This window comes from Microbulbifer pacificus, assembly GCF_033723955.1.
GTDB lineage: Bacteria > Pseudomonadota > Gammaproteobacteria > Pseudomonadales > Cellvibrionaceae > Microbulbifer > Microbulbifer pacificus.
Map to the genome: position 1 here is coordinate 2965073 of NZ_CP137555.1, position 57671 is coordinate 3022743.

General features: G+C 56.6%; 50 protein-coding genes and 1 other RNA gene (2 of these 51 running past the window's edge). 20 read left to right on the forward strand and 31 right to left on the reverse strand.

Features of this window, described 5'->3' with window-relative positions; translation table 11 throughout:
* Nucleotides 1-1610 carry the 5' portion of a M1 family metallopeptidase gene (locus tag R5R33_RS12725; RefSeq protein ID WP_318953078.1) on the reverse strand. 100 nt of this gene lie to the left of the window's left edge, so 1610 of the gene's 1710 nt are visible here — the first part of the coding sequence; its start codon is at nucleotides 1608-1610; its stop codon lies beyond the left edge, outside the window.
* Nucleotides 1611-1872: 262 nt separating this feature from the next.
* On the opposite strand from R5R33_RS12725, the gene R5R33_RS12730 reads away from it, so the two are divergent.
* The 5 genes from R5R33_RS12730 to pelA all read left to right on the forward strand — a co-directional run bounded on the left by R5R33_RS12730 (nucleotide 1873) and on the right by pelA (nucleotide 10479).
* Complete coding sequence (locus R5R33_RS12730) at nucleotides 1873-5031, forward strand: two-component regulator propeller domain-containing protein (RefSeq protein WP_318953079.1); 3159 nt, start codon at nucleotides 1873-1875, stop codon at nucleotides 5029-5031.
* An 8-nt stretch (nucleotides 5032-5039) separates the two neighbouring features.
* Nucleotides 5040-5714, forward strand: a complete 675-nt coding sequence (locus R5R33_RS12735; RefSeq protein WP_318953080.1) for a response regulator transcription factor — start codon at nucleotides 5040-5042, stop codon at nucleotides 5712-5714.
* Between the two features lie 241 nt (nucleotides 5715-5955).
* Nucleotides 5956-6597, forward strand: coding sequence for a hypothetical protein (locus R5R33_RS12740; protein WP_318953081.1), 642 nt, complete (start codon nucleotides 5956-5958; stop codon nucleotides 6595-6597).
* Nucleotides 6597-9038 (forward strand): matrixin family metalloprotease, encoded by a 2442-nt coding sequence (locus tag R5R33_RS12745; protein ID WP_318953082.1) that lies wholly within the window; start codon nucleotides 6597-6599, stop codon nucleotides 9036-9038. The genes R5R33_RS12740 and R5R33_RS12745 overlap by 1 nt, the downstream gene beginning before the upstream one ends.
* Before the next feature lie 214 nt (nucleotides 9039-9252).
* The gene (gene pelA, locus R5R33_RS12750; protein ID WP_318953083.1) at nucleotides 9253-10479 is read left to right on the forward strand and encodes a pectate lyase; all 1227 of its coding nucleotides are present in this window, start codon (nucleotides 9253-9255) and stop codon (nucleotides 10477-10479) included.
* A gap of 104 nt (nucleotides 10480-10583) precedes the next feature.
* Here the strand turns inward: pelA and R5R33_RS12755 are convergent, their stop codons facing one another.
* From R5R33_RS12755 to R5R33_RS12780, 6 genes are all read right to left on the reverse strand, one after another.
* On the reverse strand, nucleotides 10584-11603 hold the full coding sequence (locus tag R5R33_RS12755; protein WP_318953084.1) for a cytochrome d ubiquinol oxidase subunit II: 1020 nt from the start codon (nucleotides 11601-11603) through the stop codon (nucleotides 10584-10586).
* A complete protein-coding gene (locus R5R33_RS12760; RefSeq protein ID WP_318955735.1) occupies nucleotides 11600-12979 on the reverse strand; it encodes a cytochrome ubiquinol oxidase subunit I in 1380 nt (459 codons plus the stop codon). Before R5R33_RS12760 ends, R5R33_RS12755 begins: the two co-directional genes overlap by 4 nt.
* A gap of 79 nt (nucleotides 12980-13058) precedes the next feature.
* Nucleotides 13059-13661: a GbsR/MarR family transcriptional regulator gene (locus tag R5R33_RS12765; protein ID WP_318953085.1), complete on the reverse strand. Its 603-nt coding sequence runs from the start codon at nucleotides 13659-13661 to the stop codon at nucleotides 13059-13061.
* A 94-nt stretch (nucleotides 13662-13755) separates the two neighbouring features.
* Nucleotides 13756-14619: a DUF1853 family protein gene (locus tag R5R33_RS12770; protein WP_318953086.1), complete on the reverse strand. Its 864-nt coding sequence runs from the start codon at nucleotides 14617-14619 to the stop codon at nucleotides 13756-13758.
* 33 nt (nucleotides 14620-14652) lie between these two features.
* Entirely contained in the window at nucleotides 14653-16980 is a 2328-nt protein-coding gene (locus R5R33_RS12775) for an autotransporter family protein (protein ID WP_318953087.1), read from the reverse strand.
* Complete coding sequence (locus R5R33_RS12780; protein ID WP_318953088.1) at nucleotides 16970-17719, reverse strand: OmpW/AlkL family protein; 750 nt, start codon at nucleotides 17717-17719, stop codon at nucleotides 16970-16972. The genes R5R33_RS12775 and R5R33_RS12780 overlap by 11 nt, the downstream gene beginning before the upstream one ends.
* Nucleotides 17720-18218: 499 nt before the next feature.
* On the opposite strand from R5R33_RS12780, the gene R5R33_RS12785 reads away from it, so the two are divergent.
* Nucleotides 18219-19289, forward strand: a complete 1071-nt coding sequence (locus tag R5R33_RS12785) for a methyltransferase (RefSeq protein ID WP_318953089.1) — start codon at nucleotides 18219-18221, stop codon at nucleotides 19287-19289.
* A gap of 18 nt (nucleotides 19290-19307) precedes the next feature.
* Nucleotides 19308-20054: a tRNA-uridine aminocarboxypropyltransferase gene (locus tag R5R33_RS12790; protein WP_318953090.1), complete on the forward strand. Its 747-nt coding sequence runs from the start codon at nucleotides 19308-19310 to the stop codon at nucleotides 20052-20054.
* Between the two features lie 33 nt (nucleotides 20055-20087).
* On the opposite strand, the gene R5R33_RS12795 is transcribed toward R5R33_RS12790, so the two are convergent.
* The gene (locus R5R33_RS12795; protein ID WP_318953091.1) at nucleotides 20088-20912 is read right to left on the reverse strand and encodes an SIR2 family NAD-dependent protein deacylase; all 825 of its coding nucleotides are present in this window, start codon (nucleotides 20910-20912) and stop codon (nucleotides 20088-20090) included.
* Between the two features lie 92 nt (nucleotides 20913-21004).
* Nucleotides 21005-23089 (reverse strand): VIT and vWA domain-containing protein, encoded by a 2085-nt coding sequence (locus R5R33_RS12800; RefSeq protein WP_318953092.1) that lies wholly within the window; start codon nucleotides 23087-23089, stop codon nucleotides 21005-21007.
* A 191-nt stretch (nucleotides 23090-23280) separates the two neighbouring features.
* Here R5R33_RS12800 and R5R33_RS12805 point away from each other — a divergent pair, with 191 nt between their 5' ends.
* The 4 genes from R5R33_RS12805 to R5R33_RS12820 all read left to right on the forward strand — a co-directional run bounded on the left by R5R33_RS12805 (nucleotide 23281) and on the right by R5R33_RS12820 (nucleotide 27098).
* Nucleotides 23281-24039 carry a helix-turn-helix domain-containing protein gene (locus R5R33_RS12805; protein ID WP_318953093.1) on the forward strand — a complete coding sequence of 253 codons (759 nt, stop codon included), beginning with the start codon at nucleotides 23281-23283 and terminating at the stop codon, nucleotides 24037-24039.
* 268 nt (nucleotides 24040-24307) lie between these two features.
* On the forward strand, nucleotides 24308-24748 hold the full coding sequence (locus R5R33_RS12810; protein ID WP_318953094.1) for an OsmC family protein: 441 nt from the start codon (nucleotides 24308-24310) through the stop codon (nucleotides 24746-24748).
* 283 nt (nucleotides 24749-25031) lie between these two features.
* Nucleotides 25032-26498: a M20 family peptidase gene (locus R5R33_RS12815; protein ID WP_318953095.1), complete on the forward strand. Its 1467-nt coding sequence runs from the start codon at nucleotides 25032-25034 to the stop codon at nucleotides 26496-26498.
* Nucleotides 26499-26780: 282 nt separating this feature from the next.
* A complete protein-coding gene (locus tag R5R33_RS12820) occupies nucleotides 26781-27098 on the forward strand; it encodes a DMT family transporter (protein ID WP_318953096.1) in 318 nt (105 codons plus the stop codon).
* Nucleotides 27099-27180: 82 nt separating this feature from the next.
* Here the strand turns inward: R5R33_RS12820 and R5R33_RS12825 are convergent, their stop codons facing one another.
* From R5R33_RS12825 to R5R33_RS12845, 5 genes are all read right to left on the reverse strand, one after another.
* A complete protein-coding gene (locus tag R5R33_RS12825; RefSeq protein WP_318953097.1) occupies nucleotides 27181-28815 on the reverse strand; it encodes a M56 family metallopeptidase in 1635 nt (544 codons plus the stop codon).
* The gene (locus R5R33_RS12830; protein ID WP_318953098.1) at nucleotides 28808-29179 is read right to left on the reverse strand and encodes a BlaI/MecI/CopY family transcriptional regulator; all 372 of its coding nucleotides are present in this window, start codon (nucleotides 29177-29179) and stop codon (nucleotides 28808-28810) included. Before R5R33_RS12830 ends, R5R33_RS12825 begins: the two co-directional genes overlap by 8 nt.
* Nucleotides 29180-29482: 303 nt before the next feature.
* Nucleotides 29483-31756 carry a ribonuclease R gene (gene rnr / locus R5R33_RS12835; protein WP_318953099.1) on the reverse strand — a complete coding sequence of 758 codons (2274 nt, stop codon included), beginning with the start codon at nucleotides 31754-31756 and terminating at the stop codon, nucleotides 29483-29485.
* A gap of 274 nt (nucleotides 31757-32030) precedes the next feature.
* The gene (locus R5R33_RS12840; protein ID WP_318953100.1) at nucleotides 32031-32240 is read right to left on the reverse strand and encodes a cold-shock protein; all 210 of its coding nucleotides are present in this window, start codon (nucleotides 32238-32240) and stop codon (nucleotides 32031-32033) included.
* A gap of 337 nt (nucleotides 32241-32577) precedes the next feature.
* Nucleotides 32578-34335, reverse strand: a complete 1758-nt coding sequence (locus tag R5R33_RS12845) for a DUF3604 domain-containing protein (RefSeq protein ID WP_318953101.1) — start codon at nucleotides 34333-34335, stop codon at nucleotides 32578-32580.
* Nucleotides 34336-34670: 335 nt separating this feature from the next.
* Between R5R33_RS12845 and R5R33_RS12850 the strand changes: the two genes are divergently transcribed.
* Nucleotides 34671-35039: a cupin domain-containing protein gene (locus R5R33_RS12850; protein WP_318953102.1), complete on the forward strand. Its 369-nt coding sequence runs from the start codon at nucleotides 34671-34673 to the stop codon at nucleotides 35037-35039.
* A gap of 33 nt (nucleotides 35040-35072) precedes the next feature.
* On the opposite strand, the gene rrtA is transcribed toward R5R33_RS12850, so the two are convergent.
* Nucleotides 35073-35714, reverse strand: coding sequence for a rhombosortase (rrtA, locus tag R5R33_RS12855; protein ID WP_318953103.1), 642 nt, complete (start codon nucleotides 35712-35714; stop codon nucleotides 35073-35075).
* Nucleotides 35715-35940: 226 nt separating this feature from the next.
* Here rrtA and R5R33_RS12860 point away from each other — a divergent pair, with 226 nt between their 5' ends.
* On the forward strand, nucleotides 35941-36114 hold the full coding sequence (locus tag R5R33_RS12860; protein WP_318953104.1) for a PCP reductase family protein: 174 nt from the start codon (nucleotides 35941-35943) through the stop codon (nucleotides 36112-36114).
* Between the two features lie 120 nt (nucleotides 36115-36234).
* Nucleotides 36235-37107, forward strand: a complete 873-nt coding sequence (locus R5R33_RS12865; RefSeq protein WP_318953105.1) for an alpha/beta fold hydrolase — start codon at nucleotides 36235-36237, stop codon at nucleotides 37105-37107.
* A gap of 61 nt (nucleotides 37108-37168) precedes the next feature.
* Here the strand turns inward: R5R33_RS12865 and R5R33_RS12870 are convergent, their stop codons facing one another.
* From R5R33_RS12870 to R5R33_RS12890, 5 genes are all read right to left on the reverse strand, one after another.
* Nucleotides 37169-38332 carry an NADH-dependent flavin oxidoreductase gene (locus R5R33_RS12870; protein ID WP_318953106.1) on the reverse strand — a complete coding sequence of 388 codons (1164 nt, stop codon included), beginning with the start codon at nucleotides 38330-38332 and terminating at the stop codon, nucleotides 37169-37171.
* Nucleotides 38333-38522: 190 nt separating this feature from the next.
* Nucleotides 38523-39182 (reverse strand): flavodoxin family protein, encoded by a 660-nt coding sequence (locus tag R5R33_RS12875; protein WP_318953107.1) that lies wholly within the window; start codon nucleotides 39180-39182, stop codon nucleotides 38523-38525.
* A 204-nt stretch (nucleotides 39183-39386) separates the two neighbouring features.
* Complete coding sequence (locus R5R33_RS12880; RefSeq protein ID WP_318953108.1) at nucleotides 39387-40025, reverse strand: SDR family oxidoreductase; 639 nt, start codon at nucleotides 40023-40025, stop codon at nucleotides 39387-39389.
* 126 nt (nucleotides 40026-40151) lie between these two features.
* Nucleotides 40152-41087 carry an alpha/beta hydrolase gene (locus R5R33_RS12885; RefSeq protein WP_318953109.1) on the reverse strand — a complete coding sequence of 312 codons (936 nt, stop codon included), beginning with the start codon at nucleotides 41085-41087 and terminating at the stop codon, nucleotides 40152-40154.
* Between the two features lie 70 nt (nucleotides 41088-41157).
* Nucleotides 41158-42090, reverse strand: a complete 933-nt coding sequence (locus tag R5R33_RS12890; RefSeq protein ID WP_318953110.1) for an alpha/beta hydrolase — start codon at nucleotides 42088-42090, stop codon at nucleotides 41158-41160.
* Between the two features lie 139 nt (nucleotides 42091-42229).
* Between R5R33_RS12890 and R5R33_RS12895 the strand changes: the two genes are divergently transcribed.
* Nucleotides 42230-43153, forward strand: coding sequence for a LysR family transcriptional regulator (locus R5R33_RS12895; RefSeq protein WP_318953111.1), 924 nt, complete (start codon nucleotides 42230-42232; stop codon nucleotides 43151-43153).
* 663 nt (nucleotides 43154-43816) lie between these two features.
* On the opposite strand, the gene R5R33_RS12900 is transcribed toward R5R33_RS12895, so the two are convergent.
* The 3 genes from R5R33_RS12900 to R5R33_RS12910 all read right to left on the reverse strand — a co-directional run bounded on the left by R5R33_RS12900 (nucleotide 43817) and on the right by R5R33_RS12910 (nucleotide 45770).
* Nucleotides 43817-44422: a hypothetical protein gene (locus R5R33_RS12900; RefSeq protein WP_318953112.1), complete on the reverse strand. Its 606-nt coding sequence runs from the start codon at nucleotides 44420-44422 to the stop codon at nucleotides 43817-43819.
* 56 nt (nucleotides 44423-44478) lie between these two features.
* Nucleotides 44479-45285, reverse strand: coding sequence for a hypothetical protein (locus R5R33_RS12905; RefSeq protein ID WP_318953113.1), 807 nt, complete (start codon nucleotides 45283-45285; stop codon nucleotides 44479-44481).
* Nucleotides 45286-45452: 167 nt separating this feature from the next.
* The gene (locus R5R33_RS12910; RefSeq protein WP_318953114.1) at nucleotides 45453-45770 is read right to left on the reverse strand and encodes a hypothetical protein; all 318 of its coding nucleotides are present in this window, start codon (nucleotides 45768-45770) and stop codon (nucleotides 45453-45455) included.
* Between the two features lie 329 nt (nucleotides 45771-46099).
* On the opposite strand from R5R33_RS12910, the gene R5R33_RS12915 reads away from it, so the two are divergent.
* Nucleotides 46100-46855 (forward strand): hypothetical protein, encoded by a 756-nt coding sequence (locus R5R33_RS12915; protein WP_318953115.1) that lies wholly within the window; start codon nucleotides 46100-46102, stop codon nucleotides 46853-46855.
* Between the two features lie 254 nt (nucleotides 46856-47109).
* Here R5R33_RS12915 and ssrA read toward each other — a convergent pair.
* The 5 genes from ssrA to R5R33_RS12940 all read right to left on the reverse strand — a co-directional run bounded on the left by ssrA (nucleotide 47110) and on the right by R5R33_RS12940 (nucleotide 52490).
* Nucleotides 47110-47498, reverse strand: a transfer-messenger RNA (tmRNA) gene (gene ssrA, locus R5R33_RS12920).
* Nucleotides 47499-47610: 112 nt separating this feature from the next.
* Nucleotides 47611-49014: a 23S rRNA (uracil(1939)-C(5))-methyltransferase RlmD gene (gene rlmD / locus R5R33_RS12925; protein WP_404810366.1), complete on the reverse strand. Its 1404-nt coding sequence runs from the start codon at nucleotides 49012-49014 to the stop codon at nucleotides 47611-47613.
* Nucleotides 49015-49064: 50 nt separating this feature from the next.
* Nucleotides 49065-50441, reverse strand: coding sequence for a sodium-dependent transporter (locus R5R33_RS12930; protein WP_318953116.1), 1377 nt, complete (start codon nucleotides 50439-50441; stop codon nucleotides 49065-49067).
* Between the two features lie 103 nt (nucleotides 50442-50544).
* On the reverse strand, nucleotides 50545-51024 hold the full coding sequence (gene smpB / locus R5R33_RS12935; protein ID WP_318953117.1) for an SsrA-binding protein SmpB: 480 nt from the start codon (nucleotides 51022-51024) through the stop codon (nucleotides 50545-50547).
* A 47-nt stretch (nucleotides 51025-51071) separates the two neighbouring features.
* The gene (locus R5R33_RS12940) at nucleotides 51072-52490 is read right to left on the reverse strand and encodes a sodium-dependent transporter (RefSeq protein ID WP_318953118.1); all 1419 of its coding nucleotides are present in this window, start codon (nucleotides 52488-52490) and stop codon (nucleotides 51072-51074) included.
* Nucleotides 52491-52729: 239 nt separating this feature from the next.
* Here R5R33_RS12940 and R5R33_RS12945 point away from each other — a divergent pair, with 239 nt between their 5' ends.
* Together R5R33_RS12945 and R5R33_RS12950 are read left to right on the forward strand one after the other, a co-directional pair.
* Complete coding sequence (locus R5R33_RS12945) at nucleotides 52730-53185, forward strand: type II toxin-antitoxin system RatA family toxin (RefSeq protein WP_318953119.1); 456 nt, start codon at nucleotides 52730-52732, stop codon at nucleotides 53183-53185.
* Complete coding sequence (locus R5R33_RS12950) at nucleotides 53182-53511, forward strand: RnfH family protein (RefSeq protein ID WP_318953120.1); 330 nt, start codon at nucleotides 53182-53184, stop codon at nucleotides 53509-53511. The genes R5R33_RS12945 and R5R33_RS12950 overlap by 4 nt, the downstream gene beginning before the upstream one ends.
* A 15-nt stretch (nucleotides 53512-53526) precedes the next feature.
* Here R5R33_RS12950 and R5R33_RS12955 read toward each other — a convergent pair whose 3' ends face one another.
* Nucleotides 53527-53874 (reverse strand): outer membrane protein assembly factor BamE, encoded by a 348-nt coding sequence (locus tag R5R33_RS12955; protein WP_318953121.1) that lies wholly within the window; start codon nucleotides 53872-53874, stop codon nucleotides 53527-53529.
* Between the two features lie 360 nt (nucleotides 53875-54234).
* On the opposite strand from R5R33_RS12955, the gene fur reads away from it, so the two are divergent.
* The gene (fur, locus tag R5R33_RS12960; protein ID WP_318953122.1) at nucleotides 54235-54645 is read left to right on the forward strand and encodes a ferric iron uptake transcriptional regulator; all 411 of its coding nucleotides are present in this window, start codon (nucleotides 54235-54237) and stop codon (nucleotides 54643-54645) included.
* A gap of 82 nt (nucleotides 54646-54727) precedes the next feature.
* On the opposite strand, the gene R5R33_RS12965 is transcribed toward fur, so the two are convergent.
* Both R5R33_RS12965 and recN read right to left on the reverse strand, forming a co-directional pair.
* Complete coding sequence (locus R5R33_RS12965; protein WP_318953123.1) at nucleotides 54728-55321, reverse strand: lysophospholipid acyltransferase family protein; 594 nt, start codon at nucleotides 55319-55321, stop codon at nucleotides 54728-54730.
* 171 nt (nucleotides 55322-55492) lie between these two features.
* Nucleotides 55493-57145, reverse strand: coding sequence for a DNA repair protein RecN (gene recN / locus R5R33_RS12970; RefSeq protein WP_318953124.1), 1653 nt, complete (start codon nucleotides 57143-57145; stop codon nucleotides 55493-55495).
* Nucleotides 57146-57451: 306 nt separating this feature from the next.
* Here recN and grpE point away from each other — a divergent pair, with 306 nt between their 5' ends.
* On the forward strand, nucleotides 57452-57671 hold the beginning of the coding sequence (gene grpE / locus R5R33_RS12975; RefSeq protein ID WP_318953125.1) for a nucleotide exchange factor GrpE. It continues 374 nt past the right edge of the window; only the first 220 of its 594 coding nucleotides appear in the window; its start codon is at nucleotides 57452-57454; its stop codon lies off the right edge, out of view.

Sequence of the window (57671 nt, forward strand, 5' to 3'; positions counted from 1 at the left end):
GCCGAGGCAGCAATGGTGATTTTTCCGTTTACCGGTTGGTATACCTGAAGTTGCCCGTTAACAGATACCGGCACTGGCATCGGGAAGGGAAGGTTATCCGGGGTTTTCCAGGTCAGAACAATGGACTGTTCTTGCGCTTGCTGTACCAACTCCGGTAGTTCAGCCTGTTTCAGATACACATCAAACAGCCAGTTGTAATCCTTGCCCGTCCGTCGGTTGACGATATCGATAAAATCCTGCGTATTGCGGTAGCGAGGGGTAATCGGATAACTCAGAGAGGCCGTATCATCTGTGCCATACAGCAATTCCCTGGTTGCCTGCCAGAACAGTTTGTCGCCGATCAGCCAGCGCAGGGTGTGCAGGGTCCATCCACCTTTGCCATAAATATCGGAATTGAATGCCTGTTCAGAGGTAATGTCACCTTCCAGTACGATCGGCTTGCAATTCATCAATCCTAAATAGGATTTATACATGCTGTAGTTGTACGCTGTGGTACCGAAATGATCGAGACTGTAAGCAGGTTGCATGTATAAGCCGAAGCCTTCATGTAGCCAGGCATCATTGAGTTTTTCGTGGGTAATCAGGTTGCCAAACCACTCATGGGCCAGCTCATGTTGCAGCAACCAGTCAAAACCATATTCGTCACGTTTATATTTTTTACCATAGGCGTTGATCGTCTGATGCTCCATTCCAAGGTGTGGAGTTTCAACAAAGCCCAGCTTTTGGTTGCCCCAGGGGTAAGGCCCCAGTTGACGCTCATAGAATTCAATTTGCTGGCGTAAATCATTATCGATAAGCAGTTGTGCCTTTTCTGCATTTTCGCCCAGCGCCCAGAATTCAATCGGCACCTGCGCGCCATTGATCCCGGTATAGGATTGCTGGATCCTGGTGTAAGGGCCGATATTCAGGGCAATGTTGTAATCGCTCGCTGGAACAGACAGCAGCCAATCGAACTGCGTTTTGTCGTCACCTACCGGGTTAATCCCCTGCAAGACACCATTGGTGACGGCACTCAAACCTTTGGGAACAGTAAGCCGGATGCGCATACTGTCAGCCTTGTCCGAAAAATGGTCTTTACACGGCCAGAATAAATCGCAGCCTTCACCCTGCACCGCAGTGGCGATCCACGGTTGTCCATCCTCCGTCTGTTGCCAGACGGTACCACCGGCCCAGGGGGCATTCAGGGCAATGTGTGGCTGACCGGAATAGTAAACATCGACAGTAACCTGTTCGCCCGGGAGGAATGTTTTTCCCAGATCAATGGTGAGAATGCCGCCGGCTCTCTGGTAGTGGGAGACTTGTCCATTTACCAAAACCCGTTCTATGGCAAACCGGCTATCCAGTTTTAATTCGACCTGTGCGCTGTCCTTGATCAGTGAGAATTCGGTACGCCCTATGCCTTTTATGGCTTTCTTATCGGGAAATATTTCCAAAGTCAGATCGTAGGCTTTGACATCTGCCCGTTGTGCTATGTCTGACAGGGGTTGTCCGGTGTCGCCAATCAGTGGATCCAGTGGCGGGGGGAGTTGTTGGCAGGCGGCCAGACCCAACACGGGTAACAAAGGCAATAAAGGGGTTTTGATTGCCTTGGCGAACTTAGCAAAGCGCATGGTAAATCTCGGAATATAAATTATGAATTATCAGAAGATGACGGCACCGTTTAATGCCGTCAACGATGCCCATTTTCCCTGTTGTCACGCTCCTTGATGCGACCGGGTGTGGCCTGAACTAACCAGTACATAATACGTAAAACTGTGACGGTCGTCCTGCTTGGAACCCATTGCGTCTGCTTAGAATAGAACGAAATCCGATGTCTTTATCTGCACCGGATTGACCCGACCTCAGCACTTAAAATAAAAAAACGGAGCGACGATGCTTGCTAGAAGCCTCGTTTTCCTGCTGTTCTTTTTACCTCTCGCCTTGTCCGCGCGGCCTCTGGAGTTCGTGCCACTGGGGTTGGCACAGGGGCTCGACGTCAAGGTCGCCACCTCGGTGTTGGTGGACCACAACGGTTTTTTGTGGGTGGCGTCACGTGAGGGGCTGTACCGCTACGACGGCTACGAGGCCACACCGATGCCGACTGGCAGGCAGGGTTTGCCGGATCACGATATCCGCGCCTTGTATGAAGACCGCGCCGGGTTTCTGTGGGTGGCCACCAATACCAGCGGCCTCAGCCGCTACGATCCCCGCACCAATACCTTTTCCCACTACCGCCACCAGTCCGCGGATCTGCACACACTCACCCACGACAGCATCTACGGCATGGCAGAAGATGCGGAGGGCAGGTTGTGGGCGGGCAGCCAGATCGGCCTGAACCGGATCGACCCGGTTTCCGGCCGCGTTACCCGCTTTCGGCACGACCCTGCGCAACCCCGCGCCCTCGCACACGATTATGTGTACGACGTGCTGGCAGAGCCCGGCGGCGACGGGATGTGGGTGGCCACCATCGGTGGGGGCATCAATCGCTGGCAGGCAGACTCCGACGGCTTCGATCACTTTGACCTGGCCCGCCTGTCGGGCATGCCGGAAGAGGCTAACAGTGTGTTCGGGCTGGCGCGGCGCGGCGACACAACGCTGTTTGCCGGCACCCGCGCCGGTCTCATCGAGCTGGATTTCGCGCGCGGCACCGCGCGAGCAGTTGACCTGGGCGGCGATGAACCGCCGGTTATCCCGGCGTTGCAGTGGGGACCGGAAGGGCGGCTGTGGATCGCGACCATGGGGCGCGGTGTACTGAGTTATGACCCGGTTTCGGGAGACGTCGAAAGTGCAAATCCGGATCCCCTGGGCAGCGATGGCCAGCTGCCGGCGCTGCCACAACTGTCGCTGCATTTCAGCGGCGGCAAGTTGCTCGTCGCCACCTGGGGAAATGGCGTTTACATGGCGCGACTGCAGCGCCGCGAATATGGGTGGCTGCGTGCTGGCGAAGAGGCGGGACAACTGCGTCACCACAACGTCACCGCGGTGATGTCATCTTCCGAGCGTCCGCTGTGGGTGGGGTCATTTGGCGGCGGTGTCCAGCGCTTGATGTCCGACGGAACTTTTTCCTCGGAGCCTGCGCAAGCCGACGACGCGCTCTACACCGACGGTGTGATATCGCTGGTCGAGCGCCGCAGCGGCCAGCTGTTGGCGGGAAGTAACCACGGGCTTTGGATACTGGATGCGGACGGCCGCCACCGGCTGATCGGCGGCAATACCGGAGAGGGACTGGGTGAGGGATACGTGACCAGTTTGCTGGAAAGTGATTCCGCTGAACTGTGGGTTGGCGTCGGTGGCAGTGGCCTTTTCCGTTTGCCCGCAGGGCATTCGCAATTCACCGGATTTACACATCACCCGGATCAGGCGGATTCACTGAGTGGCAACTACATTACCGCACTGCTGCAAGCGGGCGAAAACCTTCTGCTGGTGGGGACCCGTTCCAGTGGGCTCAATCTCTGCCGGATGACCCCCTGGCAGTGTCGGCGCTTTGGTGGCGACCAGGGGCTTGCCCACCACAATGTTACCGTGCTCTACCGGGACCGCCGCGGTGCCATCTGGGCCGGAACCGATGGTGGCGGTCTGCATCAGTTCGAACTCGGGCAAGACGGCACATTGCGATTGCTGCGGCGCTGGAGTGAGGTCGACGGCCTGCTGGGCCCGGGGATCATGGGTATTGTCGAGGACGACGATGGCTCCCTGTGGCTGAGTTCTCGCCAGGGCCTGACTCGCCTGCAGCCACGCACCGGTGCGCTCGAGCACCATGTGGCCGAGAGCGGGCTGCCGGTGACCCATTTCAACGCCCGCGCGGCATCGCGAGACCGCCACCATCTCTATTTCGGCGGTATCGGCGGTCTGATCACCATTCCCGCGGGTACAGCGATGACACAGCCGGACGCGAGTCCGGTACGACTGGTGGATATTTCCCGCGCTGCGGAAGGAAATGCGATCCACACCCAACCGGCGATGGCGCTGGACAGCCTGGAACTGGATTGGGGCGAGATGCTCTCGGTTTCTTTTGCCGCACTGGATTTCGCCAAGGCGCCCCACCAATACCAGTATCGCCTGCAGCCGACCGAGGCCTGGCAGTCGTTGGGGCCACGGCGGGAGCTGACACTGCTGGAGCTGTCACCGGGCAGCTACCGGTTGAGCGTGCGGGGGCGGGATGTATTCGGGCGCTGGGGGGAATCTCCGGCGTTGTTCCTGAATGTTGTACCGCCGCTATGGATGACAACCTGGTTCCGCGGGCTGGGGGTGTCCCTGTTGCTGGCAGCGGGCTTTGCACTTCACCACTACCGGATGCGGGGCCTGCAGCGGCGAAACCGGATGCTTGAGCATCTGCGTGCGCAGCGGGAGCGCGCTCTGGAAAAAGCGGAAGTCAGCGGACGCCGGCTGTCACAGGCCCACGCCGGGCTGCGCAACCTCACCGCGCGCCTGCAGTCTGCGAAAGAAGAGCAGCGGCAGCAGATCTCAAGGGAGCTGCACGATGAGCTGGGGCAGAACCTGACTGCCGCCAAGATCAGCCTGCAGCGGGTGGCGCGGGCGACCAGTGCCGAAGACCAGCAGCAGCGGGTCGATGAATCTGTATCCATGCTCGACCACATGATTGCCCAGGTACGCAACATATCTCTGTCACTGCGACCGCCATTGCTGGATGACGTCGGCCTTATTGAGGCGCTGAAGGTGCATCTCGGCTCTGTGCAGGACCGCACCGGGGTGGATATCGGCTTACACGTGGACGGTGGCATCGTCGAAGTATCGCGGGATGTGCGCACCACCATATTCCGGCTGGTACAGGAGGCGGTCAGCAATGCATTGCGACATGCGCGGTGTCGCCGGATTACGGTAGCGCTCGAAGGTCGCTCCACCGGGGTTTGCCTGAGTGTGCAGGACGACGGCTGTGGGTTCGATGTAAACCAGGTATGGGAGCGGGTGTTGCGCGGTGAGCACCTGGGATTATTAGGGTTGCTTGAGCGCGCACGCAGCGCTGGCGGTGAGCTGAAGTTCGATGCGGCACCGGGGCGTGGCTGCCGTATCAGTGCGACGATTCCCCTGTGAGAACAACAATGATAAATCCGATTGAAGCGCAAAATAAAAAACGAATTTTACTGGTGGACGATCACGCCCTGATGCGTGCGGGGATTCGCGCGCTGCTGGATGAGATCGGCGATTTTGACGTGATTGGTGAAAGCGGCAATGGTATCGAGGCACTGGAGCTGGTGCGCAAGTTCGTGCCGGATCTATTGCTACTGGATATTTCCCTGCCAGGGTTGAATGGGCTGGAAGTTCTCAGGCAGATCGGCCAGCAGTACCCGGATGTCCGCGTATTGATGTTGTCGATGCACGCCGGCTCCGAATATGTCGCCCGTGCGCTGAGTTTCGGTGCGTCCGGATATCTACTCAAGGACTCGGCGTTTGATGAACTTGCCGCGGCACTTCACGCCATTGCCTGCGGCCGTGATTACCTGTGTGCGGCAATCGATACGGAAACCGTGCAGCGTTTTATCCACAGCGCGCAGCAGGGCCAGTCAGAGCAGGAAATACTGACACCCAGGCAGCGACAGATTCTGCAACAGATCGCGGAAGGGTTCGGTCCGCGAGACATTGCGGAAAGTCTCAATGTGAGTGTGAAAACCGTCGAAGCGCATCGCGCGCAATTGATGGAGCGGCTGGGTATCCATCACGTGCCGGGGCTTGTGCGTTTTGCCATCCGGATCGGACTCGTTTCACCTGACCTCTGAACCATTTTGGTGCCGGAAAAATTACCGCGCCAACTTCCGCACCAGTTTTTTACGTTGCATTTTTTTGTGGATCGACTGGTTCACGCAATTTTCAATATCGGGGTTTCCCCTATATCTCAGGCTTGTCTCCTCTTTTTAAGGTTGAACGGTCAACGCAGAAGAACGCTAGCACCTGATTTTCCGGGGGCTTGCCAATCCAGTTGCTCAACGATGCCGATAAACATTGAGAGAGGAATGCAACGTGTTTAGAAAAATCATGCAGTGTCGCAAGACCGCTGCCACGCTGGCGGCGGCGCTACTGGTCATGCTTTCCGTACCCATGGCCAACGCAACCAAGCTGAAATCACAGAACCTTACCCAGCTGATTCAGGAGGCTGAATCCATCGTGGCCGGAACGGTCACGAAGGTGAGCGACGGTATCGACGCTGCGGGCGTTCCCTTTACCGAGGTCACCATCGCAATCGGCTCTGTGGCCAAAGGCAAGGTCAAGCAGGGTGAAGATTACACCTTTCGCCAGTTCGGCCTGCTGAGCCCACGTAAATCCGCCAACGGACACCAGATGCTCGCCATCGCTCCGGATGGCTTCCCGCGCTGGAATCAGGATGAGTACGTGGTGGCGTTTATGTACAAAAAAGCCAGTCGCACCGGTCTGCAAACCACCGCCGGCATGGCGCAGGGCAAGCTGAATATGATCAATGGCATGCTGGTCAATCAGTTCAATAACGCCGGTCTTTTCGATGGTGTGGAAATCAATCAGCAACTACTGAGCACCGAACAACAAAACATGATCACTTCCCCCGGTGCCGTTGATGCAACGGCATTTATGGAGCTTGTTGGCCGCGCGGTTGCGGAAGACTGGATCGGAAAAGGGGAGATGAAATAATGAAAATATCCAAGTTAACCGTGGCCATTGGTTTGGCCGTTACCGCTGGTACCGCGAATGCCGCCGGTCCTCTCTACACCACCTATACCGACAATCCACAACCCCTGAAGTGGGATACCAGCAAGGGTCCCATTCCGGTTTATACCGATGGCGGTGCGGCGTTTACACTGGGCTATGACGGTGAAACTCCGTTTATCACCATCGACCGTGCCAATGAAATCACCGCGCACGCCTTCAAAAACTGGAGCGATGTCCCCACGTCTACCTTCGCGGCCACCATCGAGGGCACCATCGAAGAAATGACCGGCATCGCCGACGTCACCGGTGAAAATGCCACCGAGTTTTACGACAAGGAAAATGGCTACGGCTTCTGGGTACTGTACGACACCGACGGTTCCATTCTGGAAGAGTATTTCGGCGTGCCGAAGTCGTCTGTTCTCGGTATCGCGTTCCCGGAATGGGCTGATGAAAACAACAACATCATTGAAGCCACTGCGGTAATGAATGGCTGGAATGTCTGGGATCACGACACCGAGGGCAACCAGGTCGCCGGTGTGTTTACCCATGAATTCGGCCACGCGATCAACCTTTCCCACAGTCAGGTGAATGGCTCCATGGCCTACATGAGCTACACCTATTCGCCCAACTATCCGGGGATTGAAGGCTGTGGCGTCGAGGCAGTACACCGTTACGACTACCCGGCTGCGTACGGGGCCAACAATGCCGACCCGGCGATCATCGAAACCATGTTCCCGTTTATCGATCACAGCGGCCAGGCTGGTATCGAGCAGAGCACGGTGGACCACCCGGATGATATGGCGGCGATCTCCAATATCTATCCGACGGAAGACTACGCTTCGACCACCGGTACTATCACCGGCGTGCTGCGCCTGAAAGATGGCGTGACCGAATACAGCGGCATCAATGTGATCGCGCGCAACGTGAATAACCCCATGTTCGATGCGATCTCGGATATGACCGGCTCCGCCACCCAGGGCAAAATCGGCCCCGACGGCCGTTTCACCATCCGCAACCTCACTCCGGGCGAGTCCTATGTGCTTTACCTGGAAGAGATCACCGCTGGTGGCTATCCCACCACGCCGCAGCGCCTGGCTTCCGTGGGTGAATACTGGAACCTGGCCGAGAGTAGCGACCCGCTGACGGACAATGCCTGTGACGCGACCCCGATTGTTGCGGAAGCCGGTGTCACCAAACAAGCGGATTTCTATTTCAACGGCTTTGAAAAAGGCGTGCAGGTGACCCCGGTGGTGGCCGCGTTTATCCGCGACCTCTCCAAAAGTGGCAATGTGGCGGCCGGTGAAGTCGGCAGTACCGCATTTCTGTGGTATCCCGACCTTGGCTTCAGGGTGTTGCCGCCGGAATACGCCCCGGCAAATGGCGCCCTGAGCCGCAACGGCCAGAAAATGCTGGTGCAGAAAGACATGAACGGCAATGGCATCCAGGAGCCGGTGATCTGGAGCGCGAAGGGCGATATTGCCCTCGGTGACCTGAATGGCAATTCCTGTGGCGGTAGCAGCGATACCGGTAAAGCGGCCGCGAGCGGCTGGGCGATGGACGATGCGGGCAAAACCGCCGTTGGCCTCGCGTACAAGGACACCGACGGGGATGGCAATTGCCAGCGTTCTTACAGAGGTGAAATCGTCCCCTGGATCTGGACGGCGAAGGACGGTATGCAGGAGCTGGATACTTCTGCGCTGGATCAGAGCCGCACCCAGTTCGTACGCGCACATGGTATCTCCGGTAATGGCAAAGTCGTTCTGGGCAGTAACTCGCACTCCAAGGCCGTTGCCTGGGTGGACGGTGGCTCCCTGCTCGACCTGTCAGAAGCCTACGGTGCCTACGAAACCTACACCTCCAGCTACGACGGGAAAAAGGTTGCCCTATCGACCCGTGACGGTGTTCAGTTGTGGAACCCCTACATGGGCCTGGGTGAGGATGCCGTGACCAATGTGGGATCCCTGCGCTGGTGTCAGGATATGCCTTACTACTTCTTTGGCCGCGACTACTGCGCGATCCTCGGCGAAGAAGCCATTAATCAGGCGGTGGGTCCGGTACCCCTGACCGTGTTTGACATGAGTGACGACGGCCGTGTCATGGTTGGTCGTGCCGGCAGCTTCCGCATTGGCCTGGCTGGTGGTATCTGGATTGAAGGCGTGGGCTGGATGCAGTTCGCCGACTTCCTGAAGAAGCAGGGCGTGGTGGAAATGGACAAGCTGCCGCTGGACAACCCGATCTCCATCAGCGCCTCCGGTAAGGAGATCGTCGGTGGCCTCGCGGGCGCCTCCTTCTCCTGGCATATCGACCTCAGTCAGGTGCATGTGTGTAACGGCGGCGTGACGCAGCTGACCGGATTCCCTGGTGGCCTGCAGGAAGCCGTTGCCGCAGGGGCCGAAGTTGGGCGCTGCGAATTCCTGGACTGACCGTTTTGGATCAATAAGTAGTGTCCCTTGATCGTTGTTTTCCCCGGCCTTGCGCCGGGGTTTTTTGTTTTGGGAGACATGAAATCTTTACCGGCAGATATCCCGGGGGTATCCCGCTCGATGGGTTTTACCGATGGCGCGACTCTGTTAGCATCGCTTTTGGTATGACCAAATAATAAATTTCTGCCTGACAGAATCCATAGCGAGCCCTTTTATGACATTCCCCCGCGTGAACGCCGCCCGCTGTCTTGCGCTCGGCGTTATGCTGCTGGCCACCGCCGGTTGCGGAGCTAAAAACGCCCCGGCTGAATCTTCCAGCACCCAGCCCGACCCGCTGGCCAGCCTGCAGCCTGCCCGCGATATGGCGGCATACCGGGCCATCTCGGATAAGCTCTACCGTTTGGATCAGGACGCGATCAAGCGTGAACTGGCCAGTGCCGGGCTGGCGAAAAGCACCAAGCCCGCCAAGGACAAGCTGTTCGGTTTTGATATCAAAAAGGCGGTAAGCGACCGCGGCTTTATTGCAAGCAGCGAAGGGCGGGCGCTGGCGGATAGTCTGCTCACCTTCCAGACCCCCTCTGGCGGCTGGTCCAAGCGCACCGATATGAGCATGCCGCGGCAACCGGGCCAGCAGTTTGGCACCGAAAAGGATTACGTTCCCACCTTTGACAACTATGCAACCAGTACCCAGTTCTGGGTCATGGTGAATGCCTGTAACGCGCTCGACGACCGCCGCTACTGCGACTCCGCCAGCCGTGCGCTCAACTACATCCTGCTGGCACAGTATCCCAACGGTGGCTGGCCGCAGAACTTCCCGTTGCGCGGCAAGTATCACGACGACATCACCTTCAACGACGACGCCATCGCCAATTTGCTGCGAGTGGTGGGGGCGGCGGCTGAGGGTGACGAGCGCCTGGCATTTATCAGCGACGAACTGAAGGCGCACGCTAGCGACAGCCTGCAGCGCGCACTGGATATGCTGGTCGCGACCCAGGTCAAGGTAGATGGCGAGCCCACCATCTGGGGCGCGCAACACGATCCGAAAACCCTGGAGCCCACCGCCGCGCGCGCGTTTGAGCCGGTGGCGCTGGCCACCAGCGAAAGTGCAGACCTGGTGCTGTTCCTGATGAGCCTGCAGAACCCGCCGGAAAATATCCGCAGTGCCATCGACAGCGCGCACCGCTGGTTTGAGCAACACCAGATTACCGGCCTGCGCTACCGCCGCGGTGACGAATTGCCGGCACTGGTACCCGAGCAAGACGCGGACCCGCTGTGGGCACGTTTTTACGATATCGACAGCGACCGCCCGGTATTCGGTGACCGCGACGGCGAAGTGTATTTCGAGCTTGAGAAGGTGTCCGCCGAGCGCCGCGCCGGATACGGCTGGTATTCCGAGCAGCCGTATAAAGTGCTGAAGGAATACCGCAAGTGGAAGCAGTGATTCGCCTGCGTTAGCAGTGAACGGATCGCCAAAATGAAAACGGCCCGCACAATTGCTGTGCGGGCCGTTTTCATTTTCGGGATTGGCAATTTATTTTGCGTGCGTCAGTGGTAGTGCAGCTCCGTGGCCTTGCCGCGAAACACCCGGTAGGAAAAGGCGGTGTACATCAGGATTACGGGAATTACGATCACCGCGCCTACCAGGATAAATTGCAGTGATTCCCGCGCGCTGGCGGCCTCCCAGATGTCGAGCTTGCCCGGCACGATTTCCGGAAAGAAGCTGAACCCCAGGCCGCTGAAACACAGTACGAAAATCGCCACAACGATGGCGAAGGGAATGGCGCTGTGGCGGTCACCGGCTTTTGGCAGCCTGCGCAACAGGATGTCATTGCCAATAAAACCGAGAAAGCAGAGTACCGGTATCAGCAGCACGAACATCACCAGCGGAAAGGTAAACCAGCGGTCGAACACCCCGGGGTTTACCAGCGGGTTGATCGCGCACACCGCGATGACACCCACCAGCGTTGCGCGGCCGGCGACAAGGGTCCAGCGCACCGCGCGACTTTGTAGCTGGTGCTCGGTTTTCAACACCAGCCAGGCGGCGCCGATATAACTGTAAGCGGCAGTGACTCCCAGTGCGGACACCGTGCAAAACAGCTGCGACGGCAGGCTCTGGTCAAAGCCCATCACATACTGCCCGAGCATATAACCCTGGGTGAGGGTGGTCAGCAGCGAGCCGATCTTGAAGGTGCGATCCCAGGCGAGCTTGTGGTCCACCGCCGCCTTGGCGCGGAAGTCGAACGCCACCCCGCGCATGATCAGGCCGATCAGCATGATGGCCACCGGAAGATACAGGTGCATCAGAATCAGGCTGTGGGCGGTGGGAAAGGCGATCAGCAGCAGGCCGATCGCCAGTACCAGCCAGGTCTCATTCGCGTCCCAGAAGGGGCCGATGGAGGCAATCATGGTATCCCGCTGCAACTCGTCGTCTGCGCCCATCGGCAGCAGGATACCCACACCCAGGTCGTAGCCATCGAGAATCGCATAGGCCAGCACCGCGATGCCCATCAGGGCAATGAAAATCACCGGCAGCCAGTCGCCGCTATGGCTGATTACTTCGTTCATGCTTTTTCTCCCACGGTGTGCGGCTCGATATGGGATTGCGGCAGATTGGTGAGGCTGCCGTCCGCAGCGGGTTCTGCGGTTTCAAATTCTTCGACGTAGACGGACTTGATCGCCATGCGTTTCAGGGTGTGGATATAGGCCCACATCAGCACCACGTAGACAATCAGGTAGAGCGTGAGCGACAGGCCCACATTGGCCGGCGCCACCGGGGTGACGGCTTCCGCCGTGGTCAGGATGCCGGTGACCAGCCACGGCTGTCTTCCCACCTCGGTGACGTACCAGCCCGCCAGTGTTGCCACCCACCCGGAGAAGGTCATGGCAACCAGAATTTTCAGGAAAATTCCCGGCAGGGATTTGCGGCGGCGCAGCAGGTAGCAACCCACCCAGGCGGTAGCGAGCATCAGAACGCCCACACCCACCATGATGCGGAAGCCGAAGAACATCGGCTTGACCGGAGGATGGTTGTCCTTGAAGTCATTGAGTCCGCGGATCTCCCCATCTGCCTTGTGAGTGAGAATCAGGCTCGCCATATTCGGAATGGCAATCGGGAAGTGGTTGCTGCGGGTCTCCTCATCGGGGATGGCAAACAGCAGCAGCGGCGCACCCTGTTCGGTTTCCCAGACGCCTTCCATCGCGGCGATTTTCTGCGGCTGGTGCTCGAAGGTGTTGAGTCCGTGCAGGTCACCGACAAATACCTGCAGTGGTGCCAGTATCGCCGCCAGTATCAGTCCGGTTTTCAATGCCAGTCGCGGTGCCTGCTTTTCATCGCCCTTGAGAATGCGATACGCGGAAAGGCCGGCGACAAAAAAGGCTGCGGTCAGGCCCGAAGCCAGCAGCATATGTATCAGGCGGTAGGGGAAGGAGGGATTGAAGATGACTTCCATCCAGCTGGTGGCGTGCACCACACCATCGCGGATTTCATAACCCGCGGGTGTCTGCATCCACGAATTGAGGGCCAGGATCCAGAAGGCGGAGAGCGTGGTACCCACCGCGACCATCAGCGCGGAAAAGGTGTGGACCTTGCTCGGTACCCGCTTGATGCCAAACAGCATGATGCCGAGAAACGTCGCTTCGAGAAAAAATGCGGTGAGCACCTCATAGCCGAGCAGCGGCCCGGCGATATTGCCCACTTTTTCCATATAGCCCGGCCAGTTAGTACCGAACTGGAACGACATGGTAATACCGCTCACCACGCCCAGTGCAAACGTCAGGGCGAAAACTTTCACCCAGAACCGGTAAGCGCGCATCCACACCGGGTTGCCGGTGAAATCAAAGCGCAGTTTGAAGAAGAACAGGATCCAGCAGAGGGCAATGGTGATGGAGGGGAACAGGATATGAAAACTGATATTGGTGGCGAACTGGATTCGCGACAGCATCAGGGTGTCCAGCGCAATGTCCACAAAGGGTACCTCGTTTCAGGGCTGCGGCCCGACACGGCCGCAGGGGTTACGGCAGTTACTTCGTTTTGTTTTTGGTCGGCTTTTTGGCAGTGGGGGTGGTGGCGGATTTACCGGTTGTTTTGGCTTTCACGCTGGCTTTCATATCCAGCAGTTTGTTGAGCCCGGAACCCAGCTTCATCAGCTTGTGCAGGTCCCTGTGGTCCAGCTTGCTCAGGGTATTGGCGAATTGGTCGAGCATTTCCAGCAGGCTGTACACCTCCTGGATTTTTTCCTGTGCCTGGGCTTCCTGTTCATCGCGGGGATCACTCAGCAGCAACTGGCGCAACAGGGTAAGGGTCGGGTCGAGCTCGCGCTTGCGGCGCTCCTCGAACACGGTGCGCGCCAGATCCCAGATGGAGCCGGCGGCAGTGAAGTAGTCCTTGCGGTCGCCGGGCTGGTGGTGCAGCTCGATCAGCCGCCAGGCCTGCAGCTCCTTCAACCCCATGCTCACATTGCCGCGGCTGATCTTCAGCGCCTCCGCCAGTTGGTCCGCATTCAGTGGCTCGGAATGAATGGTGAGCAGGGCAAACATCTGCCCCACGGTGCGGTTGAACCCCCAGCGGCTGCCCATCTCGCCGAAGTGCAGTACAAAGGCCTGGGCCTGGTTGGATAGTTTCATGTTTTTAGAGATTTCTTAACTTTCAGAAATTTCTGAAAATTGTAAATGCAACTTGAGACAAGTCAAGGCCGCAAATGCACTTTGATGGCGGGGACTAGCCGAGGAGGATGTGTTGGCGGGCCTGTGCAAGCCAGTCGATGGGAACCATAAAGCCGCGGCTCACCTCGGTGGCGCCCTGCAAGCCGGCTACGCAACGTGGGTAGTATGCAGTGGCCTGGGTGAGGTGTTCCTCTGGCTGTGGTGCTAGCGGGTTGGTTCCAGAGCAGGGGGCCAGCCAGGTCTGTTTGGGCAGTTGCAGCCACTGCCACTGCCGATCCGCAAATTGCCGTTGAAAGCTGCGGGCGGTCGTCCACCAGTACCGGGGGGAGGGGTTGGTTTCATCCAGCGACGCAAACAGCCGCCCCGGCATCACCGCCCACTGCCGTTCGGGTATCAGTCCTGCCCGGTGCAGCTGCGATCTGGACTCCGGCTGCTGAATCATGGGCAACTGGTGGTCTTGCATATGCGCGAGCTTGATATCCAGCCGGTCCCGCAAGCCGGGGCCCACCCAGTAGTCTGCCACCTGCAGGTAAAACTTTACCGCCACTTCCCAGTGCTCGACCGTATCGTCGGGCAAATGTCGCACCACAAAATCCAGTTCCCCCAGGGTTTTTTCCCCGCGGCGGATCGGCAGGTTGCGTGCGAGCAGTGTGTAATCCGGGTGATGGGAAAAGGCGAACGCCCACAACTGTTCAAAGTAGATACCCAGTCGCCGGCTTTTAAGGTTCTGCAGTTCGAGTTCCAGTTCCGGCCGCAGGCGGGAGCATATGTCGGGTGCGGAAAAGAACTGATGCAGCCGCTCACGCCGCTGCGGCGGCAGCCAAGGCAGCGGGAATTCCGGTGCGATATCCGGGGCGGAAAGTGCCCACAACAGGTTGCTCCAGTGATCGGGTGTCGCGAATGGAATTGAGGGTGTCATGGGGCGAGTATAGGGAATCCCCGCGATCACCGGCTACCATTTGTAGCGAAAGCCGATGGTGAGGCTCGCCTCATAACTGTCTGCGAAATTATCCAGGCTGGTGGCGTAGTCCACTTCGCCATACACCGAACAGCGGTCGCCGCACTGGTCGTAGGTAAAGCCGAGGCCAAGTTGCCCCCACCATTCGTCCCGGGACTGGTAGAGGGAGGTACCGGATACCTGGACTTCGGTTTTGTCTTCGAAATAGTAATAGGCATTGGCGATGGCGTAGAGGCCGATACGCTCCTGCAACAGGCTGTCGTCCCTGTTGCGGTTTGCGCGCTGGCTGACCCGCTGCTCGAAGGCGAGCCCGAAACGCGCAGAGCCCCCGTCATTGTCTGTGTCTTTCAGCAGCACATTGTAGGGATCGCGGTTATCGTCGATCTCCTCGGCGTTAAAGATCAGCTGCACCTGCGGGGTGAGGGAATAGAAGTCGCACAGTTTGAAACTGTGGCCGGTCTCGACGGAAAAATTGAAGCCGACCGCATCATTGCCTTTGCCGAGATACCAGAGTTCATGGCTGTACAGATCCGAGTCAAACCAGTTGAACTGCATCTGCAGGTCGGCGTAGGTACCCTGTCTGCCATACCAGGTGAGGGATGAACCGACCCCGTAGCTGTCCGTGGTAATTTCCCCGTGGCCGAAAAAACTGTCGAGATCCATGTTGCCGTAACCATACTGCGCAAACAGCCCGAGCATCAGTCGCCCGTCATACACCGAGGGATCAAAGGAAATATCCGTGCCGACCTGAACCTGGCTATAGTCCTGCTGCCACTCGGCGCGACTCGTGGACTGATCGGGGGTGTTCTCGTAATAGCTGGATGCTACCCGCAGCCACGGGCCGCCACCGTCGATGGTTTTTTCCACCGCGTCGCGATAACAGCAGAGTCCGCGATCACGATAACTGGTGCCCGCCCAAAAGCGGTTGCCCACCCGCTGGCGCAGCGAGCCGGGCTGATTCATCCGGCGGATGACCTGGGCGTAGGTTTCATACAGCACCGCACCCGGTTGCCAGCGCGGGATCAGTTGCCCGCTACCGTCGAAGGGGTCCAGCAGCGTCGAGCGCAAATACCAGTCGCCATCATCGGGGCTCTGCAGTCCGCCCTGATACAGGGCGTAGCCGTAAGCACCACCGACGGTGGCGATTTCGCCATCGAGTCCCAGGTAGTCACCGTCGAGCACGAAGGCATCGCTGGCAGAATTTCCGGCAACGTCGATGATCTTGATACCGTTGCCGGTGGTGGCAGCGCCGGTACCGTTCTGATTGAAAATACGCACCAGGGTGCGACCACTGGCACCCCCGGCAATATTGAACAAGTCCGTGGGTGAATTGTCTGCGCCCAACTGAGTGTCTATCCACAGACGACCGTCGCGGCCATGGTAATTGCCGAAGCGCCCATCGCCGTGGCTGGCAAGGTTCAAATTATTAAAGCGCTCGTCCCACAGCCACAGGGTGCCGGCATTAATGATATCGCCGGAAATAGTGTAATTCCGCGGTGCGAATTCAACGATCCCGCCGTAGCGAATATCCAGCCCCAGTGGCGTGTCGCCATCGCTACCGCCACCGACAGCTAATGTGCCACTGAAACGTATCTTGGAGCTGCCATTGATAATGATCCGCTCCCAGTTCTGCAGCAGGTTGCCGTCGAGTTGGTGATCCAGTTTGAAGCGCAGGGTATCCACAAAACCGTCGTCGGCGGTGAGGTCGTCGCCGCCATCGAGTGTGGCGTCGCCCTCGTAAGCAAAGGCATCTATGGTGAGTTCATCGGAACCATTGCCGCCGCGCACCAGCGACACCAGGCCTTCGTCCCAATAAATGATGTCGTCGCCGTCGCCGGTATCGAGATGCCGGTAAATAAAACCGCCGTCGAGAATGACCTCGTCATTTCCGCTGCCGGTATTCAGCTCAAACACCAGGCCGTCAAATATCTCCACATGATCGTTGCCGGCGCCGGTATCGAGGCCGCCATCAAAAAAATTGCCGACCTCGGAATCCCGGTTATCCATGATGACTGTGTCATCGCCGTCGCCGGTGAACAGGTTGTTCTCCACTGTCGCGCCGTTCAGGTTTATGCGGTCGTTGCCGCTTCCCGTATCGACGCTGCCCATGGTGCCGCCGTTCAGATACAGGATGTCGTCGCCACCGAGGCTGCTCACATCGGCGCCGCCGGCATCGTTCTCCTCATCGCAGAGAATCTCGTCCGACCCTTCGGTGCCGGTATTACCGGGTGTGCATTCCGCCAGCGCACCAAACGGCAGAAGTAACAAGCCGCATGCCAGCCAGATCCGCATGGGCATCAAATCCGCGGCGTCAGAATTCATAGGTAATGCCCAGGTTCAGAGTCCAGGGATTGGTGTCCAGATCCGAATAGAGCCGCTCGTAGCCGGGACTGACAGGATACGTGACAACGGCATCGGTACTGGTGTCGGTATAGATCACCGCCGCATTGATCAGCCAGGAACTGGCAAAGCCGCGTCCCAGGCGCCAATCGATACCGAGCTGTGCGCTGGCACCCCAGGAGTGTCCCATGCCCAGTTTGCCGAGCCCTGCGGCCATGCCGCTGTCCATCAGGTAGCGCTGAAATTCCGGGTTCAGTTCATCGTCGTAAAAGTCGGAATAGTTGAGCCCTATTCCCAGGTAGGGCTGCCCGAGGCAGTCGAGGTCCGTCATGTACCAGTTGACGAACAGATTGGCGGATGAAGTGGAAAAGCGGCCGAAATAGATATTGTCGCGCCCGGGATAGGCGCGGAAATTTTCCAGGTGTAGAGAGTGGTCGGCATCTCCGACGTACAGCAGTTCCAGGCCCAGATAAGGCAGAGGGCGCCACACGCCGGAGACATTCCAGGTCGTGTCTTCCTCTATATCCCAATTGGTGCGGTACAGCTGCCAGTCCTGCAGTTCGTAATATTTGAGCGGCGTGCCGTCGTCATCGGGATAAACGAAGCTGCCTCCCATGCGCAGATAAAAGCGGGTCAGGTCCAAATCTGAAACAGGGATCTGCGCAGAGGCCAGAAGGGGGGGAATAAATATCAGTGAAGCGGCCAGTCTGAGTATTTTCATTATTGACTCCGTTGTGCACCGGTTGACCCCAGTGACCGTGCTTATGGTTTTTCGGTCATCGTCTGGATCAAGCGATTGGTCTTGGCGCGGCAATTATTGAATTGGACACCGCTGGGGAAACCCTGAATGCCACAGTAAAAGTAGCACGTGGCGGAGACTTTGCCGGGCGGATTAAATCTGCGTTGACCATTCGTTCACGCAGCTTGCGGGCCTCCATAGTCGCAACGACATTGCTTGGCTAGACGTGTAAAATATCGTCACCCGACACCCGGAAATGTGCAGAAGCCGCCGCTTGTTGCCCTCCCTTACTTATCCGGTTTTTACGTTTCTTCACCCCGGTTTCCATCCCCAGATCTGTCACAACGCCATGCAGCACCGCTCGCAATTTTCGTCTCTCACAGATGCCCTGCGATCTCTGGCAACCTGCTGGCGGGACTCGGCATTTTGCGGCCCGGAACTGGCCTGGCGTGACCAGTTTCCAGCGCTCAGCGCTGCGTGTTTGCAACTGAGCGACGCGCAGGTGGATTCGCTGGACTCGCAGCCCGAAGCACTGCACGGTTTTCTGGCGGATTTCTTGCCCGGTTACCGCGACCTGCTGGCGCTGCTGCCGCTGCCTGAGTACAGCCGCTCCGCCCCGCTTGCGGAGCGGATGGGTACCGGTGTGCCCGGGCGCAAATGGATGCAGACGGCCGCCTTTGTCGGTGTGCTGCCGACGGCGATACCGGCGCCGGCACAAACGGTGGTGGACTGGTGTGCCGGAAAATCCCACCTGGGTCGCGCGCTGGCGCACCACTGGCAGTGTCCGCTGCATGCGGTGGAACGCCAGGCGTCACTCTGCGATGAGGGGGCGACCCTGGCGGCGCCCTGGGTAAAGGATGTGACGTTTTCCTGCAAGGACGTGCTCAAGGATTCCCACGCATTTGCTGCGCCGGATTTTGTTATCGCGTTGCACGCCTGCGGGGATCTGCACCGCACACTGCTGCGGCAGTGGCGCGACAGCGATTCGACATACTTGTGCCTGGTTCCCTGCTGCTATCAACTGTGGCTGGACGATCTGTATATGCCGCTGTCACAGGCGGCCCAGGCCGACGATCTGGCCCTGAACAGAAACCAGGTTCGCCTCGCGGTACAGGAAATGGTGACCTCGTCAGAGCGCGAGCGCCGGCAGTCCCACACCATGGGGCAGTGGCGCATGGCGTTTGACCTGATCCAGCGGGAGCTGCGCGGCGTCGATGAATATCTGCCGACTCCCTCGCTCGGCTATCACATGCTGGCGCAGGGACCGGAGCGGGTGATTCAGGCCCTGGCCGATAAAAAATCCCTGGTTATTCCGGAGGGGTTTGATATCCAGCCCTATCTCGCGCGCGCCGAGCAGCGCTACGCCGAATACTTGCGGATGCAGCTGGTTTCCCACGGTTTTCGCCGCGCGCTGGAATTGTGGCTGGTACTGGATCTGACGCTGTATCTGGAAGAGGGCGGTTGTCAGGTTGAGCTTTCCAGTTTTTGCTCCCGTGACATTACCCCGCGCAACATCCGAATTTTTGCCAAACGCAATGGCGTCAGCCGTTAGCATCGCTACAGGTTTTATATGTATTCCACCAACTTCACCCGCCTGCGCGATCAGGAACTGGCAAAGTCCACCAAGCCGTTTCATGCCAAGGGCAAAAGCGTTATTCGCTGCGCCGACTGCCAGATGGCCGAGTACGCGTGTATCTGCCAGTGGCGGCCAACGGTAGAGAGTCAGATTGACTTTGCTTTGCTGGTGCACCGCAAGGAGCTGTTCAAACCCACCAATACCGGCCGCTTGATTACCGATGTTTTCCCACAGACGCCAATATTTCTGTGGAACCGGCTGGAGGCACCGGCGGGTCTGGAGGTATTACTGAATGACCCGGCGCGGGAATGCTATATCGTTTTCCCGGCCAGCGAGGATGAGGGAAAAGCACGGATAATTGTGCAGGCATTGCCCGCGCCTGGTGCCAGTAGCAAAAAAATCACGCTGCTGGTCTTGGATGGTTCCTGGAAACAGTGCAGCCGGATGATCGCGCTCAGTCGCTGGCTGGACCGCGTGCCCTGCCTGAAACTGCCGGATGCTTTTGTGAAATCGTATCTGGTGCGGGATTCGGGAAGAGACGATCGCTTTTCCACCGCCGAGGCGGCCATCAGTTGCCTGTTGCTGGCGGGGGAAAATCACCCGGCACAGATACTGCAACATTATTTCTCGCTGTTTAACCAGCACTATGTGGCGACGCGCGGCTGCTATCTGCCGGAGCGGGGAGAGAGCCACGAAGTGTTGGAACAGCACTTACTCTCATGCACGGCGAATGATAACTAAGCGCGAAGGCGTATCGCGGAAAATCCCACCGGATCACTCGATCCCCAGCTTAGCTGCAATCCGGCTGATTGCCTCTCGTGCACCCGCGGCCATGCAAATGGCGTTGGGGTGAGTGGATTGCGATTCCCGCGGGTTTATCCGGATCAGGGTGCCATCGAGATATTCACCCTGGTTCCGCACCGTGGGGATGGCGGTGCCGGCACCGCATTCGATGGTGACCAGGTTGCCAATTCCTCGCAGCCAATTCTCGTACCTGGCCTGTTGCATCTCTGCGCGGCGGGCGTTCCAGTGCCAGTCACCGAACATCAGAATGTTCGGGCGGGCTACCCCTCCGCAGTCTGAACATCTGGGCATTGCGCCGATCGCGAGGCAGCGCTGTTCATCCACCTCAACGGTATGGTTGTCGGCTTGCCAGATATTGCTCGCACAGTCTTCTGCGCATTGAAAGTGGTGGATCGAACCGTGGCACTCGAAGATCCGCTCCGGATCGAATCCCGCCTTGGCATAGTGTCCATCCACGTTACTGGTGAAAACGAAATAGTCTTTCTGCAGCTTTTCGGTTATCGCCAGCAACAATTGGAAACCGGCGTGCGGCTGTACCCGCCGGTAGAGATTCAGGCGGTGGCCGTAAAATCCCCAGGCGCGCTCGGGGTAGCTGTGGAAATGCTCCGGATCGGCAATCTCGACAAAGGACAGGCCGGCCTCGGCCAGTGCCGGATAGGCGCGCCAGAAACCTTCGTTGCCGCGAAAATCCGGCAGCCCGGAGTCGACACCCATACCGGCACCGCCGGTAATCAGCAGGCCATCGGCCCGACGAATGGCAGATGCGGCCTGGGTGGCCAGTTCAGTCAATTCCAAGGTCTTTCCTCAGGTCGGATTATGTGTCGTATTAAAGGCGAGTTTCGCAAAAACCGGGTCTCCAATGGGGCTCCGGTTTTTACGCTAGCGCATTAATTATCGACGGTTTTCCAGCGTGTCTGCCGGCGTAACAGGATCAGGGTAAACAGCAGCAGAATCATAACAGGCCCCGTCGAGCCGCCACTGCTGCGGGGATAGGCGCGGTTGCCATTGAAGGCCGGTTGCGCGCTGTCCTGCCGGTTGTCCTGTACCGGCGCTACCGCGCGGTTTTCACGGGCGGTTCTTTCCCGCTCGACGCGAGCCTTGTTATTGCGGGCAATGCCCTGTTGCTCGAATACCTGTTCCTCCACCACCACCATGGAGGTGTAGGGGGTTACCAGCCCATGCTCCACCGCGAGATCGACGATGGCGTCTTCGCTGTCGCTGTCATGGCCGAGGTAGTCCATGCGATTCTGCAGATCTTCAATAGTGGCGTAGGCCCACAGCCGCTCCAGTTCCGGGTTGCGGGTGTCGATTGCCGGGAACTTCAGGTCCGAGCGGTAGTGCACCTCGCGACCTGAAACCTTGCCGTTGATGTCGAGCTTCGCCGGGCCATCGCCCCAGTAGTGCCCGAACACAATCAGCTGCTGGCCGCGGTACAGGGAGCCGATCTGCGCGGGGCTCATATCGCGCACCTTGATCCCGGATTTGTTGCCAGAAATGCTCAGGGAAATATCCCGGTAGGCTTCATGGCGCAACTGGTCCGCCGCCTGCACCAGGCGCCCGGAGATGTCATCGCTGTTGGATATGTTCATGGCGAAGCCGTTGGATACCTTGGCCATGCCCTCGAGCAGTGGGCGGTTGGCGCTGTTGCCCATCACGAAGGTGAACAAACGGATATCGTGTTGTTCGAGCAGTTCCAGGAAGGCTTTCTTGGCAACCACGCCCACATTGGCAACACCGTCCGTCACCAGGATCACTGCGCTGGGGCGGTCGGAGTCGAGCCCGGTGTACGCGGCTTTCAGGCCGGCGAACAGGTTGGTGCCACCGTCAGGCTGGGTCGATTCCAGCAACCGCAGATAGTGGGTTACGTTGGCGTCGTTGACGGCGACATAGCCGTTGGTCAGCTCGTGGGCCTGGTCGTTGAACAGGACCATGCGGAAGCGATCCCCCGGCTGCAACTTGCCGAGTCCCTTGCGTACACCTTCTGCAAGGCTTTGGTATTTCCCCGCCATGGAGCCGGAGAGATCCAGCACGAAGGTCCAGTCGCGCCCCTGGGATATTTCACCCAGGTCGTCCCCCGGCGTCAGCGTCAGCATAAAGGTGCCGCGATCGCTGCCCTCGGGGCGGTAGGTGATCATATCCACAGCACCGGGCAGACCGGGCTGGTGGCGCCAGTAGGCGACGATGTCCTTGTCCAGGGTAAAGGCACTGGCGGTCGCGGTCGTCATCGATGCGGGTGGTTGGCCTTCCTCGCCGGCAAGCGCGGCACCGCCGGCGGAATTGGCGAATGACACCTGCCATTCCTGGTCGGAAGAGCGCTGCACCTGTGCCTGCGGGTGCGCGGGCATCAGGAACTGGTCGATGGGGTAGGAGGAGCGCATGGTCAGCTTGAAGCTGAACGCTTCCTGCACGTGTTCCTGATAGGTGAAAAACGCCATGCGCTCTTCATCCACGCCGCCTTCCTCCAGTGGGTACACATAGCGCCCGATACCCAGTTCGGCATGTACCGGCTGGATATACACCATTCGAATACGCGCGGTGTCATTCGGCAGCACCGGGTACACACGGCTGTCGAAACTGCGGTATTCATCCTGTTCCGTCAGCGCGGTTCGCCGGCCCTGGGATTTTTCCTGTTCGTACAGTTCGCGCGCCCGCTGCTTCCGCATTACCTCGCCAGTTACCGGCTTGCCATCAATCCAGTAGGTGAATTCACCCACCGAGGCCTTTTCCGGAACCGGGAAGGTGTAAATGGCTTCCAGTTCCTGGTCGTGGGGGTTGGCAAATGTCTGCTCCACTTCCGTGATGGCATAGCCGTCCTCGATCACCACATTGACGTGGTGCTCCTTGATCTCCAGCTGGGGCAGATTGCTGTTGGCCGGGGTCAGCAGGCCAGCCGCCATGGCGAGACCCGGCAACAACGTGCCCAGTATCAAACACACACACCAGCCGATAGGGTTGCTCCACAAACGTTGCATTGTCGGTTCCTCCGTATGCCACCTGGGGCTGAATGGAATTGCGTGCCTTCAAGGGCACGCGCCGGAGGGGAATGTATCGGCAAAGGCTCGCAGGGTTCACCCGGATCCGATAAAGTCGCGTGAGCGGGACCGGAAAGTATCAATTGGTGATACTTACGTGGTTCTGTGAGACAGAATTTGAGGGGCGGGGAATGAGCCAGGTAGCGGCACTGATGAAGACGCTGAAGCGCGAGCTGAAGGCGAGGGGAGTGACTTACGCGGAAATTGCCCGCCAGTTGGATCTATCGGAGAGCAGCATCAAGCGGATGTTCACCGGCGGTACCCTGTCTATTACACGCCTCGAATCCCTGTGCGGTATCGCCGGGCTGGATTTTTCCGAACTGGTGCGCAAGGCCGCAGAGGCACGGCGCGGCATCGCGACCCTGAGCGAGGAGCAGGAGCGGGAAATCGCTGTGGACCCGCGCCTGCTGCTTATGGCGGTGTGCGTGCTCAACCACTGGACCGTCGAGCAGATTCTCGAAACCTATGAACTGAGTCAGACCGAAAGCATTCAATTGCTCGCGCGTCTCGACCGGTTGAAGCTCATCGAGCTGTTGCCGCTCAACCGCTACCGGGTGATCGTGGCGAAGGAATTTCGCTGGCTCCCCAACGGACCTATCCAGCAGCTGTTCCAGAAGGAAATTCAGCCGGAGTTCCTGGCATCCAGTTTCTCCGGCCCGGGGGAAAAACTCGTATTCCGCACCGGCATGCTGTCGCGGGCGGCAAATGCCGAGCTGATGAAAAAAATGGACCGGCTGCTGCAACAGTTCGACGAGCTGCACGATGCGGATGCAGTATTGGCGCTGGACGAGCGCTACGGTTCCAGCCTGCTGATCGCGTTACGCCCGTGGGAACTGCAATATTTCAGCCGCCTGCGGCGCGGCAACCGGGAAAAGGTTTTTCCCAAGTGAAGCCCGCGAAGTAACCGGTTCACTACTTCACGAGTTCGACTTCACTTGGGCGCTACTGCTTGGTGAAGAAGGGCTCCAGCGCGCTGTACAGGCGCAAGATGGGGAAGAAGCTTTTCCCGGGATGGTCTGGATCTTGTTGCCGCGCGGATAGCGCTGGTGCGTATCGAGCACCACTATTTCGCTGAATCTTGTATTAGATATGTATTGCACAGCTTTTCAAGCTCCGTCGACGGAAACACCTGATCAACCAAAAAAAAGGAAGACGAAAATGGAAGATGCCAAGTCAACCACTGTCACGGTAGAAGAAAATGGTGACGGAAAATTCGTGCAGACGATGACGTCAGGTATACATCAATTACTGGCAGATGAGCCGGAAGATGTTGGGGGAAGTGATCTCGGGCCGGGGCCTTACGAGTATGTTCTGATGGGGCTTGGGGCCTGTACCAGTATGACCATCCGCATGTACGCGGATCATAAAAATATACCCCTGGCTCGTGTGCGGGTGATTCTTTCTCATCAAAAAATCCATGCGCAAGACTGTGCGGATTGCGAATCCAGCAATGGAAAAATTGATGAGATAGTGCGAGAAGTAATCCTTGAGGGGGATCTAACCGAAGAGCAGCGTCAGCGGTTGCTGGAAATCGCCAATCGCTGCCCCGTGCATCGTACGTTGACATCAGAGATCAAGGTTCGCACTCGGCTGGCCTGAAACGAGGTTCCAATTAACGACTTTCCTTTATTCCTTCAATAACTCTGGGACTGCATAAGTGTGTGCGACCTGCCCAGTTTTTATTTGAAATCATCGATAAGAATTGACGGTTACTTATCGCCCTAAAAAAAAGCGCACCTGATTTTTGGCGTCGCAATACGCGTCCTTTGATTAGCTTTCACTAGATTCAATAGATCATCTGAATAGGGGAAGTCAGGAAATGAAGGCGCTGAAATGGCACAGGTTGAAATGTCTCACCCCTGCGCTGTTGAGTATTGGCCTCGTGACAGCAAGTTTTGCAGACGAGGAATTTACCTCCATGCAGATGAAAGGTGTGGAACCCGTGGAGATCAAGGTTGATGTAGAGGCAGCGGCCAAGCGATTGTCCAGGGCGGTGCAGTTCCCGACGATCTCGAACCAGGACCGCAGCGACTTTGACGTAAAAGCCTTCGAGGGGTACCACCAATTCCTGGTGGAAGCCTATCCCAACGTTCACAAGACCCTGAAAAGAGAGAAACTCGGCAAGCCCCGCCCTTATAGCCTGCTGTACACGTGGGAAGGCAAGGACCCGTCATTGCCGCCGGTGGTATTCATGGCGCATCAGGACGTGGTGCCCATTGCCGAGGAATCCCGTGACCAGTGGAAGCAGGAGCCATTTTCCGGCGCAATCGCGGATGGCTATATCTGGGGGCGCGGCGTACTGGATGACAAGAACCAGATCCACGCGATCCTGGAAGCCGCGGAAATGAAGATCAAGGAGGGGTTCCAGCCGAATCGCACCATCTACTTCGTGTTCGGTCACGACGAGGAAGTCGGTGGCCCGGAAGGCGTCAAGCATATCGTCGATGTGCTGGAAGGCCGCGGTATCAACGAAATCGCCTTTGTTATCGATGAATCGGCACCATTAATACCCGGCGTTTTTCCTGGCATTAAGGAAAATTCCGCTCTTATCGGTATCGCGCAAAAGGGCTACATGAGCCTGCAGCTTTCAGTTAACGGTGAGGGCGGACATTCTTCCCAGCCTCCTGAGCATTCCAATATTGGCATATTGGCGGCGGCGATCACTAAGCTCGAAAACACCCAGTTCCCCTACAAGATTAACCGGGCGGTGCGCTACCAGTACCGCTTTATGGGCCCGGAGCTGCCGAAAGAAAAGCAGCCCATGTATGAAGCGGTGGCGTTCGGCAATGACAGTAAAACCACCGAGTTGGAAAAGAAGTTTATCGACGAGATGGCCGCTCAGCAGGTAACGCGTGCCATGCTGCATACCACCATTGCGGTCACCATGTTTAACGCCGGGATCAAGGACAATGTGCTGCCGCCATCGGCAACTGCGGTAGTCAATTTCAGAATCGCCCCGGGAGATAGCAAAGAAGGCGTTATCGCCCATGTCAAACAGGCGATTGATGATGATCGCGTCCAAATCAAGGATATCTCCGCCTCGACGCCACCCACCAATATTGCGGACCCGTATGGCAGCGGCTACAAGATGCTGGAAAAAACAATCCGGCAAACCTGGGGTAATGACCTGATTGTTTCACCTTTTTTCGTGATTGGTGGCTCCGATTCAAAGCATTTCCAGGCGCGGCCATTTGCTCCGAATGTGTACACGATCACAGGGATTCAGCTGGAGTCGATGGAAGAGTTCGGCGGTTTTCACGGGGTGAATGAACGCATACTGGTGGATGAGTACGGTCGCTCCATCGCTTTCTTTTATCAGTTGATGAATAACCTTGAGGAGCTCAAATAGATACAAGCACGCGAATATGGTTCCTGGTCACGTCTTTCCCGGCTGCCCGCTGCGCTGACTTTTCGGTCGCGATTTGCTCCGTCGCGTTCATACATGTGGTGCCTCTTCGCTAGTGGGTCCTATTCCAGCGTTACCACAACCGCCATCTCTGTAGGGTACAAAAAACCGTTTGCTCATAAATTGCCCATGGGCTATTGTTCCGCCAGCTGTAGGAGGACGACCTCCCCCAATTCGGGTAAAAATGCCTAGGACGACCTGGCCCTGTTTGAAACGGTGCAGTCAATGTCCTGGTTTTACCTTCTCGTCGCCGGTGCCCTTGAAGTTGTTTGGGCTTTCTCCATGAAGCAGTCCCACGGCTTCACCCGGCTCACCCCTTCCATTATCACCCTCGTCACAATGATCGGCAGTTTCTGGCTGTTGGCCGTTGCCATGCGAACTATCCCACTCGGTACTGCGTACACCATCTGGACCGGTATTGGCGCTATCGGGGCGTTTCTTGTGGGGATTATGGTTTTTGCGGAACCGGTGAATGCAATGCGAATCACCGCCGCGATCCTGATTGTTTCGGGCTTGGTATTGATGAAACTTTCCAGTGCCTGAGATCAGCGGTCTATAGGGATAACCTGCTTCGCTGGAAACAGTAAACATCTATAAATGTTTCCAGCGAAGACGGAAGTCGAGATTAGTTTCGTTTTAACTTGGACGCGTCAACTCCTTTTGAGTAATCAGCGGGGCTCCAGCGGAGTTCTACTTTGACGTTTTCGAGCGGTTGTCCGGAATTATTTTTAAATACATTCAGATTGTCCGCTTCATGCAGTGCAGTTTGACGGAAAGCGTCCTGATACTCGGCTGGTGCGTCCACGCTGATTACGCGGGGATTGACCGCAATGCCGCTCTCCCGTACATCCAACTCTACTATCGCCGATGCAGAAACCCCCAAGGCTTCCAACCCTTCTGGATAGCTCGGGTAGTGGTTTTTGATGTATTGCAATTTTGGGGTCCCGCTGAACGAAATTTCATTCGCAGCGGTTGGGATTGAATAGGGCAATAAATGAATTTTACGGTGGGGCATCCTTTTAAGAGCCTTATCGCGAGCAACCTGTGATGCGCCGACTCCTGCCATATGGAATCGCGCAACATACTCGGCGGCAGTCAGGTTGGCGTTTTCGCCACTAAACGGTAGGGTTTTGATGAAATTGGTCGCAGATTCAACAAACTCCTCCTCATGCCCACCTGATGTCACAACCTCTAGTACCTTAACCGACGAAACCACACCCTCTTCAACGTCAAACTGGAGATAAACTTCGCCTTGAATTCCTTCAAAAAATGCCGCTCTTGGCAAGGAAAGGTTGAATAAGTTTAATTCGTTAAGATTGATGGTGTTTTTGGTGTTTGCCGATGCTTGCCCCCAAAGGAACGCTAAACTCAAAATCGCTGCACTAATCCAGCCTGCGAAAAGGCGGGCCAGTTTTGATGGTTTTAAAGCGGTTTTCAAGCGATTGATCCGTGTAATCATTGTCATCTTATCTCCGTAATGTGATTGAAGCATCCAGAATCCGTTCCAGTGCTCGTAGGACTGCAGCATCGCCCTGGAATATAGGATTTTTTTGTGTTTGTCAGCCTGAGACAGTACCTCTTCATCACAAGCGCATTCTTGCGTAAGTCGGAAGCGTAGGTAGACCACCCACACGACTGGGTTAAACCAAAAGAAAATTGCGAAAATTAGAGAAAGCAGATTCCACAGGTTATCGAATCTATTGGCATGTACGAGTTCATGCTCAAAGACATAGTCCAGCTGTTGTGGCTCATAACATTTTTGATAGTCAGTGGGGAGGATGATTTCTGGCTTGAATATCCCCTTTAAAATGGGGCCTTTCACCTTGTTGGACGTATAAAATATGCCGCTGGGAAGTCGATGATACTGCCGCTCATCAAGCACTGGTGATTTTGGTATCGTGGCAAGCCTGACTAACCCAACAAGTAAGCCCGTCAGTAAAGTGCCTACCCCAAATAGCCAAATCCATTGAACGTTATTCGCTGAGTTTGATGTCAGGTTTTGTGTAACCTGGTATTCGTTAACGGTATTGAACGTAGTTGCTAGGGTTTCAGAAACCAAATAGGCCGATTCGCTAGTGGCGGCTGAGCTGTCAAATTCTATGGGTGGAAGGTTGACAAAGATAAGTGCCAGGGGAACGAGTGCATACAGGCGGTAGGTGAATTTTGCTCCAATACGTTTTGCCAAGGCCAAATCGCTAAGCCAAACTACGAGGAGAGCTAATGTCAGTACCTCTTGCTGCTCTAGAACCCAGTTAATCATTATCTTTCTCCCATTGTTTGATAATGTCTTTGAGTTCCTCAATATCTGACTTCTTTAATTCCCCACCTTTTACAAATCCTGAGATAAGCATCGAGAGCTGGCCGTCAAAAAGTCGGTCCACGAACTTTTTACTCTGTTTGATCTGGTAAGCCTCGCGATCAAAGCAGGGAGAATATAAATAGGACCGCTCCTGTTGCACATAATCGATGGCCCCCTTTTTAACCAGGCGGCTCAGCAACGTTTTTACAGTTCGCTCTTGCCAATCTTTCTTATTTTCAAGCCGCTGAAAAACCTCCCGAGCACTCGCAGGTGCACCGTCCCATAAGGCTTCCATTACTTCGTGCTCTGCCTCTGAAATCTCCATGCGGCCTCCGATTACATGTGTAGTCTTAATTGATTACAAATGTAGTCAATGCGAGGTCTAAATGAAATGAGGATTTAGAAATAGATATAATTTTTTATAGATTAAAATGGAATATGTGGATGATTGGATTTAGCTTGCGTATGGAATCCTGGAAGTGGTTTGGGCTTTTTCCATAAAACAGCCCCACGGCTTTACCCGGCCGCTACGGCTTCATGGCCATACGAATAAGGCCCGTTACCTCGCGGTAGCGGGCCTTATTCATTTTAGGCAGTGGTGGTTGCCGGCGATGTTTATAGCCGAGCTTTAATGGGCCAGCGTAAATTCAATCTTGCGCCGCTCCATGTCTACGCCCGCAACGCGCACCTTGATGGCATCGCCGATGGCGAAGCTGGTATTACCACGCTCACCGGTAAGCCGTTGTGTGGCGGCGTCGAAGTTGTAGTAGTCATTTTTTAGTGCGGATATATGTATCAGGCCTTCAACCTGGATATCCTCAATCTCTATAAAAAGACCGAAGTGTGTGACGCTGCCCACTAGCCCTTGAAAAGTCTTGCCGACAAAGTCCTGCATATATTCGCACTTGAGCCAGGCTTCCACGTCCCAGCTGGCTTTATCCGCGCGGCGCGATGCGTTTGAGCAATGTACCGCGAGGGTCTGCATGGCCGGCTTATCGTAGGGGTAACTTTTCCCCGGTGCGAGGGTTTCTGCATTTTCGAAGCGCTGTACCGGTGCACTTCCCGCGCCGAACACATATTTAAGCGCGCGACGGAATGGGTTGCGTTGTTTTTCCTGGCGGATGACCGAGCGAATGGCCCTGTGTACCAGCAAATCCGGGTAGCGGCGAATAGGTGAAGTAAAGTGGGCATAGGCGGAATAGGCGAGGCCAAAATGGCCACGATTTTCCGGACTGTACTCCGCCTGGCTCAGCGATCGCAGCATCATTGTGCGAATGGTCTGGGCATCGGCGCGCTGCCCGATACTGCTCAGTAGCCGGTCGTAATGCGCGGGCGAGGGCTTGTTGCCGCCAGCCAGCTTGAGTCCCCGTTCATTGAGGAATACGCGCAGGTTCGTGAGCTTTTTATCCCGCGGGCCGTCATGCACCCGGTAGAGTGCCGGCATCTTCTGTTTCTTGAGGAAGTCTGCCGTCGCCACGTTGGCGCTCAACATAAATTCCTCAATCATCTTGTGCGCGTCGTTGCGTATGACCGGGACAATCCGTTCAATCTTGCGGTCTTCGGTGAAGTGGAATTTTACTTCCGGTTTTTCAAAGTCCATGGCGCCGCGCTTGGTGCGGGCCTGTTTCAATACCGAATACAGCTGGTGCAGCGCTTGAATGTGCGGGCCTGTTCCATTGAGGTGGCGGGCAGCCTGCCGCCCGGATCGCGAATCCGGCGATGTGATGAACGCGTTTACCTGGTTATAGGTGAGCCTGGCGTGGGAGTGGATTACCCCTTCGGAAAAGGTATAACCGGTCATTTCACCGGATTTACTGATGGTCATTTCACAGACCATTACCAACCGGTCTACCTTGGGATTGAGTGAGCACAGACCATTGGATAGCGATTCCGGCAACATAGGCACAACGCGGCCGGGAAAATACACGGAAGTCGCGCGCGTTTGCGCTTCCTGGTCGAGCGCACTGCCAGGCGCCACGTAGTGGGACACATCGGCAATCGCCACGAACAGGCGCCAGCCGCCAGATGGGTCTTTTTTGCAGTACACGGCATCATCGAAATCCTGGGCATCTTCGCCATCGATGGTCACAAACGGCAGTGCGCGCAAATCCGCGCGGTGCAGTTTGTCTGCCTCGGGCACTTTGCTGCCCAGCCGCTTTGCCTGGCGCAGTGCGTCCTGGGGCCAGCTATGCGGGATGCCGTGGCTGCGGATCGCCACATCGATTTCCATGCCGGGTCCCATGGAATCGCCCAGCACCTCGGTCACCCGACCGAAGGCATTGTAACGACGGCAAGGGAAGTCGATGATCTCGACGAAAACGTACTGCCCTGGCTGGGCGCCCATCAATTGGTCGCGATCCAGGTCAATCTCGTGGGCAATACGGCTGTTTTCCGGCTTCAGGAAATAGTGGTCGTCCTCGAACTGCAAGCGCCCCACCAGATGCGTGGTATTGCGTTCAAGTACCTTTACAACAACGCCGACTTTGCGGCCACGGCGGTCCAAACCGCTGATACGGGCCTGCACGCGGTCACCGTCAAACACGGTGAGCATTTCGTTATCCGATAAAAAAAGGTCTTCACTGGAATCATCGGCGGTCAGGAAGCCAAACCCATCCGGGTGACCGATAATACGGCCGCTGACCAGGTCATTTGCCTTTACCAGACTGTAACCCTCGTGGCGATCAAACACGATTTGTCCATCGCGCTCCATGGCACGCAATCGGCGGCGCAACGCTTCTTTTTGTTCATCACCGTTGAGGTGCAGGACCTTTGCGAGCTGCTCGCGATCAAGCACTTTCTTGTTTTTCTCGAGCAAGCTCATAATGAACTCGCGCGCGGGAATTGGGGTGCTGTATTTTTCAGAATCCAGCGGATTAAACACAGCTATTGGGGATTTACTCATGATTTCCTCTCGGGAAAACCGCCAATAAGATTGCGCTTGGTAAAAACTTGAGTGGTGTGTCAGAACAGATCAGGTGTTACTCGGCAAGATATGCAGGCGGAGGTTGCTCAACGAAGTTGAGGCGGTATTGCAGTTGGGCATTCAAACTGTAAGCAGCCTGAATACCCATCTTTCAGGTTGAGGTACCGGGACGGTTCATCTCAACCGGAGTGGCATCTAAGGCCACTCCTCAGCGGACCGCAGTATGGTCGGCTATATGTGCGAGCCTATTGGCTCAAAGGCAAACGATGTTTTCAGCTTGCGGGCCTTTAGGGCCTTGAGTTACGGAGAACTCAACGGACTGACCTTCAGTCAGGGTCTTGAAGCCTGAACTGACAATCGCGCTGAAGTGCGCGAACACATCCGGGCCAGACTGCTGCTCGATAAAGCCAAAACCTTTGGTTTCGTTAAACCACTTAACAGTGCCGGTCGTTGTTTTAGACATGGTAATTTCCTGTAAACAAATAAAGGTATGCCTTTGTGGGGCATGGATAGCAAAAAAAGACTGGAATTTAGATGCGACAGGACGAAGTAAAACGGATGCGACGGAACTGAGGATTTAAACAAGAGGCTTACTTTTGACTGAAGCCACTGTATGCCCCTGCTGGGGCTAAGTCAAAGTATTTTTCGTAGGTGCGGAACTGGTGAGTCACGAAATTGTATTTGGGGTAATGGGGGCCTTGGGCGTGTCGGCATGTGCTGCAAGGTATTGGGCGAGGGCGAGTGGCGATACCGCTTTCAAATAAGAGTAAGCGGTAGCGCTTCCTATCAAGGTACTCAGGTTAATTCGGCGTGTACCAGATCGGCGAAGTCCACGCGCGCTCCTGAATACTTACTGGTAGGTCTTGTGGTCGTTTGAGGCCGTATCGTGCCGCATCATAGGTGGACCAGCGCGGTGTCGGGATTTGCAGAACACGTGCATAGTACATTGCGTGTTGTGACGGATCGAACTCGGGATCGGTCCAGGTGGCAACCAGCTGGTTGTCGCCGATGGTATTTTGGTAAGTCGCGTCCTTTTCGTTGACCGTATCGCCGACCGGAGGGATTTTGCCGTCCGCGCCGGGTTTCCTGTCGTCGGAAAGGGCGACGTCATAAATTTTGGATTGCTGCTCGCCGGACTTGTCGACCCAACCTTTGATGATCTGGATACGGTCGAGGTTGGCACCGTCGGGTTCCTTAAGGGCCTGCACGATAAAAGTGGGGGCGGTTCCAGCTTCTGGTGCTGCAGGCAAGTTACCGCCCATAGGCACGCCTTTTTCATAGGCCTGCTTCACGCCATCGTCGCTGCCGAGGGAGATTTCGGATATACCGAATCCGCCGAAGAACCGCACCATGGGGCGCGGCCCTGAGGTCGCGTAAGTCTCCTTGCGTTTGATCGCATCAAAAATGCCATCGCGCGTATTGGACTCTGCCCACACCGCCGCGACGCCGCCAGAGCTGAAATGCCGTACCTGTTTAGCCGCCTTGGCATCCACACCGGGAGGGCCTTCCAGCCGGTGTTTTGGATCGATCTCGAAGCCGAATTTGCCGGTGTAGTTATCCTCCTCGATCGCGGAGGCACCGTTGTGGGTGTCGGAATCGCCGATAAAGCCAAATTTGAACGGGTTGCCCTTACCTTCACTTTCGAGCTTGAGCCCGCGGATCAGGGCTTCCCGTGCGTAGCCTCCTTTCTTGTGCTCGGGCGGGGTAGCGGTCGGCGCAAGCGTGTAATCCCAGAGCTCGAAATTACCGAACTCATCGTTGGGAAACAGCGCGGGATGCGTTTCCGAGGTTCCCTTGATTTGCGTAAGTTCATACACGGGTTCATTGCGCATACGTGTAGATGCGTACTGCTGGTCCAGTGAGCTACCCCCATACGATTTGTCCACTGGGAACATTAGCCCGTCACTGGCATTGCCATTGTGGGCAACGGCGAGGAGATCGTTTCCGGCGTCGCGCTGCGCATCCATCCAGCGCCACAGGTCTTCTGGTGTGCTGGAGTCCAGTGCGGAAAAAGGTGCATCCGGGACTTTGGCGCTGTCGCGGAAAATGACCACCCGGTGGAGGTTTCTCCAGTCTGGGTTTGAGGTCCACTCATAGCCAGGCATGGTGGTGAATTTGCCCGGCTCGTAATACTTGTCGGCAATTTTTACGACTTCCGACCAGAGTGTTCTTGATAGTTTTGGGTCTCCCAGTATTGGGTCCTTTTTCATGTGGGAAATGCCGTCCAGAAGCTTTCCGTAGGCATCGAAGGACTTTTTGGGGTCGTCGCCAGCGATATCCGCAGCCAGGGGATGTTTACTGATCGGACTATTGGGATCTCCCATCAGTGGTAGTACGCCGAGGTACTCCGCGTGATCCGACAAGATATACCAGTCCAGTGGTCGTTCTATTTTTAGCGGCTTCCCCATTTCACCACCGCCGGGAATCTCTTCGCCCATGGCCCAGCGGTAGGCGTCTTCGGGGTTTACCCAAGCCGCATTGATGTAGGCGTCGAACGACCTGCGCGTATGCACGTGTAAATTGCCGAAATACACGTTGCGGTTTGGGTTGGATGTCACGCCGTCGCCGGTGGGCGTGGTGCTTGGCGGCGGAGCCGTGGTCTCCGTGGCAGTTGGTGCCTCTGTAGCTGCGGGGGCTGCTGCCGCGGTAGAGTCCTGCCTTTCACCCGTATCCCGGACTACCTTGTTTTCTTTGTCGGCACCACACGCTGTAAGCAATGTGGCAAGCAATAGGGACTGGCAGAGGTATCGCATGGGGGACTCGCGTCATGACTCAGAAAGGCGGTGCTAACACAGAGTCTAGTAATAGCAGACTATCGCTGTGCCTGATGTGCGTTCCGCGAAAGTTAAATGGCGCCTCTTAAAGGGTGTGTGCATGAGGAGTACTGCTAAAAATGATGGTAATGAAGCCAAAAATTCTTCCCTTCGATCCCGCTAGTGAATACCTGACACCGGAGGGCTGCTGGATTATTGAGATGTCGAACGATGCCGATGATCCTGACTGTTCGGTGGCCCGTGCGCGGGTCTCCCCGGGAGCAACCACCGAGTGGCACCATCTGGAGGGCGTGGCGGAGCGATACGTGATTCTGGAGGGCGCGGGGCTGGTGGAAGTAGACGGCCTGACCCCGACAATGGTGCAACACGGGGATGTGGTCCAGATTCCGGCTGGAGTAGCGCAGCGGATTACAAATACCGGCGATGGGGACTTGGTCTTTCTGTGCGTATGCACGCCGCGCTTTCGCGCGGAGTTATATGTGCGGTGAGAGGATCTGGATGAGGGTGTATAGCCGGTGGCACTAGTCCGGACGGCCTGCACGGGACCAGAACAGTGGCCGTGCAATCGCCTGCCCGAACCCGATACCGAGGAGAAGCAATATAGCGACGGCGGCACCCGCAACGGCCCCCCAGAAATGTGACTCGGTCACCACCGGGACCCCGATCAGAGCGGTCACCATGCTGCCGCTGGTACCGTAGGATTCTGAATAGAGCTTGAGCGCGACTACAGCCAGCACGATCAGGCCCTGCGAACGCTCGCCAATCGTGGCGATATTGAATATCGCTCCCAGCACCAGCAGGGCGTGGATAACTCCCGACAGCCCCCGGTACGACGCGATCTGCGGTTCAAACAGCAGCAGCGCCAGGCCGCACAGGGCTGCGACGATGACGAGCCCCGCCAGGGCCATGTGCGGCCGCGGGCGCAGCGGCATCAGTACCCAAGCCAGCGCCAGCCCGAAGCCGTTCAACAACAGGTGGTTCAGGTTGGTGTGGACCAGGTGGCCGCTAACAATGCGCCAGTATTCACCGGCGAGAATCCGGCTGTGGTCGTAGGACAGCAGCGCGCCGAGCGTATCCTGTTTCAGGTATATGGCCGCTGCTGCAGCTACCACCATTAGCGGCGGCAACCAGTAGAGGGCCTGTTGTAAACGCTGCTTGTCCATAGCTGTAGTCTCGAGTCGGGTGCTGGCGGCAGTCGCATAGCTGGTTGTAGGTGCTGTAATAACTGATTTTCAGTCTTAGGGGAATCACGCACGTTTTTGACAAACCACAAGGTGAAGTTGGCCACTCAATGGCTTGATAGGTGAAATCGTGCCCGTCATCCACCTGGAGCAAAGGGGCTCGGTGATCAATCTAACCTGACTATTTACCTATTGAGTGAGCTGAGCTATGAGTGAGTCTGAGATAAAGTGGGATTTGACCGCGGAACTGTCGATGGATTTTGTGCCCATATTCGTACGCGGTACCGTGAAGAAGAAGGTAGAAGCTGCGGCACGCGAGCGAGGGATCAAAGAAATTACCGTAGACTTTATCGAGGAAGTCCGTAAGGAAAAAGATCGCTAAATCGGTTATCAACTCTCTCATGGCCCCCTGTGCCGCAACGCATCGGGGTTCATCGGAGCACGACGCTGGTGCCTACATGAATCAACGCCGCAATAAATAAATTATCTTAGGAGCAGGACGATGCAGTTGTCCGTGTGGCATGACTCTGGACGGTATCTCGATTACCGTGGGCATGAAATTTTTTACCGGGTAGAAGGGCAGGGGCCAGCGCTACTGCTGATTCATGGCTTTCCGACCTCCAGCTGGGACTGGAAAAAGATTTGGCCAGAACTAACCCAGCACTACCGGTGTATCACTCTGGACATGCTGGGCTTTGGCTACAGCAGTAAGCCGCGGCAAAAATACCTGATTTCTGACCAGGCCGATATTTTTGAGAGCTTGCTGGACACTCTGGGCGTGGAGGCGGCGCACCTAATCGCCCACGATTATGGCGATACCGTTGCACAAGAACTGCTGTCACGGCAGCTGGAGGGAAAGCTCACGTTTAATATCCGGTCGCTGCACCTTCTGAATGGTGGTTTGTTCCCGGAAACCCATCGGGCATTGTTGATACAAAAACTCATGCTCAGCCCTTGCGGCGGATTACTCGCCCGGTTGTTCAACCGGAAAAAGCTGGAGAAAAATTTCAGGAAAATTTTCGGTCCCACTACAGCACCTTCGCAGCAAGAGATCGATGATTTTTGGCAACTCATTACCCACAATCGTGGGCAGCTGGTCATGCATCGGCTGATGGATTACATGAATCAGCGGCGCCAATACCGCGAGCGCTGGGTAGGCGCACTGCAGCAAGCCTCTATTCCCATCCGTCTGACCGTAGGGTTGTCCGATCCGATTTCGGGCGCGCATATGGTAGAGCGATACCGGGAACTCATTCCCAATCCTGATATCGTGGAACTCGAAAATATTGGCCATTATCCGAACGTGGAAGCGCCGGCCAGAATAATTTCTTCGATAGCGGAGTTTTTGCATACTCCAGCCAGCACGGCGTCATGATATCCATAATGAAATCAATTCCTGAGGATTTTCGCCAACACCCGATACTTCAAGAGGCTGGTTAAACCTCAACGAGATCATCTTCACGGAATGTGAACCAGCCGTTTCCCCTGGATGCCTCGATCACGCCCCACAACTTGTCCGGGATCATGATTTCGGGGACCTTTTCCGGCGCCAACTCCGTATCAATCTCACTGTCCCGCTGACGTTGAGCCAGCTCTACCCAGTCAGGGTTCATCACCAGTCCTTTGCCGACGGCGACCAGTGACAGGCCAAGGTTCAGTGCTTCTTCAGCTTGTGAGGGCGTGCGAACATTACCTGCTGCGATAACCGGTACGCGGTCGGCCACATGTTGAGTGATCAACTCGGCAGTCAGTTGATTTGCTGTGGCGTCGATCGGTGTGGCGTTCAGAATGTCCGCTAACGAAACATGCATGTAATCCACTCCGCTCTCGATCAGACGATCAATGAGTGCGTAAGAGTCATCAATCCTCAGCGCACCTTCCCCGGACTCTTCAGGCGAAATACGATACCCGAGCAGGAATGGCTGCTTGGCGTGCGTGTCGATGACCTTTCGTACTTCCTTCACCAAGGCTGATGGGAAACGCATGCGATTTTCCAGCGAGCCACCCCACTCATCGGTACGCTGATTGAACATGGGCGAGAAAAAGTTTTGGATCAAGAACCCATGCGCGCCATGCAGCTCAACACCATCAAATCCGGCATCAATGGCGCGTCGGGTTGCGTCACCAAATGCCCGGATGACTTCGAGGATTTCTTCATGCGTCAGTGCGCTGCTGGCGATTTCCCCACTGTTGAACGGCCCTGCTGGTGCCTTCAGGTCACTGGCACTCACGATTTCACCGCCGGGTACCAGCTCGGGTACTGCCTTATTGCCCGCATGAAATATTTGCAGTATCGCTGGAGCTCCGCCGCTCTTTGCAGCCTGGGCGAGACTCCGCAAACTCGGGATGAATCGATCATCATATGCGGCAAACTCGTCTGTAAAGCCGATACCGTTTTCCATTACATGGGTGCATCCCGTTATCACCATTCCGACGCCATTGGCGCGGTGGCGATAGTACTCAAGTTCCTGATCGGAAACGCTTCCATCCGGGTTGGCGGACCAAGTCGTCATTGGCGCCATCACAATCCGGTTGCGCAGGGTAGTGCCGTTTTTAAAGGTAAACGGCTGAAATACAGAGTTGGCATTTTTGGCTGTCATCTGGGGTACTTCCTATGGTGTAGGCTTGCCAAAATGAGCGGACTCACCGGCTACCTAAGTGATCCAGGTTGCTATTGTGTTGACCTAGAGTACTAACAATTGCGGGGCTGAAGATTGCTAAGTGTAAAAAGGGGCTTGTCTGCGTCGGAGTCCAGCTTATTTACCCCGACGTCTTCCTTACTTTGCAGCTCTAGGGGCGCTCAATAATCGGCATCCATTGCGTATCAATGGCCTTCAACATTTCATCTGGAGTCTTCTGCTGTGTCATCCGTCCACGCCGAATTTGAAGATGCACAAAGGATTTTGCTCCCCGACTTATCACTTTGCTTCGGAAGGACTCAATCCGTTCCTGACTGAAGTTACTGTTGAACGTATTGAATAAAACCACATGGTTCCCATCAAAGCGGTTACTTTTCATGAACGCCCAAATCGGCGGCGCGGGTGAATAGAGCCAAATCGGTGACCCTAGATATACAGTGTCATAAGACGATAAATCGATAGTACGGGGAACGATATCGGGTAGTGCCTGAGGGCGGCTTTTCAGAGCGTTAGCATCTTTGAGCGCGTTGGTAAGACCAGCAATTCCCAGCTCGTATTCAGATGCCTGCAGCTCCACCAGTCGCGCATCGAGCTGTGTCGCTAAATGACGTGCAGCTAACGCGGTATTGCCGGAACGGGAAAAATATATGACCGCATTGCGCTTGGAGTCCGATGCGACCGGAATATCTACACCACCGGCCTTCAGGTGCCGGGCCTGATAGTTTTCTATCCAGGTAACGCCAAACAACACACCAAGCACAGCAACGACAACCAGTGCCAGAGCTAAAGCAAACCAGTGCAGAAATGACATCGTCTTCACCACTATTTGGAATAGGCGAAAGGTCTCGCGGGATTGTTAAAAATCGGTCGACTTGGTCAAAGCCTCGAGGCCGCGTGTTTCTTCAATACGGGCCAGCAATGAGGGCATGACAAAAACCACCGCATCATTGCCTATCAGCAGCTGTCTGGGTGGGTTACAGGCTAGCGCGGATTTCTATATCGGTGAGCAGCACACTTACATGAAGTACGGCTTGTCACCGTCACTGCCGGGTTTGTTTACTCCCAGGTTCCCGCCCAAGTGCAGCTCCGGTGACACGATGATCTTGGCAACCAGGTCCGCCACGCTCTCGCGTGAGACCACTGTTCCTTTGAAGGCATCCCCTTTGGCGGTGATTTCGTAGTCCACCTCGTGTTCGTCCGTGAGCCACGCTGGTCTCAAAATGGTGTAGTCGAGGCCCGAACTCTCGATGGCATCTGCGGCCCTGCGGTAAGGTTCGAGGTCTGTGCCAATAATCTCGTTGTTCCACTGACCGAATCGACCCGGCACTTCATCGTAAATACCGAGCGAAAGTATGAACACCAAGCGCTTTACGCCTGTGTTCTGCATCGCTTCGATCACGCGTTTTGCTTGTATGTCCAGGTCCTCTCCAATGAGGTTGGCATACACGATATCTTGGCCTGCCATTGCTGCCCGCAGCAGCTTACGATCCAGTACGTTGCCAATTACGATCTGTCCATTGGCAGGTTCCCACCCGGTAAGCTTGTTGGGGTTGCGCTGAAGCAGCGTCAAAAATACATCTTTTCGGTCTGTCAGCTTGGCGATAACCCATCGGGCGATCTGTCCGTTTGCGCCCAATACGAGAACATTTTTCATAGATTGATTTGCTACATTCCGGAGAGCGCGCAGCGTGCAGCTGCGCATATCTCCGTTGAATCTGAAGAGGGTTCCAGCCAGGGTGGCTGGAACCTCTGGTTTTTCTCTCAACCAGTTCCGCGACAGCTAGAGGTGTCGTTCGAAGAATGGCAGGACCTCAGCCATGGCCAGCGCGACAGGCTCGGACTTGTCGTAGAGGTCGTAATGGGAGTAGCCCTCAGCCACGAAGATCTGCTTGTCTTTCGACGCGGCGCGCCCATAAATCTCCCAGCTATCCCGATAGGCACCGAAAGCGCCGGGCTTATCACCGGTGACTACAAGCAGCGGCTGCGTTAACAGGCTCTCTGCATTAAGAAACGCATCCCATCCCATAGCGGCGCTGTTAAATGAAAACAGGCCACTGGTCGCACCGTTCGGCTGTTGGCCGCGCGTGGACTTGTAGTAGTCCGTCGCTTCCAGCACATCCCTGTCGGTGATGCCATTGGCCCGACCCTCCTCCACGGAAGCTGGCAGGTAGTCGATGACGTGGCGCTCTGCACCCTGCACTTCGGCTGTGCGCTGCTTGCCCATGGCCTGCAGGGCAGACACGGGATCGAATTCACTAAACCCTTCCCGAATCAGGCGCCCGAAGTTCACGCCGGTAATGGAGACTAGTGCCTTGATGCGGTGATCGGTAATCGCCGCGTGAATGGTGTATCCGCCACCACCACACACACCGATGGCCCCGATACGGTCCTGGTCCACATAGGGCAGTGTTACCAGGTAATCGATCGCAAAGCGGATGTCGGATGTGCGAATCGACGGGTCCTCGATAAATCTCGGGGAACCGCCACTTTCGCCCTGAAAGCTGGCATCAAACGCGAGGGCGACAAATCCGGCTTCCGCCAGTGCCTTCGCATAGATATTGCCGGAGGTTTGTTCCTTGCAGCTTCCGATCGGATGCGTGCTGACGATGGCCGGATATTTTTGGGTGTCATCAAAACCCGGCGGCAGGTAGAGGTCAGCGGCAGACTGCCATCCCAGGTTCTGATAGGTCACGTGCTGGATGCTTACGTTACTCATTTACATCACCTCGAATTTTTTATCGGGGCACACACAGAATGTGCCCCAACATTACGCGTATAGAATTCAGTTACTTCAGCGTGCGCGCGAAGAACGGGGTCAGTACGGATACTGCTTCGTCCACATACTCGGGCACGTCGTACAGCGACATGTGGTTCGCCCCTTTCACGACATGCATGGTCTTGTCGCTGCTGGCGGCGCGGGCGATCAGGTCATCACTCATCCATTTGCTCCCCGCCTGGTCGCCGGCAACGGTGAGTACCGGTTGCGTCAGGAAGGCTTCGGCCAGGTTGTAGGCGTCATAGGTGATGATCTGGTTCAGGCTGCGAGCGGTCATGAAACCGGGCGCATTCGGGTGCTGACAGCGATCGGTGTGGTAGTACTCCCAGGCCTGGCGCAGCTCTTCATTGGGCGCATCCTCCTCCTTCATCGGGGCGAGGGGCAGGGTGCCCAGTTCACCGCTGTTGGCATCGCTGGTGCGCGCGTCGGAGCCCGCCACGACATACGGCAGTGCGTCGGCATCCTTGACGTTGTTTTCCCAGCCGTTGCGGAACATCTGGCCGATGTTTACCGCACTCACGGTGGCCAGGGATTTGATGCGACGGTCGGTGATCGCGGCATTGGCGGAATAGCCGCCGCCAGCACAGACGCCCATGGCGCCGATGCGGTTGTTGTCGACGTATGGCAGCGTGGTCAGGTAGTCGATCACCGCACTGACATCCTCGGTGCGGATGTAGGGGTTCTCCAGCTGACGCGGCATGCCGGTGCTCGCTCCCTGGTAAGAAGCGTCGTACGCAACCGTGACCAGGCCACTGTCTGCCAGTCGCTCGGCATAGAGGCCGGCTGTCTGCTCCTTAACACCGCCGCCGGGGTGGGATACCACGACTGCGGCGTACTGCTGGCTTTCATCAAAGTCGGCAGGGAAGTACACGTTGGCGGCGATAGTGACGCCCTGGCCGTTGAGGTTCTTGGTGCTGATGCTTTTCATGCTGGTGCTTTTCATGACGGTGCCCTTCATGTTGGTAGCTTCGGTTTCAGTGTTTTTCTGAGCCGTTGTGCTCTGACAGGGGAAATACTAATGGCGGGCCTTATTTGGAAAAACGTGCTAAAACTTAAATCAGTGTTAAGTACAGGTTAACAATATGGCCATCGATCCCTCGCTATATCCGTCACTAGTGTGGTTTGTGCGTATAGCGCGTCACAGCAGCATTACTAAGGCGGCGGAGGAGGGGGAGGTATCACGCGCAGCCCTGTCGCAGCACCTGAAATCGCTGGAACAGCAGCTGAATGTGCGGCTGCTGAATCGCAGTACGCGGAGCATGTCGTTAACCGAAGATGGGCAGCGGCTGTTTGATGTTCTTGCCCCGGCCATTGAATTGGTTGACCGGGCAGTCTCTGGGGTTGGGGAATCGCAGGCAGAGCCGTCGGGTGTAATACGGATCAATACGTCGAGAGTGGCAGCCAGGTTATTGCTGGAGCCAAAGATGGAAATATTTTTGGCGCGCTACCCGAAACTAAAGTTGGAACTGGTTATGGATGATGGCCTTTCCAATATCATTTCCAGTGGCATGGACGTCGGTATTCGCCTGGGGGAAAGTCTGGCGGAACATATGGTGGCAGTACCGGTAACACCGCCGATGTCGATGGCGATCGTCGGCTCCCCGGAGTATTTCGCGAAGCACGGCACCCCGGAAACACCGGATGACCTGCTGCAGCACAACTGCCTCGCCTTTCGTTTCACCTCCAGTGGCAACATCGACCGCTGGTCCTTCACATCGCAGGATGATGATAAACGCACGCTGGTGTTCGAGCCGAAGGGCAACGGGGTGTTCAATGATGACGAATGTATGCTGCGCGCCGCCATTCATGGCGTGGGGCTGGTGCAGCATTTGGATCTATGCGTACAGCAGTATCTTGCCGATGGATCGCTGGTTAGGGTTTTGCAAAGCTGGTGCAGGCCGTTTCCGGGGTTCTTTTTGTATGTGCCTTCGAGAGCGCAGATGCCGGCTAAAATCCGGGCGTTGATTGATTTTTTGGTGGAGCAGCGGGATGAATTTGGGAGTTAGTGGCAGCTGAATTAAATGGGATAGGCAAGGGCTAGATGTGCCCGCGCTTTGTGTTCTCTTGCGTCACTTCGCAAAAATAAAAAGGCCCGTTACCTTGCGGTAACGGGCTTTTTTAATTGATTGCGGGGGTTGAAAGATAGTTATAACTCATTGATTTTTCTACTTTTCGGAATTGGTGTTTTACGTGACTCCACAAATAACTCCACCATTAGCGTGAGGTATCAGGAGTGATCGCGGGGTTGCTACTTCTCACAGCGCTGCCTCTTTGGATAATCATTCTTACCAGTTTTGAAACCCAATAACGATTCCGGCCACGGAGCTGGAAGAACAGCAGATCACTACTCGCGACAAGTTTCGGTTGGCGTTTTCTGCCTTTCAGAGAATACCACCGGAGACACCACAGGGCGGACAATCATGAAAACCTCTGTAGTTTAAGTCGTCCCGAAAGGGGCTCTCCCGATTTACTGTGATGAGTTTTCAACCCAGGGCTTACTAACCTTTCCCTTGGTGTAACCGGGGGTGTTGAGCCAGCCGACGGCGATAGGTGGTTTGGTAAAACTGTCCTCCCTTTAGCTGTATGGCTTTAGGTCCTCAAAGTACATCGGAAACGCCTCGTTCTAACCAATCATTGGGGGCGTGCGTTTATTGCTCGCAGGCTGCGAGTTAACGTTCGAGCTCTCGTTTGAACTGCTTGTTCGTACGATAGAGCGGTGTAATCCGATCTATCAATGATGCTTTTACTGGTTTCCGGAAAACAATTTCAATTGAGTCATCAAATCGCGCCCACGTTCTGAAGCCCGCTTGCTGAAGATGCCAGAGTACAATTCCTATTGCGGATTGACGTAAGACGGAAATAGCCAGTTCAGCCCAGTAGCCTTGCTCGTGCGCCTTCTTGACTGACTCCAGATTTTTCTCTTCAATTACGATGTCTGCAGAAGTGAGCTTCTTGATCCATTCAATCCCAATTGATGGGCCGATGTTAATATACAGGTCTCCTGGCCAATGTTCATGGTTTGTTTCAAACGTGACTGCAGCGAGATTAGGGTAGTCTGAACGAACGTTAGCGAGCCATTTCCATAAAGTAACTGATGACCTAGGATCGCCAAGAATAATTCTGGAGCAATCGTTGGTTTGTATATGTGAAACGCGCTGTATCATCATCAAAGGAACAGCGTACACCCCCCGTCCTCGGCGACCATCTCCGCGCCGAATTCCGTTGCGCTTTACATTTCCGATCGCTGAGTGTGGCGTTAGGTGAATGAATTTCATTGTTTGCGCCGTTGTTGGTGGATGCCAACCCGTGGGGAGAGACTGCTGCAGTTGTATTAGTATTCTGTTGGAGGAACTACTGGAAATCGTCCAGCTGATTGCAAGACAATGGGCCATCCCTTTGTGCAAGCGTTTTCGAGTTTGGATACTAGATCAAGGTTCACAGTGCTTGAACTGGTTATTGCCCCCATCAGCTCCCGAACATCGGGCACTATACGGTACGGACGATACTCGCTAGCAAGGAAGTCACTGATGAGGCTCCTCAGTTTCTTATCCCCTTTCGTGGAGTTAGCTATTTGTGAAAGTGTAGCTGTGGAGATGCGTACTTTCGTTGTGGTGTATCCTCCGGGCTCATCGCTCGCCGGTGTATAGAAAATCAAGACAGAGTCAGATAGGGGAAGACCAGTTTCGGTCCAGCCAGGCTCTGCTTGTGGCCAGCGATTGGTTGTGCCCGTCTCATCATCGACGATAAGTGTATCGCCCCCCAGGCAGCGTCTGGATAGGAAGCGGACAAGGTCGCGGCGGGCGCCGACTAGCTTTCTTCCATCATCAAGCTCTTTGAGAGTGGTATCCGGTACGGAGTTCAGATCACGAATAACTTGTTGGAAGTCTGGGGCAACCCACGGACTTTCGCCGAAATAGCCTATTTCACCACCCAGTTCTAAGTATGCTGCTATCAGCCCGTCCCCCTGCGGCTTGAACTTCTCCGTTGTTACATTAAGAATCTGGCGGAAGAAATAATCGTATAGCCAAAACCAACGTTCTGTGCCATCAGGCTGGCGACACTTAAAAACTGTATCGTCTCCAGGATGGTAACCTTCGTGGTTTACACAAGACCAATCTTTGATTTCTTCAATTGGCATTTTCTATGCTCCATCAGGGCAAGCTGCTGTCTTATTCTTGATGTTATCGACGAAGGAAGCCTTGCTTTATGTTTGTATATAGAGCGACATTTTGGTGAGTGAACCTTAGCATCCACCGTTAGCGATACAGGTACTCGTACGGACCTACTGGCTGTTAGGTTTTACGTCTACGGCCAGCTTCTACAACCTGATTCCTTAGTACCCGGGCGCTTGCCTCCGCCCGGACTAACCGCAGCCACCAATGCATCAATCTCCCACCTTTGTTTGTTGACCTTGCTCTCAAGCTCAGGGACTTGACTGTTGGCCACTTCCAACTCCTCCAACTCCTCCAGCAGCATTGCCGTCTGATCATCATTCTTTTCATCGACAGCAGTGTCATCCAGGCTGAGGAGACGCTTTAGTGCGGCCCTGCTACCGATACCGTAGCCATAAAAAACATTGCAGATGACGCGAGAAGGGGGAAATGTGAGGGTTTGTGCGTCCATGCGGCCTTACTTGGTCGGTTGCCCCTGCAGAATAGCAGAGCAGCACGGCACGGCACCGTTCAGATATCATCCTGTCCAAGCCCAAAGGCGTCTATGGTGAGGATTTCACACACACCTTCTCGGTGAAGCGGTTAATGAGGGATATGAGTACCGGGCAATACTACTGCCAGCACCCAGATGGCAGACTTGTGCTTTGTTGAGTATCTCGAGTGGTAGTAATACGACGGAATCGCTGCCAATCTAGCCAGTAAAGGCGCTGATGGCTGGCAAGTCGCTCTTCTCGCTGACTATTATTGTCGCCTTGACGATAACAATAATAAGGAGCTTTCATGTCTATGGATGAACAGTCGCCCCATTTGACTATTGCAGGGGAGCCCTCAGAAAGTGACGTCAGTGTTGAAAAGCTAGATCACGATATAACCACAGGTTCTCCCCTGGCTCCCGGGAATCTGTTTGCACTGTATTTGCGCCCCTCACGCTTCTTCTCAAATCACTCTTGGCTCTATCGCCGGTATGAAATCATATTGGTTGCTTGGCTCGCGGGCGTTATCTCAATTCAAGAGCGGATAGATGTAAGCCTCTCTCGATTTGGCATGACTGAAAACCCTTCGATGATGGTCACAGGAGCCGATGTAAGTGGCGCTTGGGCTGCTTATTTCGGCTTCTCATTGACCGCGGGAATGGTTAAAGGTGTCCTCTTATGGTTTTTGGCAGGTTGGTGGTATCACGCAAGGCTTGAGCTAAGTGGGGCAAAAGACGTTCCGATTGAGCATGCTCGAGCGGCCTACCAATACCAGAACCTTGTGCAGACGCTCCCGTCATTGGTGTTTGTAATTGCGATCTCTTTTCAGTACTCGAGTTATGTGGCGTATTGGCAGGAAGGCTCAGAAGTGTGGGCGACGTTCTTGCTGCTTTTTTCTTATTGGTCGTGTTGGGTAAGTTATTACGCTTCTCGGACTTTCTCGGTGTCGAAGTGGAAGGCTGGGTTCTGGTTTCTGCTATTGCCGATTATCTTTTACAGCTATCTCTTTGGCTTCATTTCAATACCGCAGTTCTCGATTGGCCCTTTTCGATTCGCGGGATAATTCGGCAATAATTGGGGTCAGAACAACATTTTGTCAGGAATATCCATCAATCCAGATGTTTGATGTAGCTTAAGTGGTCGCTGATCGTCCGATGGCGGGAGTGATTCGGTGCTTTGCACCTCACCCCTGCGGGGCAGCCTGCGGCTGTCTTAGCGCGCCGGGCGCGCTGATCGAACCCTCGCTAAGCGTTCCACTCGCGTCAGCTCGCCAAATTAAAAAGGCCCGTTACCTTGCGGTAACGGGCCTTTTTAATTTGGTGGAGATGGCGGGAGTCGAACCCGCGTCCGTCAGCACTCTGCCAGAGGCTCTACATGCTTAGTTCCGCCTATTGATTTAGCTCTTTACAGCCCAGCGGGCAGGACGTGAAGAGCGAGCCTGAAAAAGTTTTAGGCCATCCACGTCAGGTACGCTTCAGGACGATCCAGTTCTGTATGACAGCCTGCAGCGCGGTACTGGAACCTTACTGAAGGCCGCTAAGGGCGAACCCTTAGTTAGTGCTTCACGGGCCGCTTACGCAGCCAGTTGGGCACCGTAGTTGTCGTCGTTGGCAACTAATAAAATGCAGCTTTGGATTTACGTGATTCGCTACCCTCACGGCATGCACCCATGGTTTCGCCACCAACGTCGAATCCAAGTCATCCCCGGAGTCTACGGCTGCAGAAGCAGCTCAGTACGAAACGCATTTGCGTGGCGGCGAGTATACCTGAAGGTCACTGGCCACCATAGGGCGGTGACGAAATTTAGTGACTATTCGGTTACTGCCGTTCAAACAGGGCAATGGATTCCACATGAGTAGTGTGGGGGAACATATCCATTACACCTGCCTTACTAAGACGGTAGCCGCGCTGAATAAGTTCCGCAGTGTCCCGCGCCAGGGTGGCGGGGTTGCAGGAGACGTAGACGATACGGCTGGCATTGAAGTGACCGATATTGCGCACCACTTCCAGCGCGCCGGTGCGCGGTGGGTCCAGCAGGATCTTGTCAAAGCCGCCGCGCGCCCAGGGGCTGCGGGAGAAGTCGGAGGTGAGGTCGGCAGCCTGGAACTGGATGTTGCCGAGGCCGTTGGCGACGGCGTTTTCCTGCCCGCGGCGTGTGAGTTCCAGAATACCTTCCACGCCCACCACTTCGCGCGCGCGGGTGGCGATGGGCAGGGTGAAGTTGCCGAGACCGCAGAACAGGTCCAGCACGCGGTCTTGTGGCTGCAGATCCAGCAGCTCGACCGCTGTATGCACCATTTTGCGGTTGATGTCGAAATTGACCTGGATGAAGTCCTGTGGGTGGAACCGCAGGGTCACACCGAATTCCGGCAGGGCGTAGGCGAGCCGCTCTGAACCCTCTTCGGGCCAGGCTTTGTGGGCCTCTTCACCGGGCTGCAAATACAGCTGCAGGCCGTGATCGCGGGCAAAGCCCAGCCACAGGCTGCGGTCTTCGTCGGTCAGCGGTTGCAGGTGGCGCACCACCAGCGCGGTCGCATCTTCGCCGATGGCCACTTCGATATGGGAGATGTCGCGGCGGGTGTTGCAGCGTTCCACCAGCTGTTTCAGTTGTGGGATCAGCGCGGAAAACGCCTCCGGCAGCACCAGGCACTGGCTGATGTCCGTCAGGTTGTTGGAGCCTTTTTCGCGGAAGCCGAATACCAGCTCCGGCTTGCCGCCGGACTTGGGTTTCACATAGCGCACACCGAGGCGCGCCTTGCTGCGGTAGCCGAGGTCGGGGCCGGTGAGTGGCGGCAGCACGTCCTCTGGGGCCGCTTTGGCAAAGCGCTGCAGCTGGTCCAGCAGGATATGTTGCTTGGCTTCGATCTGGGCCGCCGGCGCCATGTGCTGCAGGGAACAGCCGCCGCATTCCGCCGCGTGCGGGCAGGGCGGAGTCTGGCGTATTGGCGCGGGTTCGAGGATTTCAATCGCCACCGCTTCGTCGAACTTGGCGCGGCTGGCGGTTACCCGCACTTTGACCTTTTCCCCGGGCAGCGCGTTGTCCACAAACAGGGTTTTGCCGCGATAGCGGGCGATGCCGCGCACTTCGTGGCTCAGCTGTTCGATTTCGACTTCATGAATCCCCTGGAGAGCGCCTTGGATAGGGCCGCGGGGGGTATCTGTGCCGCGGTTGGCCGCGGGGCGATTTCTTTTCGGGGGAGGTGATGATTTTTTAAAACGCATGGAGAGGAATATAAAAGCGCGGGGCCGCGTTCTGCGGCCCCGACCGGTGATTAAAGTATGGACTTAACGAAGGCCCAAAGTACGGGTATGGACTGGACAAACGTGAGCAGAATCAGCACCGGGCAGAAGATGCGCACATACCAGGGCCAGACTTTCCAGAACAGGGTTTGCTCGATGTCCTCGTGACCTTCTTTCAACTCTTTCAGCAGCTGGTCCCTGCGCAGGATCCAGCCGGCAAAGATACACAGGACGACACCCAGCAGGGGCTGTCCGTATTCGGTGCTGATGGAAACCACCAGTCCGAACAGGGTCTCGAAGTTAAAGATAATCAGGCTGCTGATGCCAAAGATGATGGCGCCCATCAGCAGGGTGGCGGGCTTGCGCTTGAGCCCAAGGCTTTCAATGGAGAAGGCCACCGGCACTTCCAGCATGGAGATGGAAGAGGTGAGGGAGGCGATCACCATCAGCGCAAAGAACGCAATGGCCACAAACAGGCCGGAGGTGCCCATGGTATCGAACAGAGCCGGCAGCACCTGCAGGATCAGGCCGGGGCCGCCGATCAGCTCGCCGGACTCGGCAAAGATCTGGGTGCCGGCTTCCTGGGCCACGTACATGGCGGGCAGGATCAGCAGGCCCGCGGTAAACGCGATGCCCACGTCGATCAGGGTCACCAGGGCGCCGAGGCGCGGCAGGCTCTCCTGTTTGCTCAGGTAGGAACCGTAAATCAACATGGTGCCGACACCCAGAGACAGGGAGAAGAACGCCTGACCCATGGCGGACAGCAGCAGCAAAGGCGACAGTTTGCTGAAGTCCGGGATCAGGTAAGCCTCAAGGCCTGACATGGCACCGGGCTGGGTCAGCACGTAGGCGATCAGCAGCAACAGCAGGATGATCAGCGCCGGCATCAGCAGGGTGGACCAGCGCTCGATTCCCTTTTCCACACCGCTGGCAATGATCAGCATGGTGAGGCCGCTGAAGATGGCGGTGAAGGTGAAATTGCGCGAGGCGCTGTCGCCGGTGAGCCACTGGGCGGCCTCAGAGGCGCCTACCAGTTCCGCGAACGGGTCGGCGAGGTGTGCCACCATCCAGCCGGCCACAATGGCGTAGAAACTGAGGATCATGGACGCGACCGCGATGCCGGCGAGGCCGGCGACGGTGCCGGTGGCGCGGCTGACGGGGCCAGTGGAAATACCGCGCAGCGCCTGGACCATGTTGCGCCGCGCGTGGCGGCCGATGGTGAGCTCCGCCATCAGTACCGGGTAGGCGAGCATGAATGCCAGCAGCAGGTAAACCACCACAAACGCGGCACCGCCGTTGGAGGCCACGTTGGTGGGGAAGCCCCAGATATTGCCGAGCCCCACAGCGGAGCCGGCGGCGGCCATCAGGAAGCCGAAGTTTGAGCTGAACTGTCCTCGCGGTGCACTCATGGTAAATCCTGTAATTATTCTTCTGGTAGGGGTTGTCGACGGTCAGTGGATAACGGTTACGTAACGCCCGCCGCTTGTGGCGGCGGGGCTCCTGTATCAGGGATCAGCGGTGATCATGGCGCATCAGGCGCTGCTTCTCGCGGTTCCAGTCGCGCTCTTTCTCGGTATCACGTTTGTCGTGCAGGGCTTTACCCTTGGCCAGCGCGATTTCGCATTTGATCAGGTGCTTTTTCCAGTAGAGCGCGGTGCACACACAGGTGTAACCCTTCTGCTCTACCGAGGCCATCAGTCTGGCGATTTCCTTGCGGTTCAGCAGCAGCCTGCGGGTGCGGTCCGGTTCGGTCACATAGTGGGTGGAGGCGCTGATCAGCGGCTGGATGCGTGCGCCCAGTAGCCACGCCTGTCCATCTTTGAACAGGACGTAGCTATCTGTGAGCTGGGCTTTGCCTTCGCGGCAGGATTTGACTTCCCAGCCCTGCAACTCCAGGCCAGCCTCAAACTTTTCCTCGATGAAATAGTCGTGCTTGGCCTTCTTGTTCAGGGCGATGGTGTTGGAAGTCGGGGCTTTCTTCTTTTTTGCCATGTGTACAACTTGCGCCTTGTTCAGGCTCTTTCTCTAAACAAACAGCTTTATATAAAGCTGGTGCCGAAGAACTTCAGGGCAACGGTGTTGATGAAGATCAGCAGCAGGATTACCGGGATAAAGGTGCCGAGGGCGAAGTTTACGTACTTCTGTGAGAGGGAGCCGGCAAAGCCGCTGTCTCCCTCGGTCAGCTCCTGGTCGAAATTGGCCCACTTCCACTTGTAGATCACGAAGATACATACCAGCAGGCCGTTAAGGGGCAGAATGGTATCGTAAAACAGGATTTCTACCAGATCGAAGAAGGATTTATCGCTGCCGGCGATCTTCACGAACTGGGTCAGCCAGTCTGCCATGCCGAAGGACATGGCGCAGAAGGCGGCGAGTACAAACTGGACGACGGCCAGAACAATGATGGCCTGCTTGCGGCTCATGCCGCGCTCATCGCGCAGGGTGGCGACGGGGACTTCAATGATGGACACCAGGGAAGTGAGCGCCGCCACAAACACCAGGAAGAAGAAGGCGGCGGCAATGGCGCTGGCACCGAAGTAGCCAATGGTGTCCTGCAGCGACAGGAAGATCTTCGGCAGGAACAGGAAAATCATGCCGGCGGAGGAGTCGCTCAGGGTGGCCGGGTCAATCTGCGGGTTGAAGTGGAAAATGCTCGGCAGGATCAGCAGGCCCGCGGTAAATGCCACCAGCGTGTCGGTCAGGGCGACGGCCTTGGCGGAACCCGGGATCGAGTCGCGCTTCTTCATGTAGGAGCCGTAGGTGATCATGATGCCCATACCGAGGGACAGGGAGAAAAATGCCTGTGCCATGGCTTTGCTGACGACTTCCGCGTTGAGCTTGGCGAAGTCCGGGATCAGGTAGTACTTAACGCCCAGCAGCGCATTTTCCTGGGTGAGTACGAACAGCACCAGGCACACCAGCATGACGAACAGCAGCGGCATCAGTGTCTTGGCGGCACGTTCGATGCCGTCTCTCACACCCATGGACAGCACGCCGTTGATGATGAGCATCAGCACAACCAGGTAGACGAACACGGATTTGGAGTTGATGAACTCGCCGAAGTAGGCCTCGGTGGTGAGCCCGGTCAGGTTGCCTTTGAAGATCTCAACCATGTAACCGAGCACCCACACGGTGACCACCATATAAAAGACGGCGATCATGAATGGGGTAAACAGTGCCAGCCAGCCGGGAATACGCCACAGCTTGGAACCGCCGGAGAGATGGCGGTAGGCGCCGACAGGGTCCTTATCGGTTCTGCGACCCAGCGCGAGCTCAGCCATCATTACCGGCAGGCAGATCAGGAAAACGAACAGTGCATAGACCAGCAGGAAGGCGCCACCACCACTTTTGGTGGCGGCCACAGGGAAAGACACCAGGTTGCCGATACCTACTGCGGAACCTGCCGCAGCCAGAATAAAACCGATTCGGGATCCAAAATGTTCTCGCGCTGCGGACATAGGTTACTCACTTGCCTGTTATTCTTGTCGTTTGAATGATCGCCGCCGTCGACATGGTCAGTGACGGTAGCTATCCGGGAGCGGCCCGGGTAAGTGGGGACCGATTGTTGCAGGATTTATCCGCCTTGAGTAGCGTCGCGGGCGAAATGTGTCCGGTGAGACATAGATTAGGCAAAAAACGCTTTCGCAGGGCAATGTTTGAGCAACGGGCCCAATTGAACAATGACAAAAGTTGAGCAATGACAAAAATTGAACGCAGCGCACTGGTGATGTTCAGCGCGGAACAGATGTTTGACCTGGTGAACGATGTCGCCAGTTATCCCCAATTCCTGCCCGGTTGCCGCGGGGCGGAGGTGCTATTTCAGGACGGGGAAACCCTGGAGGCGCGGTTGGATCTCTCCCGCGCGGGTATCTCCCAGAGCTTTGTGACCCGCAATCGTCTGCAGCGCCCGGAAACGATGACACTGACCCTGGTAGATGGGCCATTCAGCAGCTTTAACGGTGTCTGGGCTTTCACGCCGCTGGCGGAAAACGCGTGCAAGGTGGCCTTTACCCTGGAGTTCGAGGTCAGCAATCGTCTTTTGGGCGCGGCGGTGGGCAAGCTGTTTGGCGGTATCGCCAATCAGATGGTCGACGCCATGTGCGAACGCGCCGGCAGGGTTTACGGCGAGAATTCTTATGGAGACAAGCAATGACCAGCCAGAAAACCATCGCGGTGGAAGTGGTGTACGCACTTCCCCACGAGCAGCGTCTGATCAGCATGCTGGTGGAGCCGGGTACTACGGCATTAAAGGCGCTGGAGTTGTCGGGAATTCCGCGGGAGTATCCGGAAGTAGATCCGGCATCGGCCAAACTCGGAATTTTCGGGCAGGCGCTCGGCACCAAGGGGCTGGCAGTGGCGTCGGAGTATGTGCTGCAACCGGGAGACCGGGTGGAGGTGTACCGCCCGTTGATCGCTGACCCCAAGGAGGCGCGCAAGCAGCGGGCGGAAAAGGCGAAGCGCCAGGCCGGGGGCGACTGAGCCCCCGAGAACGGGTTAGCCGGGCCAGCCGGACGGCTGCCAGTCGCCGCTGGTCTCGATCAGCTGGTCGCCGTTGAAGTAAACGCTGAAACGTTTCTGGCTCTCTTCGCCGTTGGGTTCGCGCACGCGGTTGATATAGTCCCAGCGGTTGGGGTTGAAGGTGTCTTCCAGCAGCGGTGTGCCCAGCACGAAGCGCACCTGGCGGCGGGTCATGCCCGGCTTCAGCTGGTCCACCATTTCCTGGGTGATGATATTGCCCTGCTGGACCTGGATGCGGTGTACACCGGGAAACTTGAACAAGCTGCAGGCGGTAGCGAAGCTACACAGGCCGGCGATCAGCAGGATACGTACAACGGATGGCATTGATTGCTCCATCTGGATTTTTATTGAGTTCCAATTTGTCTATGGCTGCGGATGTTTGCAGGTCCGACCATGAGAATAGTCGCCAGCCCGCGGGCAAAGTTCCCGCTGGGGTGATGACAAAGCTGGCGATAGCGTCACTCATTTGTCGATTTGTCCGGGCAAAAAACGAGGTGAGTGTGTGCTCACTTCTGCTGGGGTTCCCGGAAATTCTTCAAAACGGGTGATACTGGACCGAATCCCGGTATGGGGTTCCGCTGCCTGCACTGGGCGTGGATAATACCCGAACTGCGCGCGGGCCGACAGGCGTGCGCCGCGATTACGATATAGCGATTACGAGCACACATCCGGAAAGTATTACTCATGTTGAACGAAAATCAGGAACTGCGTAAGGCGGGCCTCAAGGTCACGCTGCCACGCGTGAAAATTTTGCAACTGCTGGAAGGCGCCAGTGACCAGCATCTGAGTGCTGAGGATGTGTACAAGATGCTGCTGGACGCCGGCGAAGACGTGGGTCTGGCGACCGTTTACCGGGTATTGACCCAGTTCGAAAGCGCCGGGCTGGTGATCCGCCACAATTTTGACGGCGGCCACTCCGTATTTGAACTCGACCGCGGCGACCACCACGATCATATGGTGTGCACCGATACCGGCGAAGTGATCGAGTTCCACAATGAAAAGATCGAAGAGCTGCAACACCAGATCGCCGAGGAGCACGGCTATGAGCTCACCGGCCACAGCCTGGTGCTGTATGTGAAGAAGAAGGGCGGCTGAGCCCGGCAATGAAAAAGGGAGCCATCGGCTCCCTTTTTTTGTGTCTGAATTTTGCGCAGGACACAGCTCCCGGCACGGATGATTACACCGGTGCGGTGTAGTCTTCCGGATACTTGCCCACCTTGGTGGCATAGAAGCTGCCGAAGCGCGCCAGCTCTTTCGCCAGGTTCTCGCTCATCTCCATCACTGGCCCCAGGCCCGCTTCTTTTTTGGCGAAGTCGATAAAACCGCACACTACCGGCACCGCCGCGCCGCGGGCGATGTGGTAGAAGCCGGTCTTCCAGCGCTCGGCCTTGCCGCGGGTACCTTCCGGCGGCACCGCAATCACCAGCTCTTCCCGCGTGTTGTACTGATTGACGGTGGCTTCCACCAGGTTGTTGGATTTGCTGCGGTCCACCGCAATACCGCCAAACCAGCGCATGGTGGGCCCCAGGGGGAACTGGAACAGTTTGTCCTTGCCCATCCACTGCGGGTTCACCTTCAGCTTGAGGGCGGCGAGGATGAAAAAGTAGCCGTCCCAGTTGGAGGTGTGGGGCGCTGCCAGCAGCACATACTTTTTCAGGCGCAGTGCGCGCTCGTCGGCGACGATTTTCCAACCGTGCAGTTTCAGTAGCCCGCGCGCCAGCAACCGCAGGCAGGGGGTGAGAATGGGGGTGTTGAAAATGGTTGTCTGCATGGTGTGACCGAATTCTTTGCCCGACAGTGTAGTTTGGAACCCCGTGCAAAGGGCGCGGCAGTATAAAGTGAATCTTGTGCCACTTTCGGTCAATTTCGGCCCGGGGACGGGATCCGGGCCGACTATCTGTGACTGGTCAGGTCTGGCTTGCTCGCTGGAGAGGGCCTGGGATCAGGCCCTGCTCAGCATTTCCTCCGCGTGCGCCAGGGACTGTGCGGTGGCCTCGCCGCCCAGCATGCGGGCGATCTCGGCACTGCGCTCACCGTCCTGCAGTTCCCGCAGGGCCACGAATGCGGCCGCACCGTCGCTGTGTTTCTCCACTAGGTACTGGCGGTGGGCGCGGGCGGCCACCTGCGCCAGGTGGGTTACACAGATTACCTGACCGCGCTCGCCCAGTTGACGCAGCAGCTTGCCGACCACGTCGCCGGTGGCGCCACCGATGCCCACGTCCACCTCGTCAAACACCAGGGTGGGGGTGCGGGAGGTCTGCGCGGTGACCACCTGGATGGCCAGACTGACCCGCGACAGTTCGCCGCCGGAGGCAATCTTGCCGAGCGCGCGCGCGGGCTGGCCCGGGTTGGTGGCAATCAGGATTTCCACTTCCTCGAGGCCGGTGGAGGCTGGCTTTTCCAGTTCGGTCAGCGCCAGTTCTACCCGCGCGTGGGGCATTGCCAGGTCCGCCAGCTGGGCATTGACTGCCTCCGCGAGTTTCTTGGCCGCGGCGGCACGCAGCTTGCTGAGCTTGCCAGCACTGGCGCGGAAGGCCTTTTCCAGCCGTTCACATTCCCCGGCCAGTTTGTCCAGCGCATCCGGTGCGCCAATTTCGTCCAGCTCCTGCTGCCACTGCAGCTGTACTTCCGGCAGCTGGTCCGGCTGTACCCGGTGCTTGCGGGCGATGGAGTAGATCGCCGACAGGCGCTCTTCCACCTCCGCCAGCCGCTCCGGGTCCATTTCAAAACGGTCGATATGTCGCGACAGGGTACTGGCGGCCTCGTCTATCTGGATACGGGCGCTGTCGAGCATCTGCGCCACGTCCATCAATGCCTGGGTCTGCTCGGGCATGGCGCTGACGAGGTGCAGGGCACGGTGTAACTGCTCGGCGATGTCGCCCTCGCCGCCGTTCAGCAGCGCGGCCAGCTGGTAGCTGCCGTTCAGAATATCGCCGGCGTTGGCCAGCTGGCGCTGTTCGCTTTCCAGCTCGTCCAGTTCACCCGGCTTCAGGTTCAACTGCTCCAGTTCCTGCAGCTGGTATTCCAGCAGGTCGCGGCGGGCCTGGGTTTCCTCGGCGCCGTCGGCCAGCTTACGGTAGCGGCGGTACTGGTCCTGCCAGGTCTTGAAGTGAATACGCACTTCGGCGGACTGCGCCTCGGCGTGGGCGTATTCGTCCAGCAGGCGGCGGTGGGTTTCCTTTTTCAGCAGCGACTGGTGTTCGTGCTGGCTGTGGATGTCGATCAACTGCTCGCCGAGGGCGCGCAGTTGCAGCAGGGTCACCGGTTGGCCGTTGATATAGGCGCGCGAACGGCCGTCGGCACCGATGGTGCGGCGCAGGATCACCTCGCGCCCGGCGTCCAGTTCCTGCTCTTCCAGCCAGTCGCGGGCGTCCCGGTGATTGCTGATATCGAAGGTGGCGTGGATGTCGGCGCGCTGTGCGCCGGCCCGCACCAGCTCGGCATTGCCGCGGTCGCCGAGGGCGAGGCCGAGGGCGTCCAGGGTGATGGATTTACCGGCGCCGGTTTCGCCCGTCAGGGTGCTGGTGCCGGGGCCGAATTCCAGCTCCAGCTGGTCGACCAGGGTGAACTGACTGATAGACAGATGCAGCAACATGGGATCGTGCTTGGTGGTTGTTGATAGTGGTTGTTTATACAGTATTTGGCGGAGAATTTTCAATCACCCCGGGCGTAGATTGCGATGCAATCGTTTTTCGCGGTCCCCGTATCGCCACCTTACTCTGGCAGCTGCCTTCCCGAAGGATGCCAATGAAAAGGTTGCGGGTAGCCGTTTGATGGTGCCCTCCGGCGCTTGAAGTGCGCGGGAGTGCCCCCATATACCCCTGCATTGCCGGTGTTCGCCGGCGTTTTACCGATTTTGATCCAACTGGCAGCAAGCCGACGAGCACAGACGGAGAGAGCAGTGGCCAAAGAGCGCAGCGAAGACCAACAGGAAGAACAGCACATCGAGACCGCCGAAGTCGAGATCCCTACCCCGGAAGAACAGCATGCGGCGGAAGAGGTTCTGCAGGAAGAACTCGCGGTAGAGAGTGCCCAGGAGATTGAGATCGCCTCACTGCACCAGCAGCTGGCCGAGCACAAAGACATGGTGCTGCGCGCCCAGGCCGATGTGCAGAATGCCC

Bases quoted from the DNA above. Each gene is read 5' to 3' on its own strand.
- R5R33_RS12810 (WP_318953094.1), top strand. From the start codon at position 24,308: ATGGAAGATGCCAAGTCAACCACTGTCACGGTAGAAGAAAATGGTGAC.
- rlmD (WP_404810366.1), bottom strand. From the start codon at position 49,014: ATGCGTTTTAAAAAATCATCACCTCCCCCGAAAAGAAATCGCCCCGCG.
- R5R33_RS12940 (WP_318953118.1), bottom strand. From the start codon at position 52,490: ATGTCCGCAGCGCGAGAACATTTTGGATCCCGAATCGGTTTTATTCTG.
- R5R33_RS12755 (WP_318953084.1), bottom strand. From the start codon at position 11,603: ATGAACGAAGTAATCAGCCATAGCGGCGACTGGCTGCCGGTGATTTTC.
- R5R33_RS12840 (WP_318953100.1), bottom strand. From the start codon at position 32,240: ATGTCTAAAACAACGACCGGCACTGTTAAGTGGTTTAACGAAACCAAA.
- R5R33_RS12775 (WP_318953087.1), bottom strand. From the start codon at position 16,980: ATGAATTCTGACGCCGCGGATTTGATGCCCATGCGGATCTGGCTGGCA.
- R5R33_RS12890 (WP_318953110.1), bottom strand. From the start codon at position 42,090: ATGAAAAGCACCAGCATGAAAAGCATCAGCACCAAGAACCTCAACGGC.
- R5R33_RS12910 (WP_318953114.1), bottom strand. From the start codon at position 45,770: ATGGACGCACAAACCCTCACATTTCCCCCTTCTCGCGTCATCTGCAAT.
- R5R33_RS12760 (WP_318955735.1), bottom strand. From the start codon at position 12,979: ATGCTGTCGCGAATCCAGTTCGCCACCAATATCAGTTTTCATATCCTG.
- pelA (WP_318953083.1), top strand. From the start codon at position 9,253: ATGACATTCCCCCGCGTGAACGCCGCCCGCTGTCTTGCGCTCGGCGTT.
- recN (WP_318953124.1), bottom strand. From the start codon at position 57,145: ATGTTGCTGCATCTGTCTATCAGTCAGTTCACCCTGGTCGACCAGCTG.
- R5R33_RS12865 (WP_318953105.1), top strand. From the start codon at position 36,235: ATGCAGTTGTCCGTGTGGCATGACTCTGGACGGTATCTCGATTACCGT.
- R5R33_RS12765 (WP_318953085.1), bottom strand. From the start codon at position 13,661: ATGAAACTATCCAACCAGGCCCAGGCCTTTGTACTGCACTTCGGCGAG.
- fur (WP_318953122.1), top strand. From the start codon at position 54,235: ATGTTGAACGAAAATCAGGAACTGCGTAAGGCGGGCCTCAAGGTCACG.
- R5R33_RS12915 (WP_318953115.1), top strand. From the start codon at position 46,100: ATGTCTATGGATGAACAGTCGCCCCATTTGACTATTGCAGGGGAGCCC.
- R5R33_RS12955 (WP_318953121.1), bottom strand. From the start codon at position 53,874: ATGCCATCCGTTGTACGTATCCTGCTGATCGCCGGCCTGTGTAGCTTC.
- R5R33_RS12905 (WP_318953113.1), bottom strand. From the start codon at position 45,285: ATGCCAATTGAAGAAATCAAAGATTGGTCTTGTGTAAACCACGAAGGT.
- R5R33_RS12850 (WP_318953102.1), top strand. From the start codon at position 34,671: ATGATGGTAATGAAGCCAAAAATTCTTCCCTTCGATCCCGCTAGTGAA.
- R5R33_RS12745 (WP_318953082.1), top strand. From the start codon at position 6,597: ATGAAAATATCCAAGTTAACCGTGGCCATTGGTTTGGCCGTTACCGCT.
- R5R33_RS12965 (WP_318953123.1), bottom strand. From the start codon at position 55,321: ATGCAGACAACCATTTTCAACACCCCCATTCTCACCCCCTGCCTGCGG.
- R5R33_RS12885 (WP_318953109.1), bottom strand. From the start codon at position 41,087: ATGAGTAACGTAAGCATCCAGCACGTGACCTATCAGAACCTGGGATGG.
- R5R33_RS12860 (WP_318953104.1), top strand. From the start codon at position 35,941: ATGAGTGAGTCTGAGATAAAGTGGGATTTGACCGCGGAACTGTCGATG.
- R5R33_RS12895 (WP_318953111.1), top strand. From the start codon at position 42,230: ATGGCCATCGATCCCTCGCTATATCCGTCACTAGTGTGGTTTGTGCGT.
- R5R33_RS12870 (WP_318953106.1), bottom strand. From the start codon at position 38,332: ATGACAGCCAAAAATGCCAACTCTGTATTTCAGCCGTTTACCTTTAAA.
- R5R33_RS12950 (WP_318953120.1), top strand. From the start codon at position 53,182: ATGACCAGCCAGAAAACCATCGCGGTGGAAGTGGTGTACGCACTTCCC.
- smpB (WP_318953117.1), bottom strand. From the start codon at position 51,024: ATGGCAAAAAAGAAGAAAGCCCCGACTTCCAACACCATCGCCCTGAAC.
- rrtA (WP_318953103.1), bottom strand. From the start codon at position 35,714: ATGGACAAGCAGCGTTTACAACAGGCCCTCTACTGGTTGCCGCCGCTA.
- R5R33_RS12805 (WP_318953093.1), top strand. From the start codon at position 23,281: ATGAGCCAGGTAGCGGCACTGATGAAGACGCTGAAGCGCGAGCTGAAG.
- R5R33_RS12800 (WP_318953092.1), bottom strand. From the start codon at position 23,089: ATGCAACGTTTGTGGAGCAACCCTATCGGCTGGTGTGTGTGTTTGATA.
- R5R33_RS12930 (WP_318953116.1), bottom strand. From the start codon at position 50,441: ATGAGTGCACCGCGAGGACAGTTCAGCTCAAACTTCGGCTTCCTGATG.
- R5R33_RS12875 (WP_318953107.1), bottom strand. From the start codon at position 39,182: ATGTCATTTCTGCACTGGTTTGCTTTAGCTCTGGCACTGGTTGTCGTT.
- R5R33_RS12825 (WP_318953097.1), bottom strand. From the start codon at position 28,815: ATGATTAACTGGGTTCTAGAGCAGCAAGAGGTACTGACATTAGCTCTC.
- R5R33_RS12945 (WP_318953119.1), top strand. From the start codon at position 52,730: ATGACAAAAATTGAACGCAGCGCACTGGTGATGTTCAGCGCGGAACAG.
- R5R33_RS12730 (WP_318953079.1), top strand. From the start codon at position 1,873: ATGCTTGCTAGAAGCCTCGTTTTCCTGCTGTTCTTTTTACCTCTCGCC.
- R5R33_RS12880 (WP_318953108.1), bottom strand. From the start codon at position 40,025: ATGAAAAATGTTCTCGTATTGGGCGCAAACGGACAGATCGCCCGATGG.
- R5R33_RS12820 (WP_318953096.1), top strand. From the start codon at position 26,781: ATGTCCTGGTTTTACCTTCTCGTCGCCGGTGCCCTTGAAGTTGTTTGG.
- R5R33_RS12830 (WP_318953098.1), bottom strand. From the start codon at position 29,179: ATGGAGATTTCAGAGGCAGAGCACGAAGTAATGGAAGCCTTATGGGAC.
- R5R33_RS12780 (WP_318953088.1), bottom strand. From the start codon at position 17,719: ATGAAAATACTCAGACTGGCCGCTTCACTGATATTTATTCCCCCCCTT.
- R5R33_RS12900 (WP_318953112.1), bottom strand. From the start codon at position 44,422: ATGAAATTCATTCACCTAACGCCACACTCAGCGATCGGAAATGTAAAG.
- R5R33_RS12770 (WP_318953086.1), bottom strand. From the start codon at position 14,619: ATGACACCCTCAATTCCATTCGCGACACCCGATCACTGGAGCAACCTG.
- rnr (WP_318953099.1), bottom strand. From the start codon at position 31,756: ATGAGTAAATCCCCAATAGCTGTGTTTAATCCGCTGGATTCTGAAAAA.
- R5R33_RS12735 (WP_318953080.1), top strand. From the start codon at position 5,040: ATGATAAATCCGATTGAAGCGCAAAATAAAAAACGAATTTTACTGGTG.
- R5R33_RS12790 (WP_318953090.1), top strand. From the start codon at position 19,308: ATGTATTCCACCAACTTCACCCGCCTGCGCGATCAGGAACTGGCAAAG.